Genomic DNA, 54,004 nt, shown 5'->3' with positions numbered 1-54,004 from the left:
AACGGTGCGGAACGGCGGATACTGTCTGGCTGCCGATGTCGAGGATGCGCCGTGATGCGCCGTGCGATGAGATCTCTGAGCGGCCAATTGATCCTGCTTGTGGTCGCGGCACTTGTCGTGGCCCAGGTGATCAGCCTGTTCCTGTTCGCCGACGAGCGCAGCCTTGCGATCCGTGCAGCTTTAGGATTCGAGGCCGCGGGTCGCGCAGCGAATGTCGCGCGGTTGATCGAAGAGGCCCCGCTGGATCTGCAGGACTCGATCCTTCGCGCGGCAAATTCGCCTCTGATCCGGTTCGATCTGTCGGACGCTCCGATCGTGGATCACACCGGTCATTCGGACGGCGGCATCGTGGAAGCGCGCATACGCGCCCTGATGGATGACAGCTACAGCCGGGATATTCGCGTTGAATTGCACGAGGTCGAGGGCGAGTTGCGGCCTCTTCCCAATCTCTCGGACGAGATGACAGAAATGCATCTCGCGATGATGCGCGGAGAGTTGACAGCGGTTGAAATGAACCTGTCCATCGCCATCAAGGGAGCGCGTTGGCTGAATGTCGGAACGCGGTTCGAGCGACCGCCGATCCAATGGCCTTTCTATTCGATGCTGACCTTCGGGATTTCCGCCGGACTGCTTCTGGTGGCGATCTTCTGGTTTGTAATGACGCGCCTGACGCGTCCTTTGCGGCACCTGTCGAAGGCCGCGGACCATCTTGGCCGGGGCGAAGATGTGGGCGAATTGGCGGTCACAGGGCCGACCGAGGTCAGAGATCTGACCGTCGCATTCAACCGCATGCAACGACGGCTGACCCGGTTTGTCAGTGATCGTACACGTATGCTCGCAGCCCTTGGCCACGATTTACGCTCGCCGTTGACTGCCATGCGTGTCCGCGCGGAGCTGGTTGACGAAGAAGAGACGCGGGACAGCCTCATCGCATCGGTCGAAGAGATGCAGAGTATGGTCGAAGCGACGCTCACCTTTGCACGCGGCCTTACCGGATCCGAAGGTGCCGAAGTGGTCGATCTGCGCAATTTTCTGGACAGCTTGTGCAGCGATATGGCGGCACACTGCACCTTTGCCCCGAGTGATGATGTTGCCGTGCGGCTTCGACCCAACGCGTTCCGAAGGGCACTGAGGAACTTGCTTGAGAACGCCGTTCGCTACGGTGGTGCCGCAAAAGTCAGCTGGGCGACCCACGGTTCGAACCTCGTACTCAACATCGATGACAATGGGCCCGGCATTCCCGTCGACCAGTTGGAAAAGGTCTTCGATCCGTTCTATCGCCTCGAGCAATCGAGGTCTCTGGAAACGGGCGGTTATGGGCTTGGGCTCTCAATCGCGAGGACAATCGTCCAATCCCATGGCGGCGATATCCAGCTGGTCAATCAGAACAGCGCGGGTTTGCGCGCTGTTGTCACCATCCCGTTGGATGAAACCGAACTGATCGAAGGAGAAACAGATGAAACTGAACGCGTTGATCCTGCCGTTGCTGGCCAGCTTGCCCGCCAGCATGGCGCAGGCTGATGGACCAGGCTCCTGGACGGGGCACATGTGGGGCAGTGGCTATGGCTTTATGGGCGGCTTCATGATGCTCGCCTTCTGGGGTGCGCTGATCGCATTGGTGGTGTTTCTGGTGTTCAGGCTGCGGGACAATGGCACCCGTCCCCCGGACTCGGACGCGCAGGAAGCGCTCAGGCGCCGCTTTGCAAATGGGGAAATCGACGAAGAAGAGTTCCGTCGCCGCAAAGCAACGCTCGACGAATAGACCCCGCCGCGGACGCCAAAGCCGTCCGACGCGACGCCCACCGACGCTGAATAGGAAAGAACGCCATGGTCCCGGAAATTGGTCACTTCGCACTGGCCCTCGCACTGGCGCTTGCGCTTGTTCAGAGTGTTCTACCGATTGCAGGTGCGTCGCGTAGAAATGCCGTCTGGATGAAATCCGCCCAGGCGACGGCAATAGGACAAGTGCTGTTTGTGGCCATCGCCTTCGCAGCGCTGATGCAGGCTTTCATCGTCAGCGATTTTACCGTCAGGAACGTCGTCGAGAACTCCCATTCGCTCAAGCCAATGCTCTACAAGGTGGCCGGGACCTGGGGCAGCCATGAGGGTTCGCTGCTGCTCTGGATCCTGATACTCGCGGTGTTCGGCGCGGGCGTCGCCTGGTTCGGATCGAACATCCCCGCCGAGACCAAGGCGCGCACCTTGTCGGTGCAGGCGTGGATCAGCGTCGGCTTCCTGTCCTTCCTGCTGCTGACGTCGAACCCCTTCGAGCGGGTGTTTCCGCCGCCGCTCGACGGCAATGACCTCAACCCGTTGCTTCAGGACATGGGTCTCGCCATGCACCCGCCGCTCTTGTATTTCGGGTATGTCGGCTTCTCCATCGTGTTTTCCTTTGCCGTTGCGGCTCTTCTGGAAGGGCGCGTCGATCCGGCCTGGGCCAGATGGGTCCGCCCGTGGACATTGGCCGCGTGGGTCAGCCTTACGGCAGGTATCGCTCTTGGATCGTGGTGGGCCTATTATGAACTGGGCTGGGGCGGCTGGTGGTTCTGGGACCCGGTCGAGAACGTGAGCTTCATGCCCTGGCTTCTGGGCACGGCGCTGCTGCATTCCGCCATCGTCACCGAAAAGCGCGACGCGTTCAAAAGCTGGACCATCCTACTTGCCATCCTGACTTTCTCGCTTTCGCTGCTCGGGACGTTCATCGTCCGGTCAGGCCTGCTTACATCCGTGCATGCCTTCGCCGTCGATCCAGAGCGCGGGCTTTACATTCTGGGTCTGCTGGCCGTGTCCATCGGTGGGTCGCTGGCGCTCTACGCCTGGCGGGCGCCCGAAATGGAGCCGGGTGGTCTGTTTCGCCCGATCAGCCGCGAGGCCGGGCTGCTCGTGAACAACCTCATTCTGGCCGCCGCTACGGGAACGGTCCTGTTCGGGACGCTTTATCCGCTGATCCTCGAGGCTATCACGGGGGACAAGATCTCGGTGGGTCCACCTTTCTTCAATGCGGCTTTCATTCCGATGATGCTGGCGCTGGTCGTGTTCATGGGTCTTGGTCCATTCCTGTCGTGGAAGCGGGCTGATATCGCCGGGTTGCTCGATCGCATTCGGTTCGTGGTCGTTCTGGCGTTCATCGCAGTTTTGGCCGCATGGTATCTTCTGAACGGTGGGCCGATCATGGCCTATCTTGCCATCCTTGGCGCAGCGTGGCTGCTTTTTGCAACCCTACGGGAATGGGCGCTACGCATCCGCCTGTTCGAGGTTCCCCTTGCAGAGAGCGCGAGACGCGCGCGCAATCTGCCACGCGCCTCTCACGGTATGACACTCGCCCATGCCGGCGTCGCTGTGTTGATGATGGGGATGATCGGCTCGACCGGATGGAAGAGTGAGGAGATCGTCTTTGCCGCCCCCGGGACCGAAGTCACGATCGCGGGGTTCGACATCACCTTCGAAGGGGCCACACAGGTTCAAGGGCCGAACTACATCGCGGATCGCGGCACCCTTGTGGTCCGTCGGGATGGCGAGCTGGTCACGACGCTTTTCCCAGAACGCCGGTATTACCCGGTCGCGGAAAGCCAGACGACGGAGTCGGCCATCCGCTCTACATTGGCGGGTGATCTCTATACGTCGATTGCAACGCCAGCCTCCGATCAAGTGAACAACGCCGGAGCATGGACCCTTCGGATCCTCTATGAACCGCTCGTCAACCTGATCTGGATCGGCTCGATCCTGCTGGTGATCGGTGGCTGTTTGTCTTTGTCGGATCGCCGTTTGAGGGTCGGGGCGCCGCGCCGCGCCAAACAGCCAGCCAGCGATGCTGTTCCTGCCGAGTAGGAGAGAAGATGAAACGTCTCATTGCCGGGCTGCCGTTTATTGCGGCGGTCATATTCGGGGGTTTTTTTCTCTGGGGGCTCAATCCCGACCGGGATCCCAACGAGATCCCTTCCGTCCTGATCTCGCAACCGGCCCCGGCGTTCGACCTCGATCCCGTGCCGGGGTTGGAGACACCCGGCCTGGCCCGAAGCGATCTTGTAGGCAACGAACGACCGGTCGTGGTCAATGTCTTTGCGTCCTGGTGCGTGCCCTGCCGCGCGGAACATGCCGTGTTGACACGCTTTGTCGAACGCGAGGGCATGCGGTTGTTCGGCATCAACTACAAAGACAAACCAGAAGATGCCGTGAAGTGGCTCAATGACCTCGGCAATCCCTACGAACGGATCGGGTCCGACCTTTCAGGCCGGACAGGGATCGAATGGGGCCTTTCAGGCGTGCCGGAAACCTTCATCGTCGATGGCGATGGTACTGTTCTGTTTCGCTATGTCGGGCCGGTCGTGGGTCCGGACGCCGTCGAACGGTTCACGCAAGCCCTGAAGCAGGCAGGCGCACTGCCAAAGGGAGCAGCATCATGAGACAGTTGATTTTCGCGTTTTGCATCGGGCTCTTTCCCTTTGCCGCCAATGCGGTCGAACCAGACGAAATGCTGACCGACCCGGTATTGGAACAGCGTGCGCGGGAGATTTCCAAGGATCTACGATGCGTCGTCTGTCAGAACCAGGACATCGACAGTTCGAACGCGGGTGTGGCGCGGGACTTGCGTCTGCTCGTACGCGAGCGCCTGGTCGTTGGAGACAGCGACGCGGAGGTGATCGAATACATACGGGCGCGGTACGGGGATTACGTGCTGCTGAAACCGCCTCTGGAGCCTGCGACCTACGCGCTTTGGTTCGCTCCGATCGCTTTCGTTCTGATCGGGGTTTTCGTTGGTGGCGGGCTACTGATGAGTCGGCGAAAGCAAGAGGCATTTGAAGACTTGGGCTCGGAGGATGAGAACACCGTGTCCGAAATTCTCAGGCAAAACGAAGCGAGGGATGCGTCATGATCTGGGGTATTTTCGTTCTTTTGACGCTGGTCGCAATCGGAATTGTCCTCTACCCGCTGCTGCTGTCCAAATCGAACACTCTCACCAGAGGGGATGCGGTACCGGCGATCCTCGCCGATCAGATGCGGGAAATCCAACGAGACATGGACCGCGGTTTGATTTCTGAACAGGAAGCTCAAGCGGCCAGACTCGAGATCAAGAAACGGATCCTCGCGACGACCCGCAATTCGGAAGAAAAAGCCGGATCATCCCGTAATGGTGGCAGAGTCACTCTCGTTGTCGCGGCGGTCCTCGCGCCGGTTATTGCCGCGGGCTACTATCTGACGATGGGATCGCCGGAGGTTCCTTCAATGGCCTTCGCTGCCCGTGCAGAGGAGCGGGCACAGACTGATGAAGTGACGGCGCTGGCAATACAACTTCGCGAAAGGCTTGTATCCGATCCGACCGGCGGCCCTAGCGAAGGGTGGATGCTGTTGGGCCAGACCTATCAGCGCATGGGCAGAGCAGCCGATGCCGTCGAAGCCTTCGAAGTCGTTGCCGAACGGGAGGATGCCACCTCCGCGACATTCTCCATGCTGGCAGAGGCTGTCGCGGTTGCCAATGACGGCGTTGTTATTCCACGGGCGAAATTGGCCATTGATCGCGCTTTGGACCTTGACCCATCCAATCCTGCGGCAACCTACTTCGAGTCTCTGTATTACTTTCAGCAAGAAGAGACGCGTAAGGCCTACGATCTGCTTGTTTCACGACTGAATCAGGAAGAGGCTTACGTTCCCTGGATGGAGACCTATGCAGCGCAGATCAACCGGATTGCAGCGGCAGCTGACCTTCCGGTCGTCAATCTACCCAGCGGGCCGACGTCGCAACCAGGCCCGAGTGCCGCAGATGTCGCGGCGGCGTCGGAGATGAATGACGCGGATCGCGCGGAGTTCATCCGATCGATGGTCTCGCGGCTGGCCGAGCGTCTTGAGGATGAACCGGACGATCTGGATGGTTGGATGCGGCTGGCAAATGCCTATACCGTCCTTCAGGAGCCCGATCGCGCCGTTGAGGCCTACCGCAAGGCTGAAGCGCTGTTGGAGCAGCAGCCCGCCAGTGATCCTCGGCGTGCGGCGGTCCGTGCCGCGCTTGAGCGGCTCGGCGGCTGACTACTGCTCGGTGTCCCGGTCGAGCAGGTCACTCCTGTCCGGCAACCTTTGCGGAAACATCCCGACCACTGGCTTGCGCCAAGGCGTTCATCACGTCCTCGGTTTTTAGCAATTCGGACAGCACAATGCCGTTCGGTGCCGATGGTCCGTAGACGGCATTGAAGGGGATGCCGTATCTGCCGAAACTCTCAAGGTAGCGGGAAATGCGCGTGTCCGGGCGTGTCCAATCTGCCTGCATCGCCGTGACTCCAGGCGCTTCAAGCGCGCTCCGGACTGGCTCCCGATCGATGATAAGTGTCTTGTTCGCTTTGCAAGTCAGACACCAGTCAGCGGTCACATCGACAAAAACGACCTCTCCTGCGGACACGCGTTTCGCTATTTCCGAACGATCAAATGCGATCCAAGCCATTGCCAACTGCGGCGTCGAACGCGCAGGTGCTGATTGCTGCAAGAGAGGACCTGCGGCAATGGCCAGGACAAGGCTGGCTATGGCAATAGACCACCTGAATTGGGACTGCACATTCGGGAGAGATAGTATCAGAACGGCGAGACCGGACAACGCCGCGACCGCGATGACAGACGCAAGCCCGGCGACACCGTCGAGCACCCAGAACAGCCACACGGCGGTTGCAAGCAACAAAACCCCCATGACGCTTTTGATGATCAGCATCCATCGACCAGGCTTGGGCATGAATGCGACCAGACGCGGGAACGCGGCGATGACGAGATAGGGCAGGGCGAGGCCGAGCCCGAGGCTCGTAAAGACGATGAGGATGTCCACGCCACGCCCGGCCAAAGCAAAGGCCACCGCGGTGCCGAGGAACGGTGCCGAACAAGGCGTCGCCATGACGGCACCGAACATGCCAGTGAAAAAGTCGGCGGAATACCCGTTGCGTCCTCCGGCCCCTGCAAGCCGCGTCTGCATGCCGTGTGGAAGGGCGAACTCGAACGCTCCGAACAGATTTGCCGAAAAGACGAGCAGGACAGCGATCATCGCCGCAAGAAACAGCGGGCTTTGAAACTGCAAACCCCACCCGACGCTGAGGCCTGCCGTCTGGAGCGCCCAGAGGACGAGCGCCAGACCCCACATGAACGTCATGATGCCGGCGCTGGCAGCGACGAAACCGAACCGGACACGGGTTGTGTCGTGATCGGTGTGTTTGAGCACAGACGACACCTTGATGGACAGCACCGGCAGCACGCAGGGCATCACATTCAGGATCAATCCGCCCAGCAGCGCGATCGCGGCAATCCAGATCAGTTCCATCATGTCCGGTGTCGTGGCGGCCAGTTCAAAGGGTGGTGCTATTCCTTGCGCCACGCGATCCGCGATGATCGTGAAGGCCCGGTTCTCGCCGTCGGTGACGGTAATCGACGGAGCCACTGTCACATCCGTATTCGACGAGAGGATCGGCAAGCGCGCCCAAAGCAAACGATCCTCTTCTCCCAAACGGATATCGGGTTTGCCAAGCGCAACACCCATACCCAGTTCGGGAAACACATCCGGCGACTGGAGTGGTTCATCGACGCGAAGGCTGACGATCAACTCCGTGAGGTCTTCGTCGATGAAGGCATTTGCCTCGCTGACGCCGCTCGTCTTGGCCCCTTCGGGGACGCGCTCGGAAAACGTACCGATCAGCCCAGCCGAAGTGCTGTCGATGACGTTGCCCCGTCCGAGGCGAAGTGACAGGTCAAACTCTTCCGGGACACAGACATTGGAGCACACCAGCAGTTTGACCTGCGCGGAAAGAGTCACAGGTGCGCCGGGATCTTTGAGCGTTATGCGCAGCGGAAAGACGACTTCACCCGCATAACCAAAATTTTCGATGCCGAAGGCGGTGAAGCGCGTCGGGGCGGGCCACATGAATTCGACATCTGCGACGTTTTCGGAACCGCTCCATTCGACCGAAGGCGGTATTCCCACCTCGCCCGCCGACCGCCAATAGGTCTTCCAGTTTTCGTTCAGTTGAAGGTGAAGCCCGGCTGACAGAGTCTGTGTGTTCTCGGGAACGCCGTCCTGTACACTAATGAGATGCGCGGTGAGTGGCGCGCTCTGGTATTCAGCAGAGGTTGCTGCCGCGACACTTCCAGAGACAACGGCCAGGAGCACGAAGGGAATAAGCAAAACCCGTCGCAGGATCAAAAGGCAATCGATCAAGATACCTGCTTCCTTCCCATATTTTCCGCAGATTTCGCCAGGACGGCGGAAATTGCGTCAAAGTCCACCTGTGGCAAAACCCTGACGACCGTCCGCACAGACAATTCGCGCAACGCCAGTCGCAGAAGATGAAAGGGTTCGACACCCATCCGGCAGAAGGTCTGACGCTTGCTTCGTGGACACGATAGCCTTCAGATCTAGGCAGTCTGCAAGGCTTCCCGCGCAACCTCCAAGTAATGTAACCATCAACAGCAATACGAATACCTTTGCTTTCCCTCGCACATCACTGCCTGTTGCGGGCGACGCTAGGAATCACGGAACTTATGGGCTCGGGCGCTTCCTCGATAGTATCGTTTGCCTTGTCGGAATGGCACGATTTCCCCATGAATCTATGCATCACAAGATGCGCTCCAACGCACAACAGGAGCGGGGCGAAAGCCGATGCATTGCCCCACATACCCGCAAGCGTTCCGCCAGCGAGAAAAAAACCGATCACGGGCAACAGCATCACAATGCAACACGCCATCATTCCGTAATGCATGAGCCTGTCTGTAATCGGCTTATTCTTGGGATTTTCGTCGTCCATGACACCCTCTTTGTCTCGTTCCTGGCGTCATTTGCGACCCTCCAGCAGGGTAAGGTCAAGGATACAAATGGATACACTTCTCGCGGCCTTGTCAGGTTGCCTGATGCCGGGTCTCCCGTAAAAGACATGTACAAACCGTAGGCTAGGAGTGTGTCATGACGACATCGCGAAACAACAAGATCAATCGACGAAGCCTGTTGGGGTATGCGGCTGTCGCTTTGGTTGCACCAAGCGTGGTTCGAGCCGAAACCATTCGCCGCAACATTTCTTCTTTCCGAGTTCATGACTGGCAAGACCATTTCGACACGCTCGGCAAAGGGATCATCATCTCAGACACCGTGACGATGGCGCTACAGCACTGGACAGCGGACGGCGAGATGCGGATTTACCCGACATCCGTTCCGCTGACCGACGAACTCACCAAACGCGGTTACACTGAAGTGGTGGAAAAACGCAAAAACCCCAGTTGGGCGCCGACGCCCTCCATGCGGGAACGCAATCCGGAATGGCCGGCACGTATCGAGGGGGGTGATCCGGACAACCCCTTGGGTACTCGCGCACTGTACCTGTCGTGGCAGTACTACCGTATTCACGGGACACAGGACACGCGCAAGATCGGCCGCCGGTCGTCAAACGGCTGCATCGGTTTGTTCAACGAACAGATCGAGGAAGTCTACGAGCGAGCGCCTGTCGGCACTCAAGTCAAACTCATCTGACCCAACGGGCAAGGCGGAAGATACAGGCATGGACAAATTAACTGCGCTGATTGGTGCCGTTTTTGTTATCGGCGGGGGTTTTGCCGTTTGGCAGTTCGTTGGAGCCGAAGATTTAGCGGTTGGCCACTCCATGACGCCACCTGACACAAGCGAGATTGCCGAAGGCGATCCGATCGTCCAGGTCCAGCTGCCTGACGCACTATCGCAGCAGGCGGCGCTTGGGAAGAACATATTCGAGGCAAAATGTTCCGAGTGTCACGGCGAAAATGCCGCCGGTCGCAACGGTGTTGCGCCGCCTCTCGTGCACAAGATCTACGAACCGAGCCACCATTCGGACATGGCTTTTGTTCTGGCAGCTCAAAACGGCGTCCGTGCACATCACTGGAATTTCGGTAATATGCCTAAGATCGAGGGATTGACCCAAGGAGACGTCAAGATGGTGGCCGCCTATGTCCGCGAATTGCAGCGGGCCAACGGGATCAACTGATGCGTTGGTCGAAGACGAACCGATGGATTCTGTCGGCCGTTTTCGGCCTTTTCCTTGTAGTACTCGGGGTGCCAGAGGCGCCGGTATATCATGGTGAAACGTCGTTGGGGCAGGAATACCATGGTCACGAAGACGCAGGGCCATCGACCGAGGCCTCTGGCCACTGCCATCCAGGCCTCGATTGTTCTGTCCCGGCAGCGTTATTGCTTCAGCCGAACATGGCGTACGAGCCTTCTTTTCTGAAAGCCGTCATGCAAGACGGCGCGATCCAACGAACCGAATTGCGCCCGATCAGCGATCCTCCACCGCCCCGACGGTGGGTCTGATTTCACATCGCTCGAAAAGCAGACCCAAAGAAGGATCGAAGACATGAAAAAGACGACTATCGTAGCGGCAGTGTTGATTGCAGGTACTGCGGTCACGGCATTCGCGCATAGCGGTGCCACCGGCATCGTGAAAGAGCGCATGGATGCCATGCTTGCAATGGGGAAGGCGGTCAAGACCGTGGCCCCGATGATGCGGGGCGAAACGGCCTATGACGCAGAAACAGTGCGCGATGCCGCGCGCCTGTTCCAGCAGCACGCCGGTGAGAGCATGACAAAGCTGTTCCCAGAGGGCACAGGGGGCATGCCCTCGGAAGCCAAGGACGAGGTGTGGACCGACTGGGAGCGCTTCGCGGCATTGGCAAGTCAGCTGGAAGAATACTCTGAGGGCCTGGAACGCGCAGCCGACAATGGATTGGGCGGCATGAGCGGCAATACCTCCATGGATGGCGCCTCGATGATGGGCGGCGGGTCAATGATGGGAGGCGATACAACCATGATGGGCGGGAGCACGATGATGGGCCGAGGCGACATGATGGATGCGGCCGCCATTGCCGAAATGCCCGCCGACGCAGCATTCGCGATGACGACCCAGGTCTGTTCCGCATGCCATGAACGCTTCCGGGCGGAAGAAGACTGACCATGCGCCGGTTCTTGACACTCGTCAGCGGGGCCGCCGTGCTGGGCGCGGCCAGCCTCGGCGTCGTGATTGCATGGCCTGTCGGCAGTGCAGTGACTCCGATTGCAATAGAGGGCAATGTCGACCGGGGCGCATATCTGGCGCGCGCCAGTGGGTGCATTGCCTGTCATACCAATTTTGAAGCGGGCGGCGCACCACTTGCCGGAGGGGCGCCGCTCGAAACCCCGTTCGGAACGTTCTACCCGCCCAACCTGACGACAGACCCGGAACATGGCATGGGCGAATGGACGGCAGAACAGTTCGCAAAAGCCGTGCGGCAAGGCATCGGCCCCGATGGAACGCCGTACTATCCGTCTTTCCCGTACACCTTCTATGCGGATTTTTCTGATCAGGATATCGCTGACCTCTGGGCGGCGTTTCAAACCGTGCCGCCCGTGGACGAGCCTGCACCAGAAAATGATGTCAGCTTCCCATTCGACCAACGATGGGGGCTGAAGCTCTGGCGAGCGGCGTTCTTCTACGATCCGGATACCGAACCGATTGAAGGGCGAAGCGACGCATGGAATCGAGGACGGGAATTGGTGCGCGGTGCGGCACATTGCGGAGCCTGCCATACGCCGCGCAATCTTGCGGGAGGCCGCGATATCGGTGCTTCCTTTGCAGGCAACGCCCAGCTTCCCGGTGGCAGCAAGGCCCCCGCGATACGGCCAAAAGACCTGGTCAAAAATGACTGGACGGTTTCAAACCTCGCTTATGCGCTCCAGACCGGCATCACCCCTTCGGGCGATGCTTTCGGCGGCAGCATGGCGGAAGTGGTTCGCGAGGGAACTCGGTTTCTGACACCTGTCGATCGCGAAGCGATGGCGCTTTTCCTGCTGAACAAGGACACGGTCGAGGCGGAGAACCCCGCGTCGAACTAACACCACGCGGGGGCAACACGCCCCCGCTTTCTCGAGGATCGAAATGAGACAAACACGTCGGGATTTCTTGCGCCATGCAACACTGGCGGCCTGCGCGGCGGCCATCCCGCAGTCGGCTTTTGCCGCGACCCCGTTCGAGGACCTGATTGCCAAGGTTGCACGTCGACAGCTTCTTCCGGACACCTACCCGGAAACAGAGATCTGGGGCTATGACGGCCTCGTTCCGGCCCCGGAAATCAGGGTCACACAAGGCGATCGGGTGCGTCGCAGGTTTCGCAACGAGGTACCCGATCCCAGTTCGGTTCACTGGCACGGAATCCGGATCGACAACGCGATGGATGGCGTTTCAGGGCTGACCCAAGAGGCCGTAGCGCCGGGTGGAACCTTTGACTACGACTTCGTCGTACCGGACGCGGGCACCTATTGGTATCACGCGCATAATCGCTCATACGAGCAAGTCGCGCGTGGTCTGCGCGGTGCCTTGATCGTCGAAGAGGTCGATGGACCGGACATCGACCGCGAGGAAGTCATCGTTCTGGAGGACTGGTTGCTCGACCCTGAGAGCGGGCAGCTGTTCGACAATTTCGAACAGCCCATGATGATGAGCCACGGTGGACGTACCGGCAACTTTATCACGACCAACGGGCGCTATGACCTGACCTTGCCCGCGCAGCGCAACGAGCGCATTCGCTTGCGGATCATCAACGCAGCAAGCGCTCGAATTTTCCCGCTGAGGCTCTCTGGATTCAGTGGCTGGACGGTGGCCGTGGATGGAATGCCAACCGGCCAACCCCAGTCGGTTGACGGCGAGTTGATCCTCGGCCCGGCACAGCGCGTCGACTTAATTGTGGATGTGACCGAAGACGAAGGCGGCACCGCCCAATTGCTTCGCATCGGCGATGATGATCAATTGACCCCGTTGGTGAGTTTTCTGGTCAACGGCACAGCCAGTTCAGTACCAAGAGGCAAGCCACTGCCGTTGCCGCCGAACCCCGCGGCACACGCCCCGGACCTTGCCGATGCGCGTGATTTGCGACTGGTCATGTCCGGCGGGGCAATGGGGCGAATGCAGTCCGCATTGCTTGGCGGGGAACGTCTTGGATTCCGTCAGCTTGCCCAAGCGGGCAAATTCTGGGCCCTGAATGATGTCGCCGAAATGACCTACACGCCACTGGCCGATCTATCCCTGAACGAGCCGGTGCGCCTGAAGATCGAGAACCAGACCGTTTTCCCACATGCGATGCACCTGCACGGGATGCATTTCCGCGAGCTGCGCCCCGACGGCGCGTTCGGGCCGATGCGGGACACGATCCTGTTGGCCGGCAACGAGTCCCGGGAGATCGCCTTTACGGCAGACAATCCCGGCAAGTGGCTGTTCCATTGCCACATGCTCAGCCACGCCGCATCTGGCATGACAACCTGGATACGGGTCACATGAGATATCTCGTTTGGTCCCTTCCGATCACTGTCGCAGCAGCCGCCTTCACGTATTGGCTCTCGACCAGTGCATCCTCGGATGTCGGCAGCGCGTCCAGGGCGGAGAGCTACGACATCGAAGAAGGCGCGTTGCTCTACGCAGAAAACTGTGCGTCTTGTCATGGCGCGGGTCTGGAAGGCCAGCCGGAATGGCGAACGCCCGGCGCGGATGGGCGCCTGCCAGCACCACCACATGATGAGACGGGTCACACCTGGCATCATCCTGACAGCCTGCTCTTCGATTACACAAAACTGGGGGGTGCGGCGCTTCTGGCGCGTCAGGGCGTCGAATTCGACAGTGGCATGCCCGGTTTCGCAGACGTGCTGACCGACCAGCAAATTCACAACATCCTGGCCTTCATCCGGTCCACCTGGCCAGACCGCATCCGCGAAGTCCAGGCCGCGCGGACAGAAGCCGACGAACAACGGGGAGAGAACTAAAATGCGTTTCAGACAAGCCTTCACGACGGTCGCGATAGCTGCCTTGCTTCCGATACCGGCACTCGCGGACGAACTGTCAGAGTCCCGGGTCAAGGAACTTGTGCTCGAGGCAATCCGCGAGAACCCGGAGATTGTCATGGAGGCCGTGGCGATCCTCGAACAAAGGCAGGCGCAAGCGCAGGAGCTCAGTCAGGCCCAAGTTCTGAATGACCAGCGCGATCTAATCGAGAACGATCCGAATGCGCCGGTTCTCGGCAACCTGGAAGGGGACGTCACTGTTGTGGAATTCTTCGACTACAACTGTCCCTATTGTCGGCGGGTCAAACCCGAGGTGCGGGCTTTGATCGAAGACGATCCCAACATTCGCCTCGTCTATCGTGAATGGCCCATTCTCGGAGACGGATCGGTGTTTGCCGCGAAAGCGGCCTTGGCAGCGCGCAAGCAGGACAAATACGAAGAGTTTCACTGGGCAATGATGGGGCTGGAAGGCCGCGCGGAAGAGGCCTCCGTGCTGCGCGTGGCCGAGGAGATCGGCCTGGATATCGCGCAGTTGCGCAAGGACATGGAGGCCCCCGAGGTCGAAGAGCACATTGCGACCTCCATGCAACTGACCCAAGCTCTGGGCTTTAACGGCACGCCGTCTTTCGTGATCGGGGATGCACTGGTCCCGGGCTTCGTCGAAAAGGCGCAGCTTGCCGACTTGGTCGAGGAAGCCCGCAAAGTCGAAGACTGAAATTCTGTGCCCGGACCACCCTTGGGTGGTCCAGGCACTGCATCAAGCGGCCGCAGGTTCCACGTTGTAGCCCGCATCCCGAATGATCGCTTGGACCTGATCGGCTGGTAACACGCTGTCGACATGCACCTGTCGGGCAGAAAGGTCACATTCTACGCCTGCATTCGGATCTGCGCTCTTCACCGCGCTTTCGATTGCTGCGGTGCAATGCCCACAGCTCATGTCCGGAACGCTGAACTTCATCGGAACCACTCCTTGATCTGATTTCTATCGGTGACATGGGGCTTCCCCCCGCTGGAAGGTCAAGTGAAGAAATTTATTTGGCGCCCTCCCATTGACCCTCCAGTAACTGGAAGCCTCATATTCCACTTCGAATGGAAAAACAGGTGACACATATGCCCGAACCCAAACAGATCAGCCTGCCGATCGAAGGCATGTCATGCGCGTCCTGCGTTGGCAGGGTCGATCGCGCATTGAATGCAATCGACGGCGTAGAGGATGTGTCGGTGAACCTTGCCTCGGAAACTGCTCGCATGAGCGTGGACGCGCTCAAGCGCATTCCCGACATCATCGAATCCCTTCGCGAGCTGGGCTACCCCGCGCGGAAGGCCAGGGCCGAACTCACGATTGCAGCGATGTCCTGTGCCTCTTGCGTCGGGCGGGTCGATAAGGCGCTTGCCGCGGTGCCCGGGGTGGTCGAGGTGAACGTCAACCTCGCCTCAGAGACGGCGACGGTCGTTTACGTCGAAGGTCTTGTCACGACATCCGATCTGATCGAATCAAGCGGCGCGGCAGGGTATCCAGCAACCGTGGCAACGGCCCAGGCCGGTGACGACAGAGTTGCGCGCAAGGAGGAAGAGGCTCAGGCGCTTGCCAAACGGGTCACCTTTGCGGCCATCCTCGCCTTGCCGGTCTTCCTGATCGAAATGGGTGGCCACGTCATTCCGGCCGTTCATATGCTGATCGAGACCACGATTGGCCAGCAGACGAGTTGGCTTCTTCAGTTCGTGCTGACGACAATCGTTCTCTTCGGCCCGGGCCGGACGTTTTACACCAAGGGTTTCCCGGCCTTGTTCCGGGGTGCCCCCGACATGAACAGCCTCGTCGCGGTCGGCACCGGGGCGGCTTACCTTTATTCCGTGGTTGCGACATTCGTACCGTCGGTCCTGCCTGACACGCTGCGCACCGTCTATTTCGAGGCGGCAGCGGTCATCGTCGTTCTGATCCTTCTGGGGCGGTTTCTTGAAGCGCGCGCCAAGGGGAGAACGGGCGCGGCCATCCAGAAGCTATTAGGGCTTCAGGCGCGGACTGCACGCGTGATGCGGGACGGAGAAAGCGTCGAGATCGAGATCGATGCGCTGGTTCAGGGTGACATCGTCATCGTGCGCCCTGGTGAACGCATCGCGGTCGATGGCGAGGTCATCGAGGGGACCAGCCGCGTCGACGAAAGCATGCTGACAGGCGAGCCGATCCCCGCTGAAAAAGGTGCCGGAGATACGGTGACCGGCGGGACGGTCAACGGCGCCGGAAGCCTGCAGTTCCTCGCCACGCGGGTCGGCGCCGACACGACCCTGGCGCAGATTATTCGCATGGTCGAAGAGGCCCAGGGCGCCAAACTGCCGATCCAGGGATTGGTCGACCGGATCACCTTGTGGTTCGTGCCTGCCGTGATGGCGATCGCGGCGGCGACCGTGCTGGTCTGGCTGTTTTTCGGGCCTGATCCGGCCCTGACGATGGCGCTGGTCGCCGGTGTGTCGGTGCTCATCATCGCGTGCCCCTGCGCGATGGGGCTTGCGACGCCGACCTCGATCATGGTCGGGACGGGACGTGCTGCGGAAATGGGTGTCCTGTTCCGTAAAGGTGACGCCTTGCAGCAACTTGATTCCGTTGATGTGGTCGCCCTCGACAAAACAGGCACGGTGACCGAGGGGCGACCCGCACTGACTGACCTTGTGCTGGCGGAAGGGTTCGATCGCCCAACAACGCTCTCGAAGATCGCTGCCGTGGAGTCGCTCTCCGAGCATCCTGTCGCGGACGCCATCGTGCGGGCCGCGCGGGCCGAGGGCGCACCTCTTGTGGCGGCCGAAGGCTTTCAATCGGTCACAGGTTACGGCGTGCGCGCCGTGGTCGAAGACGTGGAGGTGTTGGTTGGGGCCGACCGCTACATGGCGCGCGAAGGCATTGACGTCTCGGCATTGGCTCCAGAGGAAACGAAGATCGCAAGCAAGGGTCGCACGGCGCTTTACGCTGCCATAGATGGGCGTGTCGCCGCCGTGATCGGCGTGGCCGATCCGGTCAAACCGGCAAGCCGCGCAGCCATCGCAGCGCTGCACGAAAAGGGTCTTGCGGTTGCGATGATCACCGGCGACAAACGCGAAACCGCCGAAGCCATCGCCCGCGAAACCGGTATCGACCACGTCATCGCCGGCGTCCTGCCGGACGGCAAGGTTGCGGCGCTCGACAGTTTGCGCCAAGGGAACAAGCGCATCGCCTTTGTCGGCGACGGGATCAACGACGCCCCGGCGCTGGCGCATGCCGATGTGGGCATCGCCATTGGAACCGGCACCGATGTGGCCATCGAATCTGCGGATGTCGTCCTGATGTCGGGCGATTTGCGCGGCGTGGTGAACGCCTTCGAAGTATCGCGGCGGACCATGCGCAACATCCGGCAGAACCTGTTCTGGGCCTTTGCCTACAACGTGGCACTTATTCCGGTCGCTGCCGGGGTGCTTTATCCCGCCTTTGGGTTGCTCCTGTCACCAATCCTTGCGGCGGGTGCGATGGCGTTGTCCTCGGTGTTTGTCCTGACCAATGCCCTGCGGCTGCGGCGCATCGCGCCTGCGATGGACGAGCAGCGCGCAATCCCGGCAGAGCTGGCAGCCGCCACTCCTGCTCCAGCAGAATAACGGAGGTTCGACATGAACATCGGAGACGTTGCCCGACAATCGGGTGTGCCCCCAAAAACAATCCGCTACTACGAGGACATCGGCCTGATCCGCCCGAACCTTAGCGAGAACGGCTACCGCGCGTTCACCGAGAGCCACATTCACAAGCTGGCGTTTCTGGGTCGCGCACGGGCCTTGGGGTTCACCATCGAAGATTGCAGGACGCTCCTGTCGCTCTACGAGGATGAAAACCGCGAAAGCATGCAAGTGAAGGCGGTTGCGGAAGACCATCTGCGCCAGATCGAGGAAAAGATCGCGAAACTGCAATCCATGCGCGCGACGCTCGCCGAACTGGTGGAAAAATGTGCCGGGGATCACCGGCCCGACTGCCCCATCATCGAGGATCTGTCGCCGGAGCGGTTGGCCAAGTGACAGGCAAGAAGGGGCTGTACCTCAGAACCAGATCGCGCGGACCGGCATCCAGATACCCATGAAGATCATCATCAGGTTTTCCGTCAGCGAAATGAACCCCAGCGGGACGGAACTGTCACCGCCGACGCAGGCGCATTTCAGCTCTCTCTTGTCGATATAAACAGCCTTGAACACGCTGACAGCGCCGACCGTGCCGATAAACAGGGCGACAGGCGCCGAGAGCCACAGCAGCGCGCCGGCAGTCATCAGGACACCTGCCAACGCTTCGCCGAACGGGTAGACCTTGCCGTATCGCACCCATTTGCGCGCCAGCAGATCGTAGTTGAGGAACATCGTCGAAAACCCTTCGACATCCTGCAATTTCTGGATCGCGAGAATGGTCATGGACAGCGAAATGAACCATTCGAACCCCCGCAAGGTAAGGATCGATCCGTACTGGTGCCAAGACAGGCCCAATGCCAACAGCGCGGCAACGGAAAAGATCGCGATGACCGGCTGGTAGGTCGTGTCGCTTTGCTCTTCCTCGGGTGGGTCAATGTCGAAAAACACCCTGAGATCATCGTAACCGCCGATCCGTTCGTCCCCGATGAAAGTCTGCGGCGTCGTCTCGACCCCGTGCTTCTCCATGAAAGCATCGGTGTCTTCACGGGTGTCAAGCGGATGGTCTTCCACCTCGAAGCCTTGCCGCTCCAGCAGGTCTTTCGATTTCAGACCGTAGGGGCAGACATGGCCCGGCATGACCATGCGATAAAGCTGCGCGGATTTACTGTCTGTGTCGCGGGGCATGTCCTTTCCTCCTTATCCGCTGCACGTAAGTTGACCACGGAACCCGGCTTCGTAGTCGGTTCCCGCGCTGACGATCAGATCGGTCAGGTCACCGTTCGTCTCTGCGATCTCGGCCGACAGCGGGCCTTCAGAAAATGCATTTTCGCCCTGCGCATTCAGGCGCACCAGATCACCGCTGATCTTCATTGCGGCGGCAGACCCTTCGCCGGTTTCACCAGTCACCAGTACAGCCGGACTGTCCGAGGTGTAAGCAAAGCGGCAATTTCCGCCATTCGGGAACACCGCAGCGATTTCGTCTTCCGTCAGAAACTCAGGATCGACCTTCGACACGACCTCCGTTTGAAGCGCCTGTTGCGCATCCACAACCTGCGCCGGCGTTTCGCTTCGCGTGGCCGATGCTTCGCCGTTTGCTCCAATGTCAGCAATAAGGTAGCGCATTTCGGCGATTTCCTTGTCCTGCGCATAGATAATGTCGTCTGCGAGCCCCCGGACGCGCGGGTCGGTGATCTCGGCACGAGTCGACGTCATGATGGCGATCGAGTGGTGCGGGATCATGGCGCGCATGTAGGACCTGTCCTGTACCGTGAATTGCCCGCGAACCAGCCAGAGGCTCGCCGCGAAAAGGACTATTGCGCCAACGAAAATCGCGATGTTGGCTTTGGTGTTCTGATACATGGACAACATGTACGCCAACATGATCACGGCCATGGTCGCCCCCATCAGGATGGCCATGTAAAGGCGTGTCTCCGAAAAGAAGATATGGCCCCAAAGATAGGTGTTCAGGTACATCAGAACGAACATGACCACGGTCGATGTTCCGATCATCATAAAGAATCGTGAGTAGTGCATTTCCAGTCACCTCCTTGCAGTTCTCTGTAAAACAACAACATTCCAGCGCTGGAGAGTTCCAAAAGCACGAATTTTCGTAGTTTCAAGGCAACAAAGGCGCGTCGTTTGCCCCGGTTCACGGCTTCTTTTCTTTGCCCCTGACGCGCACTGAATTTTCATGGGTCCGAGGAGATCGCGCCATGCAGAATTTCACGAGACGAGAATTGATTTGTGCCGGAGCGATGGGTTGCTTTCTGCCCACAACTGCCTGGGCCCACAAAGTCAAATTGCCCGAACGGTTCGAACCACAATTGGTAAACACCCGTCGTGGTGACTGGGTTAAAGGCGATGTCCACGTCGTTCCCGACGATTTTTTCCTTTATTTCATGCTCGAGGACGGGATGGCGATCCGCTACGGGGTCGGGGTAGGGCGCAAAGGTTTGTACGAACCCGGAGAGTTCACGGTAGCGCGCAAGGCCAAATGGCCATGGTGGCGGCCAACGAACGCCATGATCCGGCGCGAGCCACGCAAATACGCAAAGTACAAGGATGGACTGAAAGGCGGGCCAAACAACCCGCTCGGGGCCCGCGCGCTCTATCTCTACGATGCCGAGGGACGCGATACCTTTCTTCGCATTCATGGAACGAACGCCCCGGAGACAATTGGGTCTGCCGTGTCGAATGGATGCGCGCGGTTGACGAATGAACATGTGAAGGATCTGTACGAACGCGTTGAAATCGGCGCCCGCGTCTTCCTGTATCCCAAAGTGACAACGGCGTGAGGAGTGTTCTGTCGCCTTGAAGTTCCTCTTCCGGAAATGGCACAAGTGCGGCAGTTGGCGAAAGCCAGTCTATCATTCATGAGGTGACGGAATTGTCTTTGAGCCGGAGGTCTTTCCTTGGCGGGATGACCGTTGCGCTGGCTGGTACCCGCTTGCCAGCAGCGACACACGAGTTGATCCTCGCGCCCCAATCGATCAAGGCGCACCTTGCTGGGTACGACGTGTCGATGTTGGGCTTCAACGGTGGTCTGCCGGGCCCAGAAGTCAGAATGCGACAAGGACAAACCGCCCGCATTACCCTCGATAACCGATTGGAGGAGGGCGCTCTCGTTCACTGGCATGGGTTGCGGGTTCCAAATCGGATGGATGGTGTCAACGTCCTCACTCAGGATGTGGTCATTCCGGGCGACTCGTATCGTTATCAATTCGGCGTCCCGGATGCCGGCACGTATTGGTATCACTCGCATTACCTGTCTTACGATCAGGTCAGCCGCGGTCTTTTCGGCGCCTTCATCGTCGAGGAGCAAAATGCGCCGGCTGTCGACCATGACATCGTTGTTCAGTTCTTCGATGTCTTGCTAGATCAGTCCGGGCAGTACGACGAAGCGTTCAACCCGGCCCACTTCGCAACCGAGGGCCGTATCGGCAATACGGTCACGGCACTTGTTTTCAATGGAACCGGCAAGACTGTGAAACGAGGCGACCGTCTGCGACTGCGTCTCATAAATCCCTCTATCGACAGGGTGTACCGTGTCGGCCTGGATGGTTTGATAGGCAAGATCGTTGCACTGGATGGCATGCCTCTGGCGCATCCTCGGACGCTCGAACCGATCCTTCTCGCTCCGGGGCAAAGATGCGATGTGATTGGTGATGCGACCGGGCCTATTAGATTCGACGACAGCTTTGGAGAACAGACGTTGAGCCTTGGCGAAATCGCTGTTTCCGGTTCCCGTGAGCCCGCGAAAGCGCCCATCACCGCATTGCCCGCCAACCGAATGCCCGCCCCGAAAGACCCCGGCCAAACCGCGGAGCTGGTGCTCCAGGGAGGTGCGGGAAGCGCGTCCCATAACGGCACAGGGACATGGGCGCTCAATGACGTATCCGGCCTGCCTCGAAGGCCTTTCCTATCCGCCGCGCAGGGGACGACCGCGCGCATTTCGATCCGCAACGAAACCGGGTTCCCACACGTCATGCATCTGCATGGCCACCATTTCTGGGAACTCGATGCGGCGGGTGAAGCCGGTCCATACCGGGACTCGACCTATCTGGATACCGGCGAGACGCGGGATATTCTCGTCGTCCTGGACAATCCGGGATCGTGGATGCTGCATTGCCACATGTTGAGCCACCAAGCCGACGGTATGGCAACGTGGATCAGAGTCGGCTGAGGGTCGAGACGGATACATACCGTTACAAATCTCTGAATGATAACAGGCCTTTCGCCGTCTACGTAACCTGACAAGCGAGAAACAGGTCCATCGACTGCCAATGGGAGCGTTCATTGACCCTGACACCAAAATCTCTCGGCATGACTGCGGCGGCAGGATCAGCCGCCTTGCTGTTGGGGGCCTTCGTTTTCCAGGCTCTTGGGTACGCGCCGTGCGCAATGTGCATCTGGCAACGCTACCCACACGCAATCGCCATTGGAATGGGCGCTCTGTTGCTCTTTGCTCTGCCGATTTTGCCAATCCTGATAATCGGTGCCCTGTCGGTACTCAGCACATCCGCGTTGGGAGTGTTTCATACCGGTGTCGAGCGCGGCTGGTGGGAGGGACCGACTTCTTGCACGGGATCCGGCCTCGATGTTTCCCAAATGTCGGTATCGGAATTGCTGCCCTCTGCCAGTTCAAATACGTCCAATCTTGTTCTGTGCAGTGAGGTTGTCTGGGAATTTCTGACGTTGTCCATGGCCAGTTGGAACGCGATCCTAAGCGGTGTCCTTGCTTGCCTCTGGTTGGTCGCGATCGCAAGACATCAAAAGGTTCGGTGGCATGGGGTCGCGGACGTTTCTTGAATCGTCCCGCATTCATCGAAAACAAACAAAGGGCTTCGCTTCATGGTTACAAGACGACACTTCCTTGCACTTTCCGGCTCGCTGTTTTCAGCGTCTCTGAGTTCGCCAGCATTCGCTAAGACCTGGCCGTCAACAGCCGAAAAAGCAGCTTGGGATGCGCAGATCACGCCCGCCAACTATGACCCGGCAACAACCAACCCATGGGGGCTGCATCCCAGGCTGCTGCCGCAACGCGTTTTGGCGAATGACGGTTTGCGCCCGGGTGACATTCACGTCGATGCGATCGCGCGCTATCTGTACCATATCGAGGAAGGTGGCACCGCGATGCGATACGGGGTGGCGATTGCCAAGGGCGATCTCTATGAACCCGGCACCTATACGATCCGCCGAAAGGTCGAATGGCCGCACTGGACGCCAACGCAGTCAATGATCGAACGCGATCCGGAGGCTTACGAGCGGTTTGCCGACGGTATGGAGCCCGGCCCCAACAATGCCTTGGGCAGCAGGGCTTTGTATCTATTCGTCGGAGATCGGGATACGTACCTTCGAATTCACGGAACGCCGAGCCCTCGCAGCATTGGCGGCCGGGCCAGTTCGGGATGCGTGCGCATGGTGATGGCCCACATCAATGATCTCTATCCGAATGTCGCTGTCGGATCGACGGCGTTCCTTTACTCGGCCGAAGACAGCGTTACCGCTCGAAGCTAACCTATTGCATCTTTGGCTCACACGCCGAGGACTGCGTCGTGCAGGGACATCTTCCAATGAATTGTTGGACGAACACTCACGGCTGTGTCGCAAGTGAACTTTCGAACTGTGCGATCGCTACGGATTTGTCGTCCTCATCGTTCTCGAACAGCTTTGTGGTTCGCACGCCCGGCAACTTGCCAAAATCCGCCATCAGGCGCTTTGGAAAAAATGTGCGTCCGATGGATTCAAATCCTGGTAATTGTCTGAGTACCGCGGAGGTACTGGCACTACAAAAACCGGAAGCGGCTGGGCCGCTGGCAATTGCAAGGCGCAAAGCCTGCTCCGCGACTTCGGGAGACACATCGATCTCTTGTATGACGACATGGTAGGTCTCGCGAGCATGAGCCCGCGCATAAAAATCGGCCACTTGTGGAGTAATGCCATAAAGCACATCTCCCCGTTCCGGTACAGCGCTCAGCCGGACCGTTCCTGCCGGATCGAAGATAACACGCTGCGACCCATTAATCATGACGCTGCTATGCGCACCCGCCCCGGACCTGTTGTTGATCATGGTGTACAACGTCAGCGCGGCCGGTCCATCGTGACGGTAGGATGCGCTACTGATGACTTCGGCTGAAGCATCCGGGCGCATGTCGTTTCCTGCACCGCACCCCGCCAAAATTACCAAGGTTAGAACTGAGAAAATGCGGTTCAAAAAGAGCACCCTGCAGCCTCCTGCCATGGGTTGAATGATTGAATTTTCGGGATATTCAGGGCCTCTAGCAATCTCGACATCAACTCTTCCGGATTTCACCTCTACCGAAACATGGGTTCGGTTTCGGTTGGTATACGGATCCTCGACACCTTTTTTTCTGGATATCGCATGTTTCAGATGAAGAGGAGCGTTCGCCCCGAATTGATTTGTCGCAATTTGTAACAGACCCCGCCTTTGTGACCTCGCGATACAAAACACCGGCTCGCGTGGCATTCCGCATCTGCAGGTGCCCCCCATATGCTGGGTATCGCAACACTGACACGAGGTGATCGAAATGAAACGCAACACTTTACTCGCTGCAATGACCCTGGCTGCAACCGCCCTTGGCGGTGCCGCATTCGCGGACGCCAACCACGGGCGTGGGGGACAATTTGGCGCCCAGAGCGGACCAGGCATGATGCAGAACGGTGGTCCCGGTATGATGGGGAACATGGGCGGAATGATGGACATGATGAAGCGCATGCACGGAAACATGATGGGCGCAGGCATGATGGGCGAAGGCATGGGCAGTGGTATGATGAGCCCAGGCATGGCTGGCGGCATGATGCAAATGTTCGACACTGATGGAGACGGCACAACGACGCCGGAAGAAATGCGCACGCAGCTGCAGGCCAAGCTTTCCGAGTTTGACAGCGACGGGGATGGAAGCCTCTCGATTACCGAGTTTGAAGCTCTCCACAGCGCGATGATCCGCGAAATGATGGTGGATCGCTTCCAACACCTCGATGCCGATGGCGACGGCGCGGTGACGCCGGAAGAGATGGCCGCTCCTGCCGATAGGATGGAGCGGATGCAGATGATGCGGTCGAATATGGCAGATGCGCCTGCGCGGCCTGGCAACGGTCAGGGCATGGGCAACGGCTCCATGATGCAGGACAACTGAGCCAATGGGTGCCGGTTTTTTTCCGGCACCCGTCCTCACAACCCCAAAACCATTCGCGGTCGGGACATTGAACCGAACCGCGACCTGAACCGTTTAGCCTCGGTATGCCAACAAATAGAGACACGGAAAGGAAAATTCCCATGGCCTATACCTATGATCGCGTCCTGAAAGACACCAAAATCGATGACGCAGAGATGCGTGTTCGGGATGCTTTGGCAGACAAGGGCTTCGGCGTTCTGACTGAGATTGACGTCAAAGCGACGATGAAAAAGAAACTTGATGCGGACATGCCGCCTTACCGCATCTTGGGGGCCTGTAATCCGGGCATGGCGCACAAAGCCATCGAGATCGAGCCTCGCATCGGTGCGATGCTTCCCTGCAATGTTATCCTGCGGCAACTGGACGGCGACACCGAGGTCAGCGCGGTCGATCCTGTCGCTTCGATGCAGGCGGTGCAGAACCAAGACCTGGACGCGGTCGCCGGCGAAGTCCGCGATCTCCTTCGGGACGCCCTCGACACCGCGTGATGGCGGGATGGGCGTTGGATGCCCTGTCGCAGATCGAGCGCCTTTAGCGGTGCTCGATCAATGCCATCTAATCCCCACGTAAATTCCTGATGAGGAACTCACCCAGTGCTGCCAGCGGGATTGCCATTTCCGGATATTGGAACCGACCTCTTCTCCTTCGACATCGGGGGGGTCACATTCGCACTCCGCTGGTACGCGCTAGCCTATATCTTCGGTATCCTGATTGGCTGGCGCATTTGTTCGAGTGCCATAAGCCGTCCCGCGCTCTGGACGTCAGCTGGACCGCCGCTTGACCGAACGCAGATCGAAGATCTTCTGACGTGGATCATCATCGGCGTGATTGCTGGTGGTCGCCTGGGCTTTGTACTGTTCTACCAGCCCGCATATTATCTCGCCAATCCCTTGGAAATTCTGATGGTCTGGCAAGGCGGCATGTCTTTCCACGGGGGGTTCGCGGGAGTTGTCATCGCGGCCTTGCTGTTCTGCCTTAGACAGAACGCGTCATTGCTCAGCACTGGCGACTTGCTGGCTTTGGCAACACCACCAGGCTTGTTTCTTGGAAGGCTGGCGAACTTCACCAACAATGAGTTGTGGGGGCGTCCAACGGACGTTCCCTGGGCGGTGATCTTTCCCGGCGAAGTCGCGCAGGCCTGCCCAGGGGTTAGCGGCCTCTGCGCCCGACACCCGTCCCAGCTGTACGAGGCGGTATTGGAGGGGCTCATTCTTGGAATACTGCTCATTTATCTCGCTTGGGGCCGGGGCTGGCTGAAAATGCCCGGTGCCTTGGCTGGCGTGTTTCTGACCGGCTATGGTCTTGCCCGAAGTTTCGTCGAGATGTTCCGGCAACCGGACCAACAATTTGTGACGGCGGACAACCCGATCGGCCATGCGCTTCATTTTGGTGAGTGGGGTTTGACCATGGGCCAGTTGCTCTCCATGCCAATGGCGCTGGTCGGGCTGGCGTTGATCGTGTTCGCCCGGCGGGAACGGGGCCGGACAGCGCCACCCCGCAGAGCCGCAATGTAATCGCCGTACTGATCTCTCTTGACCCTCCCGCGGATGGAAGCCCTAGGCAAGAGAAGCATTCTCGGAAAGGACCGCAAAATGAGCACTCCCGACAGTTCTGAAACCACAGCAGCTTCTTCGGTATTCGTTTGCCCCATGCACCCTGAGGTGCGGCAGGACGAGCCCGGCAATTGTCCGAAATGCGGGATGCACCTCGTGCCGGAATCGGAGCTCGAGGTCCATTCAGCACATGATCATCACGAACACCACGCGGGTGCCACGCCGGCCGATGGCCGATATGATCTGGTTCCTACAGGACATGATGGTCCCATTTTCACCTGCCCGATGCACCCTCAGGTGCGGCAGCCTGATCCGGGCGCGTGTCCGATCTGCGGTATGGGATTGGAACTGGAATCCGGTGTGCCGGGCGATGAAGGTCCAAATCCCGAACTGGTGGATTTCACACGGCGGTTCTGGGTCGGCACAGTCCTGACGATCCCGCTCCTTGTCCTCACGATGGGGCCATTCGTCGGTTTCCCCGCAGTCCGGACTTTTTTTGGCGAAAGCACCACACAATGGATCGAATTGATCCTGGCAACGCCAGTGGTCTTGTGGTGCGGCTGGCCGTTTCTGGAACGCGGATGGATTTCGTTCCGCACATTGAACCTCAACATGTTCTCCCTGATCGGCATGGGCGTTCTTGCCGCCTGGCTCTTCAGCGTCGTTGCCGTTCTCGCACCGGACATATTCCCTGATGGGTTCCGAGACTCCGAAGGCCATGTCGGCGTCTATTTCGAGGCGGCGGCGGTGATCGTGACGCTGGTGCTGCTCGGCCAGGTGATGGAACTACGCGCCCGCGAGGGGACCGGCAAGGCGATCCGCGCGCTTCTCGACATGGCGGCAAAGACCGCGCGGGTCATCCGGGACGACGGATCCGAGGAGGAAATCCCGCTGGAGGACGTGCAAGTCGGGGACCGGCTGCGCGTGCGGCCCGGTGACAAGGTGCCGGTCGATGGCGTGGTTCTGGACGGCCGGTCCTCGGTCGACGAAAGCATGATCTCCGGTGAACCCGTGCCGGTCGAGAAGACCGAGGGCGACCCGCTGACCGGCGCGACGATCAATGGCACCGGCAGTCTGGTGATGGAGGCGACGCGTGTCGGGTCCGACACGATGCTGGCTCAAATTGTCGAGATGGTGTCGAACGCGCAGCGCTCGCGCGCCCCGATCCAGAAATACGCCGACAAGGTGGCGGGATATTTCGTTCCGGCCGTCATCGGTATCGCGGTCCTGTCCTTCATCGCCTGGGCGATCTGGGGGCCCGCGCCTGCGCTTTCCTACGCATTGATTTCGGCGGTGGCGGTTCTGATCATCGCCTGTCCTTGTGCGCTTGGCCTGGCGACACCGATGTCGATCATGACAGCGACAGGACGGGGCGCTCAGGCAGGGGTGCTGATCAAGAACGCCGAGGCGCTGGAGCGGTTCGAGAAAGTCGATACCCTGATCGTCGACAAGACCGGCACGTTGACCGAAGGCAAGCCGCGGCTTGTCGACGTACTCCCGCAACCCGGCCACGACGAAGCCGAGGTCTTGCGTCTCGCCGCATCGCTTGAGCGCGGATCGGAGCACCCCTTGGCCGAAGCGATCGTCAGGGGTGCGGAGGAGCGAGATGTCAAAATGGACGAGGCACGGGACTTCGAGGCGGTCACTGGCAAGGGCGTCAAGGGGGTCGTTGACGGCAAAGCGGTCGCGCTCGGCAATTTGGCGATGATCCGCGAATTGGGGCTCGAGGCGGGCGCGTTGACCGCCAAGGCCAATGCCCGCCGCGACGAAGGCGAGACGGTCATGTTCGTTGTGCTGGATGGCGAGATCGCCGGTCTAGTTGCTGTCGCCGACCCAGTGAAGGAGACCACGCCAGAAGCCATCGAGGATCTGCATGAACTGGGGTTCCGCGTCATCATGGCGACCGGCGACAACGAACGCACGGCCAAGGCCATCGGCACGCGGCTCGGAATCGATGAGATCCGGGCCGACGTGCTGCCGGAGGACAAGGCGCGGATCATCCTTGAGTTGCAAGAGGCGGGCCACAAGGTCGCCATGGCCGGGGATGGCGTCAACGACGCCCCCGCGCTCGCGCAGGCCGATGTCGGCATCGCCATGGGCACCGGCGCCGATGTGGCCATCGAAAGCGCGGGCGTCACGCTGGTCAAGGGCAACCTTGATGGTATCGTGCGTGCGCGGCGGCTCGCCCGGGCCACGATGCGCAACATCCGCCAGAACCTGTTCTTCGCGCTGATCTACAACGCCTCCGGCGTGCCGGTCGCGGCGGGAGTTCTGTTTCCCTTCTTTGGCATCCTCATCAGTCCGATGTTTGCTGCCTTCGCCATGAGCGCGTCGTCAATCTCGGTGGTGCTCAATTCGCTGCGCCTTCGCGGCGTTCGTATCTAGAAGCGCGCAACAGCGTTCGGATGAACCAAAATTAAAAGGGGGCCATTTATGCAGAGCGAAAAAGAAACGTACCGCGAAAATTCCATCAGTCTGGGCGGAGCCGTTGCGATGGGGACAGGCGTGATGATCGGCGCTGGAATCTTTGCGTTGACGGGGCAAATCGCGCAGCTCGCCGGCCCGCTTTTCCCGCTTGCATTCATCGCCGGCGCGGTCGTCACAAGCTTCAGCGCCTACAGCTACATCAGGATGTCGAACAAATGGCCGTCCTCGGGTGGCATCGCCATGATCCTGCAGAAATGCTATGGCCCCGGAGCCATCGCGGGCGGGGCCGCACTGCTGATGGCGCTCAGCATGGTGATCGCGGAAAGCCTCGTCGCGCGAACCTTCGCCACCTATGTCCTGCGCCCTTTCGATATCGAAGGTGGCCCATTGGTCCCCGCTCTGGCTGTGGCCGTGATCGTTTTCGCCTTTTTGGTGAACATGGCCGGAAACCGCTCGGTCGGGCTGTTCTCGTTGATCATGGCCGCGATCAAGATCGGAGGCATAGCTCTGTTTGGCATCGCGGCCCTGTGGTCCAGTGGTTTTGCGTTCGCCGCGGCGTCCGAGACCTCACAATCCTACGGGCTCACGGGGTTCATCGCCTCTACGGCGCTGGCCATCCTTGCGTTCAAGGGATTCACCACGATCACCAACAGCGGAGCCGAGATCACTGAACCAAATCGCAATGTTGGCCGAGCGATCATGTTCTCTATCGGAATCTGCGTCGTCGTCTACCTGTTGGTCGCCTACGGGGTCGGTTCGAGTCTCACGATCGAGGAGATCATCTCAGCGCGTGACTATTCGCTGGCACAAGCGGCGCAGCCCGCCCTTGGACAAACCGGCTTCATACTCACGGTGATCCTGGCCGCTGTCGCAACGGCGTCCGGCGTTCTGGCCAGCGTCTTCGCGGTGTCGCGTATGCTGGCGATGCTGACCGACATGGAAATGATCCCGCACAGCCACTTCGGTATGCCAGGTCCCATCCAACGCCACACCCTGGTCTATACTGTCGTCATCGCCGCGACGTTGGCCGTGCTCTTTGATTTAGGCCGGATCGCATCCCTCGGTGCTTTCTTTTACCTCGTCATGGACATGATCATACATTGGGGCGTGTTCCGCTATCGTCGAGCAGACGTCGGCGCCTTCGGTATCGTGCTTTTGACTGCCCTGGCGCTCGATGCGATAGTACTGGCAGCTTTCACCGTGATGAAGCTTCAAAGCGACCCGATGATCGTTCTCTACGCCGCTGTCGGGATGATCGCTGTGTTCGCCTTCGAGCGCGTTTACTTGTCGCAATGGGTGGCACCGCAAGTCGCCCCCGCCCCCGCCCACGCCCACGCCCACGGTGATTAGCCTGCCATCACCTGGCCTGAAGAGATGCGATGCCTTGTGCGCCGATCGTGATCAGCCCGACCGACAAGGCAAACGCAGCCAGGGCAAGCAGCATCACGCCCGTGTTCATGGGCAAGCGACGTACAACCGGTCCAAGAAATTCCGACCGCCCGAAAGCCGAGACGTAGAGCGGCAACGCGCTTATCATAGTCGCATAGAGGTAAACGCCGGAGATGTTCTCGAAAAACGCCGAACGCGCAAGAGTCGGGGATACAACCGCCAAAGCGGTTGAACGATTGCCGCCGAATGACCCGAACCAGTCGGCAGATAGAACGTATATCAGCACGTGGAGACCTGGAAAGAGAAGGGCTCTGAGCAAGACATCGACCAGCACGAAAAACGCCGTGTCTCTTGAGCCCGCCTTTGGTTGCTTTGTCATAGCGAAAAGGAAAAAACTGACATAGTTGACGGCAAAAACCACGGGCAAACCGTTGGTCGCAACCTGCCTTAGTAAGCGCATGAGTGCCGGTCCGCCGGCAGCAAGAGCCGGAGCAAAGCCCGGAGCCAGTAAGACGTAGAACAACAGGACCGGCAGTAATGCAGCGAAGCTGAACAGCAGGACATTTCTAACAAACTGAGCCGCGGGCATACTGATAGAGAAAAATCTATCCATTGAAATAGCCTGCCATGTGGGCACCACTAGGTCGATGATACGGGGCGTTGTTGCACAAGTCTGACGCCTCAGGATTCCCTTCGCGAACCCATGCTGTTAGCCGCATTCCATGAGCAACCCATCTCCCGCCCGCTATCGTACGACCAACTGGTCCAGCTACAACGCATCGCTGCGCAAGCGGGGGTCCCTGCTGATCTGGGTCGACGAAGACATCACTTGGCGCGCGCCCTCACCGCCGCCCTCCTAGCCGGCACGATATCATTTCTGTCCCCCTGCGTGCTACCTCTTGTGCCAGGTTATGTCTCCTACGTAACCGGGCGCACAGCCGCTGAGGGCGGGGTGGTCGGCGCTTCGCCGTCGCGCGCGGTCTGGCTGAGCCTGTGTTTTGTCCTCGGCTTCTCCACCATCTTCATGGGACTTGGCGCATCCGCGACTGCAATGGGTCAGGCCCTGCTTCGGTGGCGGTATGAACTCAACCTCGTTGGGGGCGGCATCATCATTTTCTTCGGGCTCTTCATGATAGGAGCCGCGCGTGTTTCGGTCATGGAACGCGACTTCCGATTCAATCTCAACATCCCCGGGGGCCAACCCGCTGCGTCCTATGTCCTCGGTCTTGCCTTCGGTTTCGGCTGGACTCCGTGCATCGGCCCGATCCTCGGCGCGATCCTGACAGCCAGTGCGGCGAGTGCCACGATGGGCGAAGGTATCATGCTGCTTGCCGTCTATTCCGCCGGCCTTGGAATACCGTTTCTGATCGTGGCCGGATTCACCGACCAGATCGCGGGACGGTTGCGGGCCATCGGCCGGGTTGGCCGCCGCCTCCACCAGCTTGCGGGCATAGTGATGATCTTGATGGGGCTGGCGATGATGACAGGGCAGTTGAGCGCGCTGTCATACTGGATGCTCGACGTATTTCCGGTTCTGGGACGGATCGGATAGCTCCATTAGTAGCAGCGTCTATTGATAACAGAAAATTTTCTTGAACCTCTAGTAGCTTTAGGAGTTAAGCCACCGACAAAGAACGGCACCATGGAGCAAGTTGCCAATAACGCCTCACTCCTTCCCGGGCGAACAACACTGCGTTCGGGGTAAGGTTCGGTTTGCCGTCCAATGCGTGAACGGAGCAATCTATATGCTGACAAGACGACATTTCATCCAGACGACCACCGCGCTGTTTTCGGCATCGATATCCAGCCCGCTCCTTGCAGACACGTGGCCTACCGATGCGCAGAAGGCAGCTTGGGACGCACAGGTTACACCTCCCGGCTACGACCCGGCCACGTCCAACCCTTGGGGCCTTCACCCTCGCTTCCTGCCACAGCGGGTCCTCGCGAAGGACGGACTTGTACCCGGTGATATCCATGTCGATGCTGTTGCGCGCTATCTCTACCACATCGAAGAAGGCGGCACGGCGATGCGCTATGGCGTGGCGATCGCGCGCGGTAAACTTTACGAACCGGGCACCTATACGATCAAGCGCAAGGTCAGGTGGCCGCATTGGCAGCCGACACAAAACATGATCGACCGCGACCCAGAGCTCTACGCCGATATCGCTGACGGTATGGAACCCGGACCTGAAAACGCGCTCGGATCGCGAGCCCTCTATCTCTTCGTCGGCGACCGAGACACCTATCTAAGGATTCACGGGACACCGTATCCAAGAAGCATTGGCGGCCGTGCGAGTTCCGGCTGCGTCCGAATGGTCATGGCACACATCAATGATCTCTATCCCAACGTCGAGATTGGCTCGACGGCATTCCTGTACTCGGCGGAAGACAGCGTCACCCCGAGAAGTTGACTGGCGCATCATGTGTTACGCGTGGGCTTGACGCATCTATGGACTGATCAGGACTGGCGCGAAGTGCAGATGGGGTTGCCACCTGCCGAGCGTAGCGGAACCAAGGTGTTTTCCACCGGACCGCTGTGTTCATACCAATAACAGCCATCCTCGGGACGAAGCCGCGCCGTGGTGAGATCCTGACCAGGCGCAGCAAGGGCAATGACGGCCTCGGGAACACTTCCCACTTCGTTGCGAGCGCCGCCGTCGTCCAGCGTTGGCACCGCGCAGCCAGCAAGCACCAATGTCGCTGCGATAATCGGCGCGTTTCGTTTCTGCATGTCTACCTCACTCATTCTGATCGCTTCGTACCGGCAAGCGTTGCTCCAACCGCGTCGTTTCAAGGGGGCGGCTAGCTTCAAGCCTCCGCAGGGCGCCTTTCTTGCTGGACGAATATCCACTTGTTGCCCTTGAAGCTCTAGTTACTGTAGGGGCTATGTCAATGTGGAATCAATGAATCCTGAGGTCAATCCATGTCTTCCGACGGCAACCGCAACGATCACGGTCATCCGGGTGATCAAGAGCATTCTGACCCAAGAGGCAACTCCTGTTGCGACGCCAGCAAGGACGTCGCGTCCACGGCGCCAGCGCCGTCTGGCGGAAGGAGCTTTCAGGTCTCCGGGCTCGATTGCGCCGAAGAGGTGGCGATCCTGAACCGGGTTGTCGGGCCGAAAGTGGGCGGAACCGAACACCTGGCATTCGACGTGATCAACGGGCGAATGACCATCCTCGATAGCGCCGAGAGGATACCAGACGACGAAGTCACGCAGTTGGTCGCAACGACCGGCATGAGCGCCAAGCCATGGGATGCCGACAACGCAGCAGAGGACCAGGCGGCGCATCTGGCACGTCAGAAGCGCTTTACCTCGTTGAGCGGCGGCTTCTGGGCGGCGGGATTCCTTTTTCACATTGTCGAGACCGGCATGGGCGGCGCGCTCGGGCTCTTTGCGGGCCATGGCGAGGTGCCTATGCCTATGGTGGAAGCAGGGATCTTCGCCGTCGCGATTCTTTTTGGCGTCTGGCTTGTCGCGCCCAAGGCCTGGTCTTCGGCGCGGAGGCTTAGCCCCGACATGAACCTGCTCATGGTGGTGGCCGTCGCGGGCGCCATCGGCCTCGGCGAGTTTTTTGAGGCCGCGACGGTCGCCTTCTTCTTCTCGCTTTCGCTTTATCTTGAGAGCTGGAGCGTGGGGCGGGCGCGTAATGCGGTTTCCGCGCTCCTCGATCTGGCGCCGCCAACGGCGCGGGTTCTTTACGACGACGGATCTGAATCCGACGTTCCGGCCGCGGCCGTGGCAGTCAATGCAAGGTTTATCGTGCGCGGCGGCGACCGGATCCCCCTCGACGGTGAGGTCGTGGACGGGGCAGGGGCCGTCGATCAGGCCCCAATTACTGGGGAAAGCGCGCTAGTGCCCAAGGAACCAGGCGACGAGGTCTATGCCGGCACGATCAACGGCGAGGGCACACTGACGGTGCGGGCGACGAAGGCCGCCTCGGACACGGTGCTCGCGAAAATCATTCGCATGGTGGGCGATGCCCATGCCCGCCGCGCGCCGGTCGAACAGTGGGTGGCCAAGTTCGCGCGCATCTACACACCCATCGTGATGGCTTTGGCGATCGCCATCGCGCTGGTGCCGCCACTGCTGCTCGGCGGCGCCTGGGACTACTGGTTCTACAATGCTCTGGTCCTTCTGGTCATCGCATGTCCTTGCGCGCTGGTCATTTCTACGCCGGTCTCCATCGTGGCAGCGCTGACCGCGTCGGCACGGGCGGGGGTGCTCATCAAGGGCGGCGCCTATGTCGAGGCGCCGGGGCGGACCACGGCACTGGCGATGGACAAGACCGGGACGATCACCATGGGCGAGCCTGAGGTGGCGGCGGTTCACCCACTGGTCGGCGTTTCCGCACGCGATCTCATGACGCTGGCAGCAAGCCTGGAGGCGCGGTCTTCACACCCGCTGGCACGCGCCATCCTCTCGCGCGCCGAAGCCGATGGTGTTTCCGTGTCTGCCGCAGAGGACACCCGTACCGTGCCCGGGCGCGGTCTGGAAGGACGCGCCGACGGGCGCGCTATCTGGCTCGGCTCGGATCGCTTCGCCGAAGAGAAGGGGTTCGGCAATGCCATTCCGGCGGATCTGCGGGATCGGATCGAAGGGGCAGGGAGCACCCTCGTTGCCGTGGGTGACGAGACCGGCGTGACCGGCGTACTGGAGCTTCGCGACCGCATCCGCCCAGATGCAAAGGGGATCGTTGCGCGTCTGCATGCGCAGGGTGTGAAGACCATCGTGATGTTGACGGGCGACAACGAACGCACCGCGCGCGCGGTGGCAGCCGAAGTCGGCATCGACGAGGTGCGCGCCGAACTTTTGCCAGAAGACAAGGTGACGGCCATTGAGGAACTCGTCGAAAGCCACGACATGGTGGCGATGATCGGCGACGGTGTGAATGACGCACCGGCCATGGCGCGGGCGCATTATGCCATCGCCATGGGCGCTGTCGGATCGGATGCCGCGATCGAGACGGCCGACATCGCGCTGATGACCGACGACATCGGCAAGGTACCCTGGCTTATCGGCCATTCGCGCCGTGCCATGACGATCATCCACCAGAATATCGGCATATCGCTGGCGACCAAGGCGCTGTTCGTCGGGCTGACCGCGTTCGGTATGGCCTCAATGTGGGGCGCCATTGCTGCGGATGTAGGCGTGTCTCTGCTGGTGGTCGCCAACGCACTTCGGCTCCTGAACGGCCATCAGGTTGAGGCCGGGCCTTCAGGCGGAGAACCGGTGGGCGAGCAGATGGCGAAAGGAGCACTGGCGCACGGTCATTGATCCGGCGGTTTCGGTAGCTCGATATCGCTTTTGCGGTCCAGCCACGCCAGCGCCCCGACAGGGAATTCCGAACCCCGGTAGGGTTCCGTCCAGGCGGTCTCGATGTCGTCCCAGGGCAGAGGCTCGAGATTTCCAAGAAAGAGCGTCAGACGGTAGGCCGCTGCCTCGGGAAGCCAAGGCGCCTCCTTGGCCGGCGTCGCGGCGACAGGTCCGGACAGGAGGAGCGCACTTGCGAGTGTGGCGAGCAGCACTCTCATAATATTTCGCATCACCACGGCCTCCAAAGTAAAAAGTTAGACATGGCTAACTTATCTACCCGAAGCAAACAAGTTGTCAATCCCGCTGTTTCGCTGCAAAGTCCCGAGTATGACAAAGCTACAATCACAAGGGCGTGAGCCATTCGAAGCGGTCGACCGGGCTCCCGAGGCGCAGGCCGATGGCTTTGCGACCGTGCGTCAGGCACATGAAAGCGAGATGGCGGAGGATTACGTCGAACTGATCGCGGAACTGATCGAGACGCGCGGGGAGGCCAGACCGGTCGAGATCGCCGAGCGGCTTGGCGTGAAGCCGCCGACCGTGACCAAGAACATCTCGCGGCTCAAGGCTGCTGGTCTGGTCCGGCGGGAGCCATACCGCGCGATATTCCTCACCGATGCCGGGCAGGACCTCGCGGAGATCTGTCGACGCCGCCACAGGGTCGTCGTCGCCTTTCTTCTGAGCCTGGGAATCGACGAAGAGACCGCGGAACGCGATGCGGAAGGGATCGAGCATCACGTCAGCGGGACGACATTGGAGGCGTTCGAGCGACGGCTCAATCAGAAATGAGCTCGCCTAGATGCACATTCGCGCGATTCTCTATCGGGACCTCGAGCTATCAGGTCTTCAAGCCGCTGACACGTTTGCGCAATTTCGAAGCTCGCTAGCCGAGAACCCGCGACAGCACGATGGTTGCAAACGGGGCGACAAGTCCGAAGGCGATCGCAGACGCTACCGCATATTGGAGGATATCCAGGTGATTCCCCCTCCTCCGTCGTGCCAGATAGCCACCCCAGATCGCGCCTCCGATAGCGCTCACGATCACAAGCATCAGGATACCTCCGTTCCAAAATGCCGCGCATCGGGATCTCGTCCGAGCAAACTGGCCAGCCAGCCGAAGACCCAGCACCCAAAAACAAGAACCAACAAGGTCCAGTCGCCGAACCGCGCATAGGGCGTTGGAGTACGCGCGCCCGGCAGGCCGGCATCAATGGTGCCTGTTTCCCCGGTATCAAGACGCGCGACGACATTTCCATTGGCGTCGATGATCGCGGATATCCCAGTGTTGGCCGCCCGGACCACGGGAAGTCCCTCCTCGACCGCGCGCATCCGCGCGGAGGCGAGGTGCTGCTCGGGTCCGATGCTGGTTCCGAACCAGGCATCATTTGTGGCGTTGAATATCCAGTCGGGGCGGAAAAGGTCATCGACCACGTGGCCCGGAAAGATGATCTCGTAACAGATCGCCACCGCGACCAGAGGCGCGCCAGGGATCGCCAGCGTGCGCGGCCCTGGTCCCGGCGTGAAATCGCCCAACCCTTCGGTCAGCCGCTCGATGGGCAGCCAGCCTTTCAGGGGCACATATTCCCCGAACGGAACAAGATGATGTTTTGCATACCCCGTCAGAACCTCGCCGCTGCCGTCATAGGCCTGAACCGTGTTGAAATATCTGGTTCCCCCATCGCCCTCCACTCGGTCAGGCGCACCTGTCAGTAGGATCCTGCCGTCTGGCAAAGCTGCAGATATCCGCGCGCGTGCCGCAGCATCTTCGTCCAGAAAGCCGGGGAAGGCCGTTTCCGGCCAAAGCAGCAAATCGAAACGTCCGGGTTGCGCGGACAAGCCCAGGTATTTTTCCAAGGTTCGCTGGCGGCTGCCCGGTACCCACTTCTCGACTTGTGGCACATTGCCTTGGACGATGCGCAAAGCAACGTCTGTCGGCGGCACGTCCTGCCCTGACCGAAGCGCACCGCCAACCCAGAAACCCGCCACAGCAACGGCGAAGAGCACGAGAACAGGCGCGCGTCTCTTTGGCGCCGCCACAGTCAACACACCTGGCAATATGCCGATGAAGACCGTGAGAAAGCCCAAACCGTAGCTTCCGACCCAGGCGGCGGGTTGGCGCAGGGCGGCATAGTCGACAAGGGCATAAGCGGCAAGGTTCCAGGGAAACCCTGTCAGGACATGACCCCGCAGCCATTCCGTGGCCACCCAGCAGGTTGCAAACAGCAGGCCCGCCGCAATGCCGCCGACAGCTCGGCGCTGCATGATGGCGGCAAAAAGCATCGCCGCCATGCCCGGGAAGATGGCAAGTCCGGCGGACAGACCCGCGACCGCCGGAATCGCCAGTGCGCCGAAACGTTCGGCATCGACGTAAAAGCTCTCGGCGATCCAGGAAATTCCAATCCCGAATTGGCCCAGTCCGAAAGCCCAACCGACAAGGAAAGCGCGCGAGGTTGAGATGTTCCGGAGAACGATAAAGAGCACGGAGAAGGCGACAGGGACCGCGATGAGCCAAGAAAACGGCGGAAGAGTCAAAACCGTCAATCCGCCGGCAGCAAGGGCAAGACCCATGCGCTGGAACAGGTTCAGGTCCTCACTAACGAACTGCGGCAATCCCGGCTTCATGAATCGGTCTGAAGTCGAGCGCCAACCCACGGCGCAATGAGCAGCAGCATCACGCCGCCAACCACAAAAACATCGGCCATGTTGAAGGCAGGCCAGTGCGCCGTCCCGATGTAGAAATCGAGGAAATCCGTCACCGCACGATAGCGCAGGCGGTCCAGAATATTGCCGAGTGCACCGCCGATGATCGCACCATAGGCAATGGCCTCGACCCGGCTGCTGGTACGGACCAGCATGAACGCCAGCCAGACGCAGATGCCAAGCGCCAGTAAGACAAGGCTCCACCACGGCGCGCCGCCGAGAAGCCCGAAGGTCACTCCGTCATTGCGCAGGTAGATGAGATTGAAGCCGGGAAAGACCGATACGCCGGAACTAAGAACAGTCGCATTGGACACAACGATTGCCTTCGTTGCCTGATCGACAAGAAAGGCGATCAGCGCAGCAAGCAGACCGACGAAGAGGCAAGTTCTCATCAGCTTATCCCAGCCAGACGTCGAGGAACAACATGATCACAAGACCAACGGCGAGGCCGAGCGTCGCCCTGTTCTGATGGCCGGATCGGTGGGTTTCCGGAATGATCTCGTGGCTGATGACGTAGAGCATCGCACCTGCTGCGAAGGCGAGACCCCAGGGCAGCAGCGGTTGCGAAAGACTGATAATCCCTGCGCCGAGAAGTCCACCGACGGGCTCGACGAGACCGGTCAGAGCGGCGATGCCCCAGGCGCGAAGCCTGGAATAGCCCTCGCCGAGCAACGAAACCGCCACCGCCAGACCTTCGGGGGCATTCTGTAATCCAATACCGATCGCAAGTGGCAACCCGCCCGACAAACCGTCAGCCCCGAACCCGACGCCGACGGCAAGCCCTTCGGGAAAATTGTGGATAGTGATCGCGATGATGAAAAGCCAGACGCGCCGCAGCGATGCGGCGTCGGGACCTTCCCGCCCCGTCTTGAAATGTTCATGCGGTAGCCGTTCGTTCATCAGAGCGATCGCGCCCATGCCAAGCAGGATCGCAACACATACGATGGCCGCCGGGAGAGCACCGTTGTCGAACTGTCCTTCAGCTGCGTCGAGAGCCGGGATGATCAGCGAGAAGAACGAAGCCGCGAGCATGACACCCGCCGCGAAGCCAAGCAGCAGATCGCGCGTGGCCCGGGACGGGATGCGCCCAAAAAGAACGGGGACCGCCCCGACCGCGGTCAGCGATCCGGCGGCCAGGCTTCCAAGAAAGCCAAGCGCTATGGGGGAGAGGGGTTCCAATTGTTAAGGTTCTGCCGCGAGTTCAGTCAGGAGCCGAGTAGCTGGTGTAGACCTCGGTCGATCCGTCTTCGTGGATCAGGAAGACATCGTAAGCCTCCCGGTCGTCCTCCGGTCCCATGCCGGGCGACCCGTAGGGCATTCCCGGCACCGCCAGGCCTACCGCGTCTGGCCGGTCCTCCAGCAGGCGTTGGATGTCAGCCGCCGGCACGTGGCCCTCGATCACATAGCCGTCGACCAAAGCCGTATGGCAGGAGACCATGCGCTGCGGCACGCCATTGTCGAGTTTGAAGCGCACAAGAGATCCTCCGAACATGTCCTCGCCCATCGGCGCGAAGCCATTCTCCTCGAGGTGCTTCATCCAGGACAGGCAACAGCCGCAGCCGTTTGTCTTCCGGACGTCGATCTGAATCGCCTCTGCGACGGCCTGCGCCGCAGGAAGCAAGGCAAATGCGATGGCAAGAGCGGGAGTAAATCGTTTCATGGATCAAAGCCTTTCGGTTGTCGTCTGTGCAAATTCGCTGGCGAGCCTCTCAGCAAGAAGTGAACGCGCCTCACGCAGTCGCTCAAGCGCGGCCGTGTCGTCCGCTTCACGCTCGGCCGCCTCTGCCAATCGGTCGTCAGAGAGAGGGTCGGTTGGGCGACCGTCCACCAGCACTTCGTAATGTAGGTTGGGGCCTGTCGCGGTACCCGTCGCACCGACCCGCCCGATCATATCTCCGGCCATCACGCGTTGCCCTTGTGTGAGCCCGTCCGGTACGGCGCTCAGATGCGCATAGCGCGTCAGGGTGTCGGAGCCATGAGCGATCTCGACGACCCGGCCATACCCACCGCGTCGGCCGATGAAGCTAACGCGGCCCGGCGCCGTCGCCTGTACCGGCGTGCCGCGCGCCGCCGCGAAGTCGACTCCTGTGTGCATCCGTACATTGCCGTAGACCGGATGGGTGCGGCGCCCGAACACAGAACTCAGCCGTGCACCTTCGACCGGTTGCGCAAACACGCGCAGGACTTCTCCGTCGACATAGATCGTCGCTTGGCCGCTGCCGTCGTTCGGCCAGACGATTTCATAGACCGAGCCATCGATATCCAGTGCGGCAAAGGCAAGCTCGGGCTGACCAATCCTCTTGTTCCCGTCTCGGGCCTCGCGCCAAAGGAGGCGCATCGTCTCGCCACCCGCAAGATCACGACGGAAATCCACGGTGCCGCCCAGCATCTGCGCCAGGTCCACCGCAAAACGGGCGGGGATGTCTGCCGTGTTCAGGGCGGCGAAAATCGAGCTCTCGATCACCGCCTCGCCGGCGAAAGTCACCAATTCGGGATCCGGGTCCAACACGCGGGCGGCAAGCTGTTCGCCGAAGACCGCCTCTATCCGGACACCGTCTTCGACGGCGAGCTCTACACGACGCGGGTTGTCGTCCGTTGTGGAAACCACCGTAATGATGTGACCCGGACGCAGACGGCGCAGATCGTATTCCGTGCCAATCGCCAAGGCGATTTCGGCGCGATCCGAAGCATCCAGCCCCGCATCGGAAAGGACCGCATCAAGCGTCTCGCCGGACGCAATCTCCCGCGACCAGGTGACCAGCGGGGGCTCGATAGATGGCAAGGAGGTATCAGCGGGGGAAACGGTCAGGAGCGGCCGGGGTCTGAACTCGAATGCGATATCCGCCTGGGCGAGTGTAGGGCGGACCGAATTGGTTTCGGTAATCCGAGGCGGCGCAAGCGGATTGGGAGTCCAGAGGGTCGCTTCAGCAATCGCAGGGGGCACCGGTTCTTTGGACAGAACGCCAGAGATGGCGATGGCGGTCACCGAAAATGCGCCTGCGACCGCAACGGCCGCCAAGACAGTTCTTATCTTCATGTTGCCCCCTCTACGTCTTCTGTCAGTGCGCGCTGGATCTTCGGCACCGCGAATTCTCTTTGCTCGTGATAGTCGATCATGGTGACGAGCTCACCCTCGGCATCGAACAAGAATACGCTTGCCGTATGGTTCATCGTATAGCCGCCGCCCTCAGTCGGGACGCGCTCAAATGAGGCACGAAACCCTTCTGCAGCGCGGGCAATTTGGTCTTCCGGCCCCGTCCAGCCACGAATGACCGGATGAAAATAGCCGACATATTCGGCCATGGCCTCGACCGTGTCCCGCTCCGGGTCGACCGTGATGAAGACCACGTTCATCTCTGATGCTTCGTCGCCCAGTTCCTCAAGCCAGCCGGAAATATCCGATAGGGTCGTCGGGCAGACGTCCGGGCAGTAGGTGAACCCGAAAAACACCATTGTGGGACGACCGATCAGGTTGCCAGGCCCTACCTCATTTTCCTCGTGGTCGGTCAGCCGGAACTCCATCGCCGATAGGGGCAGGGGCCGCTGCCCTTTTGGTTCAGGCGCACCGGGCCCGTCCACCCGCCACCAGCCCACGAAGAGCGTCAGGCCAAGAACGCCGGCACCGGCTGCGCCGTATAGAAGGAGCTGCCGACGTTGCATCAGCCCTCCGGTCCACGCGCGGCGATTCCGAGGATTGGGACCTCGACCGTCACCTTGCCGCCATCCGAGAAGGTCAGTGTCAGCGGGAAATTCTCGCCTTCGGTCATCGGCTCTTGCAGCTTCATGAGCATGGCGTGCAACCCGCCCGGCTCCAATGCCACGCTTTGGCCGGGCTCAATCGTGATCTCGCCTGCAGGCGCCATGGAACTGACGCCATCGGAGTTGGTTTTCGACTCATGGATCTCGGGCATCATTGCCAGCGGTGTCGCAAGTCCGGTCAGCGTAACGGCGTCTTCACCCGTGTTGCGCACGGTCATATAGGCGGCACCTGGCCTGTTGACGCCGATCGAGGCGCGGGACCACGCATTCTCGACCACGACATCCTCCGAACCGGCCAGTGCGGGGGCCGACAGCCCTGCAACCGTCAAAAGCACGGCCAATGCATTGGTATATCTCAACTTCTTCACCACTCGTTTCTCCTGCCTCCGCAAATCAGCTTTGGCTTGCCGCAACTTCCACTGCCACCAGCCTCTGCAATTCGGCCTCACCGAACGGATCGAGAGGCTTGCCGTTCACGAAGAACGTGGGCGTTTGGCGGACCCCGACTGTCTCGACATCGGCGCGGTCCTGGTTGAGCACCGCCACAACACCGGGGGCCAGCATCTGTGTCCGGGCAGCTTCGACATCCAGACCTCCGCTTGCTGCAATCTCAAGGATCAATCCGGGTGCCGGGGTCCCGTGAGACGCCCATCTGGGCTGCTCTCGCAAGACTGCCTCGAGCACAGGTTCAAACACGTCCTGCATGCGCGCCGCCTCGAGCACACGGATCGCTTCTACCGACGCCTCGCCGTGAAAAGGCGTATAGCGGATTACAACGCGCACCGCGTCTCCGTGCTCCGCCATGATATCCTCGACGACCGGATAGAAAGCGCGGCATGCCTCGCAGGCCGGGTCGAAGAATTCAACGATGGTTACGGGCGCATCCTCGGGCCCGAGGATCGGGGAATAGGGTCGGATCAGCGCGTCGGCCATTTCAGGGTCGATGGGATCGGACGCGGCAATCGGGTCGGGGCGGGTGGCATACCAGGCGGCACCGCCGAAACCGGCGACCCCGAGCGCGAGAACGGACAGGATGAGGCCGCGTCGTTTCATTTTTGTGTTTCCTTCAGTGAGAGAGCCGACAGCAGACCGATCATCGCGAAGGCGACGAGCGCCATCAAAGGAATCGGAATGCCGAAGACCAGTTGATTGTCGTCGGTACAGGATGGGCCGGTCGCCGTGCAGGGCTGGATACGCTCGGGGATAACGCCGACATAGAGGCCCAAGTGCCAAAGCGCGACGGCGGCACCGCCCAAAGCCAGCGCGATCCCGTAGCGACCCACGCGCCGATCCTGCCACCACAGCCCAAGCCCGAGGATGATGGCCAAGGGGAACATGAAGGCACGCTGGAACCAGCAGAGCACGCAAGGTGTCTGCCCCAGAACCTCGCCGATGAAGAGCACGGCAAGCGACGCGGTGAGCGCGATGATCCAGGCCAGGCCAAGGGCCGTCTCTCCGGAAAGTCGGGTCATGACGATCAGATCCTCTGTCTCAGATCGGCGAGGATCTCTTCGGCGGGCGTGCCGTAGGGCCAGGAGTCCGCGAAGCCTGCTTGCGTGTCGAAAAGGAAAAGATGCGACGTGTGACCCATCGTGTATCCGCCCGGCGCAGTCGCCTGCTCGATCCGCTCAAAGAATATCGGAAAGGTTTCGGATGTCGCGGCGATCTGCTCCGGTGTACCGGTCAGCCCGATGATCCCTGCGTCGAACAGGGGCACATACTCGGCAAGTGCAGTCGGCGTATCCCGCTCCGGATCAATCGTTATGAAAATCGGCTGAACCATTGCTGCCTCATCGCCCAGGCCCTCCATCACGGCCGCGACTTCGGACAGTGTTGTCGGACAGACGTCGGGGCAATTGGTGAAGCCAAAGAAGACCAGCATCCAGCGCCCTGCGAAATCTTCGTCCGTTTGGACCATGCCGCGATGATCGGTCAGTTCGAAATCAGCAAGAAACGGTGGTTCACTCTCGGTGCGGGCAAGATCGGCACGGTAGTCGGACCATAGCAACAGCCAGATGAAAACGAACGCCGCCGCGCCCGCCAACACCCACAATACCTTCTGAAGACCTGAAAGCCTCACGCCGCTCCGCCCGAACCTGATTCTATATTTTGTGTGCGTTTACATCCTCTAGCTACTGTAGGTTCAAGCGTGATTGTCATCGATCGGCCAACAATCACCGATCTGTGAAACTCGGGTGAAGCTTGTGATGCGCACCGCATAAAGCTACACCCACTGTAGGTAATGTGGGGAGCGGAAATGCTGACGATTGGGACGCTGGCGAAGAAGACCGGAACAAAGGTGCAGACCATCCGGTATTACGAGCAGATCGGACTTATGCCTGAGCCCGGCAGGACCGAGGGGGGCCAACGACGCTATGGCGACGCCGAACTCGACCGCTTGTCATTCGTCCGGCACGCACGGCAACTGGGGTTCTCGTTGGACGCGATCCGTGAGCTCCTCGATCTCAGCGATCATCCGGGAAAGTCCTGCGCTGAGGCGGATGCAATAGCCCGTCGGCAACTCAAACAGGTCGAGCAACGATTGGCGCGGCTCGAGGCGCTGCGGACGGAATTGAAGCGGATGGTGCATGAGTGCAGCGGCGGACAGACTTCTGATTGCCGTGTGCTCGAGGTACTGCGCGACCATTCCGAATGCCTGACCGACCATGAAGAGATCGGCGCCTGAGCAATTTCGACGACCTTTGATCGGAACGCAAAAAGCCCGGTGTTAGTTACTCATTGGCAATTCACTAATTTGGATACCCGGCATGGCGGCGCAGAGAAACGCAACGGAAAGACGCACACTCTGGATCGTGCTGGGTCTCAACATCGGGCTGGCAGTCGCTTTCTTCGCCTCGGGCGCATTCGGCGAGTCAAGCGCGCTTATCGCCAATGGCCTCGACAATCTGTCGGACAGTTTCGTCTACGCGATCAGCCTCTTCGCGCTGTCCCGCTCCGCCAAGTGGAAGCGCGGAGCGGCGAACGTTTCGGGCGGCCTGCTGATCCTCTTCGCCCTTGGAATCCTGTATGACGCGTGGCGCCGCTACGTCGGCGGATCGGATCCTCTTGGCACGATCATGATTGTCATGGCGCTGGTAGCGGCGGCCATCAACGCACTTTGCGTCTGGCTGCTGGCACGGCTTCGCGATCCAGACGTAAACATCCGAGCGGCGAATACGTTCAGCTGGAACGACTTCGCGGCCAATCTCGGAATCGTCGTCGCAGGCTGGCTCGTAGCCTGGCTCGGAACGAATTGGCCGGACCTTGTCGTGGGCGTGATTGTCGCCGGCATCGCGGCCTGGGGTGGCGTCGGAATCCTGAGAGACGCGCATGGTGAACACCACAAGGCGGTGCACAATGACGATCAGGTAACCAAGGACTCGGCCTGAAATCGGGGCTTGAAGCTACAGTGACTGTAGCAACTACATATTCTCGTGAACGATTCGAGGAGGTATCCCGTGAACCCCGCCGACCCTCATTTGGCCAAAACCCGGCTGCTGGATTTTGACGCGACCTCAATTGCAAAACTGATCGAGGAGCGCGGCTGGGCAGACCTTCCCAGCGACGACCGAATTGGGGCCATCTACGATTTCGTCAGGAACGAGATTACCTTCGGCTACAACCGCGCCGACGACATTCCGGCGTCCGAGGTCCTCGCAGATGGCCACGGGCAGTGCAACACCAAGGGCACGCTCCTCATGGCCCTGCTGCGTGGCGTGGGAGTTCGCTGCCGACTGCACGGGTTCACAATCCACAAGGCGCTTCAGAGAGGCGTCGTTCCGGAACTCGTCTATCCCCTCGCGCCGTCCGAAATCCTCCACTCCTGGGTAGAGGTGGACTTGGGCGACGGATGGGTCAATCACCGCCAGAACTTCGGATTTGTGCGCGACTTGCTCTATCGCCACGTCATCCGTCACTGGATGAATGCCAGGGTTCGCCGCATCCGCCGCGGAATCTTGCCGCCGGTCCCCGGATTCGATCGGCCGAACCGCCGCCATGAGGAGACGAACCGTGCCGCATGATCACGGCCACGCCCACATCGATCCTCAATCCGGTGATCGTCGCGTCTCCATCGCCATCTGGGCCAACGGCCTCCTGACGGTCGCGCAGATCGTCGGCGGGATCCTTTCCGGCAGCCTCGCGCTGATCGCGGATGCCCTCCACAATTTCTCGGACATGGCGTCGCTGGTGATCGCCTTCTTCGCGCGTAAGATCGCTCGCCGCCCGGCGGACAAGCGCATGACCTTCGGCTATGGGCGGGTAGAAATCGTCGCAGCGCTCATCAACTACACGACACTTATCCTGATCGGCTTCTACCTGATCTACGAGGGTGGTATGCGCATGATCGACCCACCAGAGGTACAGGGCTGGACGGTGGTGATCCTGGGCGGTGTGGCACTGGTCGTCGACACGTTGACGGCGCTGCTAACCTATTCGATGCAGAAAGGCAGCGTGAACATCCGTGCGCTCTTCCTGCACAACCTATCGGACGCTTTGGCCTCCGTGGCGGTCATCATCGGCGGCTCGCTCATCCTCCTCTACAACATGCGGTGGGTCGACCCGGCGATCACCATCGGCATCGCTCTCTACATCCTCTACCTCGCATTTACCGAGATCGGCGGTCCGATTCGGACGCTGATGCTCGGCAGTCCACCGGACATCGATAATGAAACCGTCGTTCAGGCGATGCGGGGTGTGGATGGTGTCGCGGACGTTCATCACGTGCATCTGTGGCAGATGCAGGAGCACGAGGCGGCTCTGGACTGCCACGTCGTGCTGACAGCGGACGGCTGGGGTCAAATCGAAAAGATCAAGGCCGCGATCAAGGACCGGCTGAAGGACGATTTCAGCATCGGTCATTCGAGTCTGGAATTTGAGCACGAAGACCGCGCACACGAAAACGCTGACCTTTACGGTCACGGCAAACCGGAAAAAGAGGAGGAAAACCATGTTCACCGAGACACTGACAGCTCATGACGACACGATTGGCCTCGCCTGCGAGGGCAAGCTCAGCGAAAGCGACCTGAAACGGATGCACGCCCTGCTTCATGAGCGCCTGCAAGAGACAAGTAAGCCCGGCCTGGTTCTCGATCTCACGAGGTTCGAAGGCTACGATGGGCCGTCCGCTCTGCTCGAAGATCTGAAAATCGACACAGCCCATAGGAATGACTTCCGCCGCGTCTCTGTGGTGGGCGAAGGGGCTTTGTTGGAGTGGGGAACCAGGTTCGCCGACGTGCTGACCACGGCAGAACTCCGTTAGTTCGACCCGGCGGAAATGAAGGCGGCAATCGCCTGGGCAAGTGAAAGGTAGAGTAGCTTTCAATCAGATGCCTTCGCAGAAGACAGCATCTGTTCGAAACCATAAACAAAAGAACTACAGCAGTTGCGAGACCCAAGAGCAATCCGAAAGTTCTGAACATGGTCGCTCCTTTCGCAAAGGAGTAACTTTGGTACGGTGGCACTGCCCTTGCCGGGGCATTATCAAATCGTAATGTTTTAGCGGCTCAGGGCGCCAGTTGGTTAACATAAACTTCATTATGCGGCTTTATATTTTGCGTTGCGATAGTATATTATCGTATGTATGCTGAACTCCTCTCACGGAGGTCCCCCAGTATGCGCCATTTACTCAAGAAGCTCCTCCCCTCGGTCGCAGTCGCTTTGGCCGCGACAAGCTTTTCGCTGCCGGCACCCGCCCGCGCGCAGACCTACCCGATCGATTGCGCGATCCTCTTGTGCCTGTCTGGCGGCTGGCCCGCTTCCGTCCCTTGCGCCCGAGCCCGCGCCGAGTTCATCCGGCGGATTACGCCTTGGCCAGTGGAACCGCCGCTGCAAATCTGGCGCTGTCCCATGGGCGCGTCCTATGAGAGCGATCGGCAATCAAACAACGCTGACCGCATAATTGAAGCCTTGTACCGGACCGACAACCGTCGACCGCTCCAATCCTTGCCAGTAGATAATCTCGTTCCCACAGACTTCACCCTTCGGCTTGTTCAGGACCGCGCGGACATCGATATCAGCGGGCCAGAGTTCAATTTCGTGCGGTCCATCCGCGTCTTCGATGTACGGTATGCACGACAGCACGAGTCCGGGCGCGATGGGGATTGTAACCGAAGCGCGACCGTGGTCCTCGGCACCTACGGGACCCAAGGCGATTTCTCATGGCAGCGATCTTCCATAACTGCCCTGCCCGAGGCCCATGTGGGACTTGAACGTTGGGGCCAGAATTGCCCGGGTATCTATCACCGATCTGTCTTCGTCGATTGGCGTGACTATGAGGGCAACTACGGCTTCGAACAGGTGAACTACTAGCGCTGACAAAGACAGCTTTGCCATCATGCTGCGAGAATTTTAGCGTGCTGAGTTGTTCAAATACCGGCCCTTCGCTGCTTTCGGTGCGTTTGTCCGGAGAGCGGACTAAGCACCATTTCGCTGCGGCTGCGCCAGTGGCCGCTTCAGCTCAATCCGAAAAAACGGTTAAACCTAGAGAACCCACAAGGGAATGCTTTCCCCCGCTGCAGGCTACATCACTCACCGCTGTATCAATTGCGGCGCATCGGCATCCCCAAGGGCCATTTCGGGCAGCCAAGTGATAAGCTGAGGAAACGAGATCAGCGCCGCGATCAATGCAATCTCAATGGCAACAAGGGGTACCGCTCCGCGATAGATATCAGACAGATTGATACCCTTCGGTGCGGCCATCTTGGCAAAGAACAGGGCATAACCGAAAGGGGGCGTCAGAAAAGACGTCTGCAACGCCAAGGCTATCAGGCCAGCGATCCAGATTTGTGCAAAGTAGGCAGAGCCGACGTGATCTGCGAAGTCGAGCTCTGAAATAATCGGCATCAGTACGGGTACAAAGACCAGCAGCACCTCGATCCAGTCAAAAACAAACCCAAGTATGATGATCACGCCAAGGAGCATGGCCAACAGTTCCCACCGGGTGAGATCGAATGCGGATATCCAGTCGAAGATCACATTTGGTCCACCAACGAGGTGGAAACTGAGCGAAAACACCGATGCGCCAAGTACGATGAAGAAGACCATCGACGTCATCGTGCTTGTCTGCACCGTGACAGAGTTTAACGACGAGAAAGACAGACGCTTTCGCGCCAGAGCAACCAAAAGCGCGCCAAAAACCCCTACTCCAGCCGCCTCTGTTAGTGTCGCAAAGCCCAGAATGATGCTGAGCGGAATGGATGCGATGACCGCGACAGACGCGAGTACAAACAAGAGGTCTGACACAAGATTGGTCTTGGGTGTGTCCAGCGGGATTTCGACCGTTTTTCTCAAGGTGACCGCAAAGTAGACCGCGAAGGCCATGACCATCAGAAGCACAGGTACGATGAGGGCCACATACATCAATCCGATGCGCAGATAGAACACGTTCGAGATGAAGAACAGCATCACGGCTGGCGGGAACACGACACCCAATGCTCCAGAAGCTGCGACAGCGCCTCCTGCGGTTCGCGGTGCGTAGCCCGACGCCATCATCGGGGCATAGGCCACCAACGCCACAGTTATGACGGAAGCACCGATCACCCCGGCGGCGGGCGCAAGAACGAGGCCGATCAGCAAAGTCGCAATGGCGTAGCGACCGGGAACGCCTGTCAGAAGACGCCCCAGCAAGCGAAACATGGTTTCGGCAATCCCGCTGGCATTCAGGATCAGGCCAAGAAAAATCAACATTGGAACGCTGGTGAATTGGACTGATTCATTGGTCAGTACACCACGGGCCCGCAGGTAGATCAGCCCCAGATGCTGAAAATCAGTGATCCCCACCCAAACCGCAGCGACAAACCCCAAGAAGCCTGTCCCCGCGAGCACCAGCGCCACCGGAAAGCCACTGAAAACCCCAATCGCCATCACGACAAGCATGGCAACCGTGAGGACCTCATTCACCATTGTGCAGGCCGCTTGCTTGTTCCGGTGCACCTTGCGCACGTCTCCCTGTCAGAAAGGCGATGTTGCGAAGGGCTACGATCATCCCGGCAAGAGCCAGCAAGATGGGGCCGATGACCCCGGTGATGCGTTGTGCCCACAACTGGGTTTCCGCGTATTTCGTGGTGCGCATCAAACCGTCCCATCCGTAGTAGGTCAGGATGGCGGCGAGCGGCAGAAGGACAAAAAGGCCGCCAATCAGTTCGATCCAAGCAATGCGGCGGGCGGACCAATGTCTGCGAAGAACATCAACGCGCACGTGACCGTCGCGCAGATAGGTATACCCAAAGGTCAAGAAAATTAGGATGAACAGCAGTGACGTGGACAGGTCCGGCAAATAGCTCGACACGCCAAGTTGTAGCTTGCGATCCAGCATCTGAAGCGCGCCATAAGCAGCAATCGAAACAACTGTCAGCCACGCAGTCACGACGCCGATGCCGCGAATGCCACGGTCAATCCAATCCAAAAATCTCAAGCCGAATTCCCTCCCAAAGTTCTTTGCCTGTTAGCTGTTATCCCCCCGTGACATCTCCCTTGCGATTGTCTTGTTCCCGATTTTCCGGCCTAACTTTCGAGGTGCGAAAGCTGTCCCAGAACAGCAATGCTGCCCCACAAAAGATCGCCACGTCAGCCAAGTTGAAGGACGGCCAGTGGTATGACCTGTAATGGAAGTCGAGAAAGTCAGGGACGGCCTGATAGCGCAGACGGTCAAGGATATTGCCAAGCGCGCCTCCGATGATCAGACCGAGCGCCGCACCTGTCAGCCTGTCCGGAGCCTTCCACAGCCAGATCAGCAGCCATGCCACGACCACGGCAGCAAGTGCGACCAGACCCCACCAGGGTACGACCCCGCCGAGCATACCGAAGCTGACCCCATCGTTCAAAACCCGCACGAGGTTGAGAAAGGGCAGAACCTCGACCCCGTTCTCAAGCGCCGGGGAGTTCAGGGCAAGAGCCTTGGTGCCCTGATCAACACCAAACGCGGCGATGGCGCAAAGCCCACCGAGAACGCGGCTGTTCATGCCACCGCCTTCAGATCGGCCCGCGCGTCGCGGATGATCGCCCATGACGAGTGCAGGAACAGTCCGGCGATCCCGAAGGCTACGATGAGATCGGGCCATGCGCTGCCTAGCCAAACCACCAGCCCGGCGGCGATAACGACTGCGGCGTTGCCGATGGCGTCGTTGCGCGAGAACAGCCAGACAGCGCGCATGTTCGCGTCGCCCTTGCGGTACCGCAGCAACGGCAGCACGGAGATGACATTTATCACAAGAGCAATCAGGCCCAGAATCCCCATCAAAGTGGCGTCTGGGGTTGTCGGCTCGAATGCCCTTATGATGGTCGTGCCAAAGACTCCAAGACCAAGCAGGCCGAGGAAGATGCCCTGGATCAGAGCCGACCGCGCTCGCCAAGCGAGGCTCCAGCCGATGGCCAACAGGCCGAGGAAGGTGATTGCGCCGTCGCCGATGAAATCCAACGCGTCGGCCTTCACGGCCTGTGACCCGGCAATGAACCCGCCGATCATTTCAAGAACGCCATAACCAACATTCAGGATCACAACGATCCAGAGCGCGCGGCGATAGCCAGGGTCCTGATGGGCCGCACCTTGCTGAATATCTTCGTCGCTCTCGATGCGGTCAAACCCATACCCTGTTGTCTCGACGGCTTTTTCAATTTCCGGCAAGCGCGCTTCGGGAGCTGTCAAAGTCATTATGTGCGTTGCAGTAGACACTTTCACGGCGTCAGGCGCGATACCTGCAGATTGCGCCGCCCGCTCGATCTGGGCGGCATCCTTGGCGCAATCCATACCGGAAACGCGGTAACGGAAGGATGGGATATCTGCCGCCGAACCGGTGCTATCAGCGTTGGCCATGATCGCAGTTCTCCTGCTAAAGTGGATCAAAGGATAATATATCAGTGAGCAATGATATGACGCAGATCGTTGTGGACCGCAAGGTCGGTACCATTGAACAACGCGCAAAACTATTTCGCGGCTTTGCCGACCCAAGCCGCTTGTCTATTCTCGGCGCGCTGTGCGGGGAGCCGCTGGTTGTTCACGAACTCGTCGAGCGTACGGGACTATCACAACCAAACGTATCCAACCACTTGCGATGCTTGTTGGAGTGCGGGCTAGTTAACAGCGACCGAGATGGGCGCTTCATCCGCTACCGTATCAGTAGCGCACGTATCGCAACGCTGTTGAGCGATGTGGACGCACTTCTCGATGTGGTCGCAGGGGGCGTTGAGGCCTGCGACAACTATCGCGGGAGATAAGCAGCCACTAAGCGATGAAATAGACTAGGACAGAGCTAAAGGACGACTGATATTGATGTAACGCGCCGTCAAATTATTATAGCCGCTGTAGGTCTTACCAGCATTGCACCCTTCGCCGCGATTGCGCAGGGAGCTCCGTCGATCCACGTTCTTAAGGACCCGAATTGCAGCTGTTGCCGGGTTTGGGCTGATATTCTTCGGGCTGAAGGCTTCCGTGTGACCGAGGAGCGCAGCTTTGGAACACTGCTGGTCCGACACAAGTTGGACAATGGCATCCCCCAAGAGATGATATCGTGCCACACAGGCGAGATCGAAGGCTATATGATCGAGGGCCATGTGCCCGCAGCAGACATTCGTCGCCTTCTGGACGAACGCCGAGACGCAGTCGGTCTCGCCGTTCCCGGCATGCCCTATGGATCACACGGAATGGGGCCAGAAGATCAGCGTGAAGCCTACGATGTATTTCTGATCCGGCGCGACGGTAACACCGAAGTGTTCACGAGTTACGAAGCAGCCTGACGGCAATTTCATTGATCGGAAACCATAAGGAGAAGACTATGAAGCAGCATAAATCACGCTATTTTGGTAAGGTTGCGGTGTGTATGATCTCTGCTACTGTAGCCTTCGCACAGCAGCAGCGAGGCGATTGGGTGGGGTCACGGGCCAATGGGACCGAACCACATGTGGTCTGAACGCATGCCTGGCTGGGGACACGGCAACATGGGTCCGGGCCAGCAATAGCGCATGCAACGACATTGGACTTACATGAACGAGTGCGTGCCCGCAGCTCATCGGGGCGCTCGGAGCACTATTCGCGCGACGCCTGAAGTTATCGCGGAAGGCCAGACGCTATACACAGCGAACTGCGCAAGTTGTCATGGAGCCGAGGGTCTCGGGGATGGTGAGGCCGGTCGGTCTCTCGTGCCTTCTCCGGCTCTCCTTAGATGGTTTGTTCAGATGCCGATGTCGGGAGACGAGTATCTGCTCTGGGCAATTTCTGAGGGCGGTCAGCGCTTCGGAACAGAAATGCCAGCCTTCAGGGAAGCGCTGACTGAAGAAGAAATCTGGAAAATCATCGCATACATGCGTGCGGGGTTCCCGTGATACCGCGCACCGCGAACACTTTGTAGAGCTTTTGGCGGTGCTTCCAAAAATACACAATTTCGCCGATCACCACCAAAACTGACATTGGTGGAGCGCGCAGCATCGCTCACTCTGGGCTCCTTCGAGACCTTCGCTGCCATCAGCTCAAATGACCGGTACGCTCGCAGACCCTTTCCATCAATATGAACTGGCGGCTGCGTGAGAATCCTATCCACTGTCACTTTTTCGAATCCGCGTGAGCGCATCGAAGTCGATTTCTTGCTTCTGTTCGTCACTTATATCCGGCCGTGTTTCCGATACCGGCTGGGGCCCTTGGACGTCCCACATCACCGCATGTGANCCGATACCGGCTGGGGCCCTTGGACGTCCCACATCACCGCATGTGAGCCTGTACTCCAGCGATAAACCCAACCAACAACACTGCACCCATCGGTCCCGATCAGATTGGCGATCGCGACGCCCTCACCCCTATCATCGTTCACTGTTTACTAACTTCCTGCACTGTGGCGCTGCAAACTGCGGTGTGAGGTTGCAGAGCGTTCACTACGACCGCGCGCCGGACTTCGTTGATTTTGGCTACCTGGTCCTCGATGAGGGAATGATCATCAGACCGAGAAAATGGGTTCCCGCGTTCTCAACAATTCATTGGCTTCAAATCCTGTGGTCGGGCTCCGTGGCGGCTTCGACAATCGACAGGACTTCATCTTTGTCAAAACCAATGACCCTCGCCAGAACTGTAAACTCCACGACGTCGATACGACGCTCGCCACTTTCGAGACGTGCCACAAACGACTGGTGGCGTTTGAGCTTCGCCGCCAACTGCTGCTGGCTGAGACCCGCATTCTGACGTGCATCAACCAACGCACGGACGAGCGCCAACTGGCCATTTGTTCTGATTGTCTTTGCCACGCGTCACATACCTTTTGTGACG

General features: G+C 59.7%; 63 protein-coding genes and 1 pseudogene (1 of these 64 cut by a window edge). 39 read left to right on the top strand and 25 right to left on the bottom strand.

Translation table 11 applies throughout. From position 1 onward, the window contains the following. The 7 genes from EP376_RS19800 to ccmI all read left to right on the top strand — a co-directional run. Positions 1–55, top strand: the final stretch of a protein-coding gene (locus tag EP376_RS19800; RefSeq protein WP_007803380.1) for a response regulator. It extends 668 nt beyond the left edge of the window; 55 of the gene's 723 nt are visible here — the last part of the coding sequence; its start codon lies off the left edge, out of view; it ends in the stop codon at positions 53–55. Continuing rightward, positions 55–1,521, top strand: coding sequence for an ATP-binding protein (locus EP376_RS19795; RefSeq protein WP_009807480.1), 1,467 nt, complete (start codon positions 55–57; stop codon positions 1,519–1,521). Before EP376_RS19800 ends, EP376_RS19795 begins: the two co-directional genes overlap by 1 nt. After that, on the top strand, positions 1,457–1,762 hold the full coding sequence (locus EP376_RS23365) for an SHOCT domain-containing protein (RefSeq protein ID WP_222481198.1): 306 nt from the start codon (positions 1,457–1,459) through the stop codon (positions 1,760–1,762). Before EP376_RS19795 ends, EP376_RS23365 begins: the two co-directional genes overlap by 65 nt. A gap of 65 nt (positions 1,763–1,827) precedes the next feature. Next, positions 1,828–3,828, top strand: a complete 2,001-nt coding sequence (locus EP376_RS19785) for a heme lyase CcmF/NrfE family subunit (protein WP_127657318.1) — start codon at positions 1,828–1,830, stop codon at positions 3,826–3,828. A gap of 8 nt (positions 3,829–3,836) precedes the next feature. Then, positions 3,837–4,403: a DsbE family thiol:disulfide interchange protein gene (locus EP376_RS19780; protein ID WP_007803389.1), complete on the top strand. Its 567-nt coding sequence runs from the start codon at positions 3,837–3,839 to the stop codon at positions 4,401–4,403. After that, positions 4,400–4,873 carry a cytochrome c-type biogenesis protein gene (locus EP376_RS19775; RefSeq protein ID WP_127657317.1) on the top strand — a complete coding sequence of 158 codons (474 nt, stop codon included), beginning with the start codon at positions 4,400–4,402 and terminating at the stop codon, positions 4,871–4,873. Before EP376_RS19780 ends, EP376_RS19775 begins: the two co-directional genes overlap by 4 nt. Beyond that, positions 4,870–6,021 carry a c-type cytochrome biogenesis protein CcmI gene (ccmI, locus tag EP376_RS19770; RefSeq protein WP_008327282.1) on the top strand — a complete coding sequence of 384 codons (1,152 nt, stop codon included), beginning with the start codon at positions 4,870–4,872 and terminating at the stop codon, positions 6,019–6,021. The genes EP376_RS19775 and ccmI overlap by 4 nt, the downstream gene beginning before the upstream one ends. Before the next feature lie 28 nt (positions 6,022–6,049). Here the strand turns inward: ccmI and EP376_RS19765 are convergent, their stop codons facing one another. Continuing rightward, on the bottom strand, positions 6,050–8,179 hold the full coding sequence (locus EP376_RS19765; protein ID WP_009807485.1) for a protein-disulfide reductase DsbD family protein: 2,130 nt from the start codon (positions 8,177–8,179) through the stop codon (positions 6,050–6,052). 283 nt (positions 8,180–8,462) lie between these two features. Then, positions 8,463–8,765 (bottom strand): DUF2933 domain-containing protein, encoded by a 303-nt coding sequence (locus tag EP376_RS19760; RefSeq protein ID WP_127657316.1) that lies wholly within the window; start codon positions 8,763–8,765, stop codon positions 8,463–8,465. Positions 8,766–8,920: 155 nt separating this feature from the next. Here EP376_RS19760 and EP376_RS19755 point away from each other — a divergent pair, with 155 nt between their 5' ends. From EP376_RS19755 to EP376_RS19725, 7 genes are all read left to right on the top strand, one after another. Beyond that, positions 8,921–9,481 carry a L,D-transpeptidase gene (locus tag EP376_RS19755; RefSeq protein ID WP_009807486.1) on the top strand — a complete coding sequence of 187 codons (561 nt, stop codon included), beginning with the start codon at positions 8,921–8,923 and terminating at the stop codon, positions 9,479–9,481. Positions 9,482–9,509: 28 nt separating this feature from the next. Beyond that, on the top strand, positions 9,510–9,968 hold the full coding sequence (locus EP376_RS19750) for a c-type cytochrome (RefSeq protein ID WP_007803401.1): 459 nt from the start codon (positions 9,510–9,512) through the stop codon (positions 9,966–9,968). Positions 9,969–10,337: 369 nt separating this feature from the next. Further along, positions 10,338–10,931, top strand: coding sequence for a c-type cytochrome (locus EP376_RS19745; RefSeq protein WP_007803403.1), 594 nt, complete (start codon positions 10,338–10,340; stop codon positions 10,929–10,931). Positions 10,932–10,933: 2 nt separating this feature from the next. Continuing rightward, positions 10,934–11,851 carry a c-type cytochrome gene (locus tag EP376_RS19740; protein ID WP_127657315.1) on the top strand — a complete coding sequence of 306 codons (918 nt, stop codon included), beginning with the start codon at positions 10,934–10,936 and terminating at the stop codon, positions 11,849–11,851. A 43-nt stretch (positions 11,852–11,894) separates the two neighbouring features. After that, on the top strand, positions 11,895–13,289 hold the full coding sequence (locus EP376_RS19735; RefSeq protein ID WP_007803406.1) for a multicopper oxidase family protein: 1,395 nt from the start codon (positions 11,895–11,897) through the stop codon (positions 13,287–13,289). Next, positions 13,286–13,768 carry a c-type cytochrome gene (locus EP376_RS19730; protein WP_007803408.1) on the top strand — a complete coding sequence of 161 codons (483 nt, stop codon included), beginning with the start codon at positions 13,286–13,288 and terminating at the stop codon, positions 13,766–13,768. The genes EP376_RS19735 and EP376_RS19730 overlap by 4 nt, the downstream gene beginning before the upstream one ends. 1 nt (position 13,769) lies before the next feature. After that, the gene (locus EP376_RS19725) at positions 13,770–14,501 is read left to right on the top strand and encodes a DsbA family protein (protein WP_009807488.1); all 732 of its coding nucleotides are present in this window, start codon (positions 13,770–13,772) and stop codon (positions 14,499–14,501) included. A 42-nt stretch (positions 14,502–14,543) separates the two neighbouring features. On the opposite strand, the gene EP376_RS19720 is transcribed toward EP376_RS19725, so the two are convergent. Further along, positions 14,544–14,744 (bottom strand): heavy-metal-associated domain-containing protein, encoded by a 201-nt coding sequence (locus tag EP376_RS19720; RefSeq protein ID WP_007803412.1) that lies wholly within the window; start codon positions 14,742–14,744, stop codon positions 14,544–14,546. A 152-nt stretch (positions 14,745–14,896) separates the two neighbouring features. Here EP376_RS19720 and EP376_RS19715 point away from each other — a divergent pair, with 152 nt between their 5' ends. After that, on the top strand, positions 14,897–17,407 hold the full coding sequence (locus tag EP376_RS19715; protein WP_040182674.1) for a heavy metal translocating P-type ATPase: 2,511 nt from the start codon (positions 14,897–14,899) through the stop codon (positions 17,405–17,407). A gap of 12 nt (positions 17,408–17,419) precedes the next feature. Next, positions 17,420–17,818: a Cu(I)-responsive transcriptional regulator gene (cueR, locus tag EP376_RS19710; protein WP_127657314.1), complete on the top strand. Its 399-nt coding sequence runs from the start codon at positions 17,420–17,422 to the stop codon at positions 17,816–17,818. Positions 17,819–17,839: 21 nt separating this feature from the next. On the opposite strand, the gene EP376_RS19705 is transcribed toward cueR, so the two are convergent. Both EP376_RS19705 and EP376_RS19700 read right to left on the bottom strand, forming a co-directional pair. Continuing rightward, entirely contained in the window at positions 17,840–18,604 is a 765-nt protein-coding gene (locus EP376_RS19705) for a MauE/DoxX family redox-associated membrane protein (protein WP_203331067.1), read from the bottom strand. 12 nt (positions 18,605–18,616) lie between these two features. Then, positions 18,617–19,429, bottom strand: coding sequence for a DUF305 domain-containing protein (locus EP376_RS19700; protein WP_338068413.1), 813 nt, complete (start codon positions 19,427–19,429; stop codon positions 18,617–18,619). A gap of 203 nt (positions 19,430–19,632) precedes the next feature. On the opposite strand from EP376_RS19700, the gene EP376_RS19695 reads away from it, so the two are divergent. From EP376_RS19695 to EP376_RS19680, 4 genes are all read left to right on the top strand, one after another. Then, on the top strand, positions 19,633–20,214 hold the full coding sequence (locus tag EP376_RS19695; RefSeq protein ID WP_127657313.1) for a L,D-transpeptidase: 582 nt from the start codon (positions 19,633–19,635) through the stop codon (positions 20,212–20,214). 125 nt (positions 20,215–20,339) lie between these two features. Further along, entirely contained in the window at positions 20,340–21,602 is a 1,263-nt protein-coding gene (locus tag EP376_RS19690; RefSeq protein WP_007803424.1) for a multicopper oxidase family protein, read from the top strand. 113 nt (positions 21,603–21,715) lie between these two features. Continuing rightward, the gene (locus tag EP376_RS19685; protein ID WP_012187181.1) at positions 21,716–22,228 is read left to right on the top strand and encodes a disulfide bond formation protein B; all 513 of its coding nucleotides are present in this window, start codon (positions 21,716–21,718) and stop codon (positions 22,226–22,228) included. A 42-nt stretch (positions 22,229–22,270) separates the two neighbouring features. Further along, positions 22,271–22,936: a L,D-transpeptidase gene (locus EP376_RS19680; RefSeq protein ID WP_012187180.1), complete on the top strand. Its 666-nt coding sequence runs from the start codon at positions 22,271–22,273 to the stop codon at positions 22,934–22,936. A 76-nt stretch (positions 22,937–23,012) separates the two neighbouring features. Here the strand turns inward: EP376_RS19680 and EP376_RS23650 are convergent, their stop codons facing one another. Then, on the bottom strand, positions 23,013–23,570 hold the full coding sequence (locus tag EP376_RS23650) for a hypothetical protein (protein ID WP_012187179.1): 558 nt from the start codon (positions 23,568–23,570) through the stop codon (positions 23,013–23,015). Between the two features lie 397 nt (positions 23,571–23,967). Between EP376_RS23650 and EP376_RS19670 the strand changes: the two genes are divergently transcribed. The 5 genes from EP376_RS19670 (at position 23,968) to EP376_RS19650 (ending at position 29,945) form a co-directional block, all read left to right on the top strand. Then, positions 23,968–24,576: an EF-hand domain-containing protein gene (locus EP376_RS19670; RefSeq protein WP_238928919.1), complete on the top strand. Its 609-nt coding sequence runs from the start codon at positions 23,968–23,970 to the stop codon at positions 24,574–24,576. Between the two features lie 140 nt (positions 24,577–24,716). Then, entirely contained in the window at positions 24,717–25,103 is a 387-nt protein-coding gene (locus EP376_RS19665) for a DUF302 domain-containing protein (protein WP_007803435.1), read from the top strand. A gap of 105 nt (positions 25,104–25,208) precedes the next feature. Continuing rightward, positions 25,209–26,129, top strand: a complete 921-nt coding sequence (gene lgt, locus EP376_RS19660; protein WP_007803438.1) for a prolipoprotein diacylglyceryl transferase — start codon at positions 25,209–25,211, stop codon at positions 26,127–26,129. 135 nt (positions 26,130–26,264) lie between these two features. Further along, the gene (locus tag EP376_RS19655) at positions 26,265–28,553 is read left to right on the top strand and encodes a copper-transporting P-type ATPase (RefSeq protein ID WP_222864283.1); all 2,289 of its coding nucleotides are present in this window, start codon (positions 26,265–26,267) and stop codon (positions 28,551–28,553) included. 48 nt (positions 28,554–28,601) lie between these two features. After that, complete coding sequence (locus tag EP376_RS19650) at positions 28,602–29,945, top strand: APC family permease (protein ID WP_127657312.1); 1,344 nt, start codon at positions 28,602–28,604, stop codon at positions 29,943–29,945. Positions 29,946–29,952: 7 nt separating this feature from the next. Here the strand turns inward: EP376_RS19650 and EP376_RS19645 are convergent, their stop codons facing one another. Then, positions 29,953–30,597, bottom strand: a complete 645-nt coding sequence (locus EP376_RS19645; RefSeq protein WP_007803445.1) for a hypothetical protein — start codon at positions 30,595–30,597, stop codon at positions 29,953–29,955. 109 nt (positions 30,598–30,706) lie between these two features. Here EP376_RS19645 and EP376_RS19640 point away from each other — a divergent pair. The 3 genes and pseudogenes from EP376_RS19640 to EP376_RS19630 form a co-directional block, all read left to right on the top strand. Continuing rightward, a pseudogene (locus EP376_RS19640) lies at positions 30,707–30,826 on the top strand (IS5/IS1182 family transposase); the annotation flags it as partial. After that, positions 30,814–31,536 (top strand): cytochrome c biogenesis CcdA family protein, encoded by a 723-nt coding sequence (locus EP376_RS19635; protein WP_007803446.1) that lies wholly within the window; start codon positions 30,814–30,816, stop codon positions 31,534–31,536. The pseudogene EP376_RS19640 and the gene EP376_RS19635, both read left to right, overlap by 13 nt. A gap of 193 nt (positions 31,537–31,729) precedes the next feature. Continuing rightward, entirely contained in the window at positions 31,730–32,395 is a 666-nt protein-coding gene (locus EP376_RS19630) for a L,D-transpeptidase (protein ID WP_007803448.1), read from the top strand. Positions 32,396–32,442: 47 nt separating this feature from the next. On the opposite strand, the gene EP376_RS19625 is transcribed toward EP376_RS19630, so the two are convergent. After that, complete coding sequence (locus EP376_RS19625; RefSeq protein WP_369817429.1) at positions 32,443–32,730, bottom strand: hypothetical protein; 288 nt, start codon at positions 32,728–32,730, stop codon at positions 32,443–32,445. 177 nt (positions 32,731–32,907) lie between these two features. Here EP376_RS19625 and EP376_RS19615 point away from each other — a divergent pair, with 177 nt between their 5' ends. Then, complete coding sequence (locus EP376_RS19615; RefSeq protein ID WP_238928920.1) at positions 32,908–35,262, top strand: heavy metal translocating P-type ATPase; 2,355 nt, start codon at positions 32,908–32,910, stop codon at positions 35,260–35,262. On the opposite strand, the gene EP376_RS19610 is transcribed toward EP376_RS19615, so the two are convergent. After that, on the bottom strand, positions 35,256–35,531 hold the full coding sequence (locus EP376_RS19610; protein WP_203331068.1) for a hypothetical protein: 276 nt from the start codon (positions 35,529–35,531) through the stop codon (positions 35,256–35,258). The genes EP376_RS19615 and EP376_RS19610 overlap by 7 nt on opposite strands. A gap of 97 nt (positions 35,532–35,628) precedes the next feature. Here EP376_RS19610 and mntR point away from each other — a divergent pair, with 97 nt between their 5' ends. Then, positions 35,629–36,087, top strand: a complete 459-nt coding sequence (gene mntR, locus EP376_RS19605; protein ID WP_008327326.1) for a manganese-binding transcriptional regulator MntR — start codon at positions 35,629–35,631, stop codon at positions 36,085–36,087. A 261-nt stretch (positions 36,088–36,348) separates the two neighbouring features. On the opposite strand, the gene lnt is transcribed toward mntR, so the two are convergent. From lnt to EP376_RS19555, 10 genes are read right to left on the bottom strand one after another with little or no spacing between them, the layout of a single operon-like run. Further along, complete coding sequence (gene lnt / locus EP376_RS19600; RefSeq protein WP_009807490.1) at positions 36,349–37,920, bottom strand: apolipoprotein N-acyltransferase; 1,572 nt, start codon at positions 37,918–37,920, stop codon at positions 36,349–36,351. After that, positions 37,917–38,390: a signal peptidase II gene (gene lspA, locus EP376_RS19595; protein ID WP_007803461.1), complete on the bottom strand. Its 474-nt coding sequence runs from the start codon at positions 38,388–38,390 to the stop codon at positions 37,917–37,919. The genes lnt and lspA (EP376_RS19595) overlap by 4 nt, the downstream gene beginning before the upstream one ends. Before the next feature lie 4 nt (positions 38,391–38,394). Further along, a complete protein-coding gene (locus EP376_RS19590; protein WP_007803463.1) occupies positions 38,395–39,177 on the bottom strand; it encodes a ZIP family metal transporter in 783 nt (260 codons plus the stop codon). A 22-nt stretch (positions 39,178–39,199) separates the two neighbouring features. Further along, positions 39,200–39,658, bottom strand: coding sequence for a DUF411 domain-containing protein (locus EP376_RS19585; protein ID WP_007803465.1), 459 nt, complete (start codon positions 39,656–39,658; stop codon positions 39,200–39,202). A gap of 3 nt (positions 39,659–39,661) precedes the next feature. Beyond that, complete coding sequence (locus EP376_RS19580; protein WP_007803467.1) at positions 39,662–41,035, bottom strand: M23 family metallopeptidase; 1,374 nt, start codon at positions 41,033–41,035, stop codon at positions 39,662–39,664. Next, positions 41,032–41,658: an SCO family protein gene (locus EP376_RS19575; protein WP_007803468.1), complete on the bottom strand. Its 627-nt coding sequence runs from the start codon at positions 41,656–41,658 to the stop codon at positions 41,032–41,034. Before EP376_RS19575 ends, EP376_RS19580 begins: the two co-directional genes overlap by 4 nt. After that, positions 41,658–42,128, bottom strand: coding sequence for a copper chaperone PCu(A)C (locus EP376_RS19570; protein ID WP_008327335.1), 471 nt, complete (start codon positions 42,126–42,128; stop codon positions 41,658–41,660). The genes EP376_RS19575 and EP376_RS19570 overlap by 1 nt, the downstream gene beginning before the upstream one ends. A gap of 22 nt (positions 42,129–42,150) precedes the next feature. Further along, positions 42,151–42,810: a DsbA family protein gene (locus EP376_RS19565; protein ID WP_007803472.1), complete on the bottom strand. Its 660-nt coding sequence runs from the start codon at positions 42,808–42,810 to the stop codon at positions 42,151–42,153. Continuing rightward, positions 42,807–43,229: a disulfide bond formation protein B gene (locus tag EP376_RS19560; RefSeq protein WP_007803474.1), complete on the bottom strand. Its 423-nt coding sequence runs from the start codon at positions 43,227–43,229 to the stop codon at positions 42,807–42,809. Before EP376_RS19560 ends, EP376_RS19565 begins: the two co-directional genes overlap by 4 nt. 5 nt (positions 43,230–43,234) lie before the next feature. Then, the gene (locus EP376_RS19555) at positions 43,235–43,801 is read right to left on the bottom strand and encodes an SCO family protein (RefSeq protein WP_007803475.1); all 567 of its coding nucleotides are present in this window, start codon (positions 43,799–43,801) and stop codon (positions 43,235–43,237) included. 213 nt (positions 43,802–44,014) lie between these two features. On the opposite strand from EP376_RS19555, the gene EP376_RS19550 reads away from it, so the two are divergent. From EP376_RS19550 to EP376_RS19525, 6 genes are all read left to right on the top strand, one after another. Further along, positions 44,015–44,443, top strand: a complete 429-nt coding sequence (locus EP376_RS19550) for a MerR family transcriptional regulator (protein WP_007803476.1) — start codon at positions 44,015–44,017, stop codon at positions 44,441–44,443. Between the two features lie 82 nt (positions 44,444–44,525). Then, on the top strand, positions 44,526–45,146 hold the full coding sequence (locus tag EP376_RS19545; RefSeq protein ID WP_127657310.1) for a cation efflux transmembrane domain-containing protein: 621 nt from the start codon (positions 44,526–44,528) through the stop codon (positions 45,144–45,146). Positions 45,147–45,215: 69 nt separating this feature from the next. Further along, positions 45,216–45,779: a transglutaminase-like domain-containing protein gene (locus tag EP376_RS19540; protein WP_127657309.1), complete on the top strand. Its 564-nt coding sequence runs from the start codon at positions 45,216–45,218 to the stop codon at positions 45,777–45,779. After that, entirely contained in the window at positions 45,769–46,734 is a 966-nt protein-coding gene (locus EP376_RS19535) for a cation diffusion facilitator family transporter (protein ID WP_007803480.1), read from the top strand. Before EP376_RS19540 ends, EP376_RS19535 begins: the two co-directional genes overlap by 11 nt. After that, the gene (locus tag EP376_RS19530) at positions 46,706–47,017 is read left to right on the top strand and encodes a SpoIIAA family protein (RefSeq protein ID WP_127657308.1); all 312 of its coding nucleotides are present in this window, start codon (positions 46,706–46,708) and stop codon (positions 47,015–47,017) included. Before EP376_RS19535 ends, EP376_RS19530 begins: the two co-directional genes overlap by 29 nt. Before the next feature lie 353 nt (positions 47,018–47,370). Continuing rightward, positions 47,371–48,066: a hypothetical protein gene (locus EP376_RS19525; protein ID WP_223229251.1), complete on the top strand. Its 696-nt coding sequence runs from the start codon at positions 47,371–47,373 to the stop codon at positions 48,064–48,066. Between the two features lie 219 nt (positions 48,067–48,285). On the opposite strand, the gene EP376_RS19520 is transcribed toward EP376_RS19525, so the two are convergent. The 4 genes from EP376_RS19520 to EP376_RS19505 are packed head-to-tail and all read right to left on the bottom strand — an operon-like array spanning position 48,286 to position 51,568. Further along, a complete protein-coding gene (locus tag EP376_RS19520) occupies positions 48,286–49,659 on the bottom strand; it encodes a TRAP transporter large permease (RefSeq protein ID WP_046212151.1) in 1,374 nt (457 codons plus the stop codon). Further along, on the bottom strand, positions 49,649–50,170 hold the full coding sequence (locus tag EP376_RS19515) for a TRAP transporter small permease subunit (RefSeq protein ID WP_223229250.1): 522 nt from the start codon (positions 50,168–50,170) through the stop codon (positions 49,649–49,651). The genes EP376_RS19520 and EP376_RS19515 overlap by 11 nt, the downstream gene beginning before the upstream one ends. A gap of 37 nt (positions 50,171–50,207) precedes the next feature. Continuing rightward, positions 50,208–50,717 carry a signal peptidase II gene (gene lspA, locus EP376_RS19510; protein WP_036538122.1) on the bottom strand — a complete coding sequence of 170 codons (510 nt, stop codon included), beginning with the start codon at positions 50,715–50,717 and terminating at the stop codon, positions 50,208–50,210. Further along, entirely contained in the window at positions 50,714–51,568 is an 855-nt protein-coding gene (locus EP376_RS19505; RefSeq protein WP_028284971.1) for a cation efflux transmembrane domain-containing protein, read from the bottom strand. The genes lspA (EP376_RS19510) and EP376_RS19505 overlap by 4 nt, the downstream gene beginning before the upstream one ends. A 56-nt stretch (positions 51,569–51,624) precedes the next feature. On the opposite strand from EP376_RS19505, the gene EP376_RS19500 reads away from it, so the two are divergent. The 3 genes from EP376_RS19500 to EP376_RS23645 all read left to right on the top strand — a co-directional run bounded on the left by EP376_RS19500 (position 51,625) and on the right by EP376_RS23645 (position 53,073). Next, positions 51,625–51,969 (top strand): ArsR/SmtB family transcription factor, encoded by a 345-nt coding sequence (locus tag EP376_RS19500; RefSeq protein ID WP_046212131.1) that lies wholly within the window; start codon positions 51,625–51,627, stop codon positions 51,967–51,969. Between the two features lie 51 nt (positions 51,970–52,020). Further along, entirely contained in the window at positions 52,021–52,488 is a 468-nt protein-coding gene (locus EP376_RS19495; RefSeq protein ID WP_074637346.1) for a DUF411 domain-containing protein, read from the top strand. A 225-nt stretch (positions 52,489–52,713) separates the two neighbouring features. After that, a complete protein-coding gene (locus EP376_RS23645) occupies positions 52,714–53,073 on the top strand; it encodes a c-type cytochrome (protein WP_074637348.1) in 360 nt (119 codons plus the stop codon). On the opposite strand, the gene EP376_RS23075 is transcribed toward EP376_RS23645, so the two are convergent. Both EP376_RS23075 and EP376_RS19480 read right to left on the bottom strand, forming a co-directional pair. Further along, positions 52,977–53,183 carry a hypothetical protein gene (locus EP376_RS23075; RefSeq protein WP_162797850.1) on the bottom strand — a complete coding sequence of 69 codons (207 nt, stop codon included), beginning with the start codon at positions 53,181–53,183 and terminating at the stop codon, positions 52,977–52,979. The genes EP376_RS23645 and EP376_RS23075 overlap by 97 nt on opposite strands. Before the next feature lie 541 nt (positions 53,184–53,724). Next, entirely contained in the window at positions 53,725–53,982 is a 258-nt protein-coding gene (locus EP376_RS19480; RefSeq protein ID WP_028284972.1) for a helix-turn-helix domain-containing protein, read from the bottom strand. Between the last annotated feature and the right edge of the window lie 22 nt (positions 53,983–54,004).

Origin of the sequence: Alexandriicola marinus (assembly GCF_004000435.1) — a bacterium.
GTDB classification, from domain to species: Bacteria; Pseudomonadota; Alphaproteobacteria; order Rhodobacterales; family Rhodobacteraceae; genus Alexandriicola; species Alexandriicola marinus.
Note: the sequence above shows the minus strand (reverse complement) of the source record. Positions and strands in the feature narration are given on the sequence as shown.

What these genes read in the sequence shown, in the direction of transcription:
- EP376_RS19715 (WP_040182674.1), top strand. Translation starts at nt 14,897, where the DNA reads ATGCCCGAACCCAAACAGATCAGCCTGCCGATCGAAGGCATGTCATGC.
- EP376_RS19525 (WP_223229251.1), top strand. Translation starts at nt 47,371, where the DNA reads ATGCGCCATTTACTCAAGAAGCTCCTCCCCTCGGTCGCAGTCGCTTTG.
- EP376_RS19615 (WP_238928920.1), top strand. Translation starts at nt 32,908, where the DNA reads ATGTCTTCCGACGGCAACCGCAACGATCACGGTCATCCGGGTGATCAA.
- EP376_RS19785 (WP_127657318.1), top strand. Translation starts at nt 1,828, where the DNA reads ATGGTCCCGGAAATTGGTCACTTCGCACTGGCCCTCGCACTGGCGCTT.
- EP376_RS19670 (WP_238928919.1), top strand. Translation starts at nt 23,968, where the DNA reads ATGAAACGCAACACTTTACTCGCTGCAATGACCCTGGCTGCAACCGCC.
- EP376_RS19680 (WP_012187180.1), top strand. Translation starts at nt 22,271, where the DNA reads ATGGTTACAAGACGACACTTCCTTGCACTTTCCGGCTCGCTGTTTTCA.
- EP376_RS19690 (WP_007803424.1), top strand. Translation starts at nt 20,340, where the DNA reads ATGACCGTTGCGCTGGCTGGTACCCGCTTGCCAGCAGCGACACACGAG.
- EP376_RS19760 (WP_127657316.1), bottom strand. Translation starts at nt 8,765, where the DNA reads ATGGACGACGAAAATCCCAAGAATAAGCCGATTACAGACAGGCTCATG.
- EP376_RS19575 (WP_007803468.1), bottom strand. Translation starts at nt 41,658, where the DNA reads ATGCAACGTCGGCAGCTCCTTCTATACGGCGCAGCCGGTGCCGGCGTT.
- lspA (WP_036538122.1), bottom strand. Translation starts at nt 50,717, where the DNA reads ATGAACAGCCGCGTTCTCGGTGGGCTTTGCGCCATCGCCGCGTTTGGT.
- EP376_RS19740 (WP_127657315.1), top strand. Translation starts at nt 10,934, where the DNA reads ATGCGCCGGTTCTTGACACTCGTCAGCGGGGCCGCCGTGCTGGGCGCG.
- EP376_RS19745 (WP_007803403.1), top strand. Translation starts at nt 10,338, where the DNA reads ATGAAAAAGACGACTATCGTAGCGGCAGTGTTGATTGCAGGTACTGCG.
- EP376_RS19580 (WP_007803467.1), bottom strand. Translation starts at nt 41,035, where the DNA reads ATGAAGATAAGAACTGTCTTGGCGGCCGTTGCGGTCGCAGGCGCATTT.
- EP376_RS19585 (WP_007803465.1), bottom strand. Translation starts at nt 39,658, where the DNA reads ATGAAACGATTTACTCCCGCTCTTGCCATCGCATTTGCCTTGCTTCCT.
- EP376_RS19650 (WP_127657312.1), top strand. Translation starts at nt 28,602, where the DNA reads ATGCAGAGCGAAAAAGAAACGTACCGCGAAAATTCCATCAGTCTGGGC.
- EP376_RS19565 (WP_007803472.1), bottom strand. Translation starts at nt 42,810, where the DNA reads ATGAAACGACGCGGCCTCATCCTGTCCGTTCTCGCGCTCGGGGTCGCC.
- mntR (WP_008327326.1), top strand. Translation starts at nt 35,629, where the DNA reads ATGACAAAGCTACAATCACAAGGGCGTGAGCCATTCGAAGCGGTCGAC.
- EP376_RS19755 (WP_009807486.1), top strand. Translation starts at nt 8,921, where the DNA reads ATGACGACATCGCGAAACAACAAGATCAATCGACGAAGCCTGTTGGGG.
- EP376_RS19735 (WP_007803406.1), top strand. Translation starts at nt 11,895, where the DNA reads ATGAGACAAACACGTCGGGATTTCTTGCGCCATGCAACACTGGCGGCC.
- EP376_RS19695 (WP_127657313.1), top strand. Translation starts at nt 19,633, where the DNA reads ATGCAGAATTTCACGAGACGAGAATTGATTTGTGCCGGAGCGATGGGT.
- EP376_RS23365 (WP_222481198.1), top strand. Translation starts at nt 1,457, where the DNA reads ATGAAACTGAACGCGTTGATCCTGCCGTTGCTGGCCAGCTTGCCCGCC.
- EP376_RS19560 (WP_007803474.1), bottom strand. Translation starts at nt 43,229, where the DNA reads ATGACCCGACTTTCCGGAGAGACGGCCCTTGGCCTGGCCTGGATCATC.
- EP376_RS23650 (WP_012187179.1), bottom strand. Translation starts at nt 23,570, where the DNA reads ATGCGCCCGGATGCTTCAGCCGAAGTCATCAGTAGCGCATCCTACCGT.
- EP376_RS19665 (WP_007803435.1), top strand. Translation starts at nt 24,717, where the DNA reads ATGGCCTATACCTATGATCGCGTCCTGAAAGACACCAAAATCGATGAC.
- EP376_RS19505 (WP_028284971.1), bottom strand. Translation starts at nt 51,568, where the DNA reads ATGGCCAACGCTGATAGCACCGGTTCGGCGGCAGATATCCCATCCTTC.
- EP376_RS19750 (WP_007803401.1), top strand. Translation starts at nt 9,510, where the DNA reads ATGGACAAATTAACTGCGCTGATTGGTGCCGTTTTTGTTATCGGCGGG.
- EP376_RS19610 (WP_203331068.1), bottom strand. Translation starts at nt 35,531, where the DNA reads ATGCGAAATATTATGAGAGTGCTGCTCGCCACACTCGCAAGTGCGCTC.
- EP376_RS19655 (WP_222864283.1), top strand. Translation starts at nt 26,265, where the DNA reads ATGCACCCTGAGGTGCGGCAGGACGAGCCCGGCAATTGTCCGAAATGC.
- EP376_RS19795 (WP_009807480.1), top strand. Translation starts at nt 55, where the DNA reads ATGCGCCGTGCGATGAGATCTCTGAGCGGCCAATTGATCCTGCTTGTG.
- EP376_RS19630 (WP_007803448.1), top strand. Translation starts at nt 31,730, where the DNA reads ATGCTGACAAGACGACATTTCATCCAGACGACCACCGCGCTGTTTTCG.
- EP376_RS19700 (WP_338068413.1), bottom strand. Translation starts at nt 19,429, where the DNA reads ATGATCGGAACATCGACCGTGGTCATGTTCGTTCTGATGTACCTGAAC.
- EP376_RS19530 (WP_127657308.1), top strand. Translation starts at nt 46,706, where the DNA reads ATGTTCACCGAGACACTGACAGCTCATGACGACACGATTGGCCTCGCC.
- lspA (WP_007803461.1), bottom strand. Translation starts at nt 38,390, where the DNA reads ATGAGAACTTGCCTCTTCGTCGGTCTGCTTGCTGCGCTGATCGCCTTT.
- EP376_RS19550 (WP_007803476.1), top strand. Translation starts at nt 44,015, where the DNA reads ATGCTGACGATTGGGACGCTGGCGAAGAAGACCGGAACAAAGGTGCAG.
- EP376_RS19500 (WP_046212131.1), top strand. Translation starts at nt 51,625, where the DNA reads ATGACGCAGATCGTTGTGGACCGCAAGGTCGGTACCATTGAACAACGC.
- EP376_RS19645 (WP_007803445.1), bottom strand. Translation starts at nt 30,597, where the DNA reads ATGGATAGATTTTTCTCTATCAGTATGCCCGCGGCTCAGTTTGTTAGA.
- EP376_RS19625 (WP_369817429.1), bottom strand. Translation starts at nt 32,730, where the DNA reads ATGAGTGAGGTAGACATGCAGAAACGAAACGCGCCGATTATCGCAGCG.
- EP376_RS19725 (WP_009807488.1), top strand. Translation starts at nt 13,770, where the DNA reads ATGCGTTTCAGACAAGCCTTCACGACGGTCGCGATAGCTGCCTTGCTT.
- EP376_RS19730 (WP_007803408.1), top strand. Translation starts at nt 13,286, where the DNA reads ATGAGATATCTCGTTTGGTCCCTTCCGATCACTGTCGCAGCAGCCGCC.
- EP376_RS19520 (WP_046212151.1), bottom strand. Translation starts at nt 49,659, where the DNA reads ATGGTGAATGAGGTCCTCACGGTTGCCATGCTTGTCGTGATGGCGATT.
- EP376_RS23645 (WP_074637348.1), top strand. Translation starts at nt 52,714, where the DNA reads ATGCAACGACATTGGACTTACATGAACGAGTGCGTGCCCGCAGCTCAT.
- cueR (WP_127657314.1), top strand. Translation starts at nt 17,420, where the DNA reads ATGAACATCGGAGACGTTGCCCGACAATCGGGTGTGCCCCCAAAAACA.
- EP376_RS19545 (WP_127657310.1), top strand. Translation starts at nt 44,526, where the DNA reads ATGGCGGCGCAGAGAAACGCAACGGAAAGACGCACACTCTGGATCGTG.
- EP376_RS19780 (WP_007803389.1), top strand. Translation starts at nt 3,837, where the DNA reads ATGAAACGTCTCATTGCCGGGCTGCCGTTTATTGCGGCGGTCATATTC.
- EP376_RS19705 (WP_203331067.1), bottom strand. Translation starts at nt 18,604, where the DNA reads ATGCCCCGCGACACAGACAGTAAATCCGCGCAGCTTTATCGCATGGTC.
- lnt (WP_009807490.1), bottom strand. Translation starts at nt 37,920, where the DNA reads ATGAAGCCGGGATTGCCGCAGTTCGTTAGTGAGGACCTGAACCTGTTC.
- EP376_RS19775 (WP_127657317.1), top strand. Translation starts at nt 4,400, where the DNA reads ATGAGACAGTTGATTTTCGCGTTTTGCATCGGGCTCTTTCCCTTTGCC.
- ccmI (WP_008327282.1), top strand. Translation starts at nt 4,870, where the DNA reads ATGATCTGGGGTATTTTCGTTCTTTTGACGCTGGTCGCAATCGGAATT.
- EP376_RS19720 (WP_007803412.1), bottom strand. Translation starts at nt 14,744, where the DNA reads ATGAAGTTCAGCGTTCCGGACATGAGCTGTGGGCATTGCACCGCAGCA.